Raw genomic sequence first — 56,860 nt, 5'->3', positions numbered from 1 at the left:
CAACGTCCGCGCCTTCATCAAGCGCATCCGCCAGAAGTTCCGCGCCATCGACGCGGAGTTCGACGGCATCGGCAACTACCCGGGCTTCGGCTACCGCTGGAACGGCGCCGCCGGTAGCGTCGCCGTGGAACTCCAGGCCGCCTGAAGCCGTAGGGCAGGGGGGCTTCCTGGTCAGACAAAAGCCCGCCGGCGCAGCGCGCCGGCGGGCTTTTTTTACGCACGCATCGCCTCCGTCCCGGCTCAGCGGTCCGAGCCGGTCATGATGTCGACCCAGACGGCGAGCAGCAGGATGCTGCCCTTCACGATCATTTGCCAGAAGGTCTCCACACCCATCATCGACATGCCGTTGTCGAGGCTCGCCATGACCAGCGCGCCGATCAGCGCGCCATGCACCGTGCCGACGCCGCCGCGCATGGAGGTGCCGCCGATGATGCAGGAAGCGATGGCGTCCAGCTCACCCAGGCTGCCGGCGGACGGCGATCCCGCGGCCAACCGCGCGGTCGTGGTGATGCCGGCCAGCGCCGCCATCATGCCCATGAGGGCGAAGATCAGCATCTTCACCTTGCGGACGTTGACGCCGGACAGGCGGGTGGCCTCCTGGTTGCCGCCGATGGCGTAGATGCGGCGCCCGAAGACGGTGCGGCTCGCCACCACGCTGAACACGCCGAGGATCAGCAGCATGTTCAGCACGGGGATCGGGATGCCGTAATAGGAGTTGAGCATCCACATGAAGCCGGCGATGCCCAACGCGTAGGCCAGGAGCTGCAGGGCCACCTGCCACATGGGCGGAACCGCCAGCTTGTGCAGCCGTCGGCGCGCCCGCGAGCGCAGGGTCACCACGGCGAGGATGACGAACAGCCCGACCGCCAGCGCGTCGCCCACGAGGCGCGGCACGTAGCCCTGGCCGATGAAGACCAGCTCCGGCGAGACGGGGGCCACCGTGGCGCCGTCGGTCATGCCGATCAGGATGCCGCGGAAGGCCAGCAGGCCGGCCAGCCCGACGATGAAGGAGGGCACGCGCAGATAGGCGACCCAGACGCCGTTGAACAGCCCGACCGCCGCCCCCAGCAGCAGCACGATCAGGATGTTCACCGCCACAGGCACCTGGTAGTAGACGTCGAGGATCGCCGCGACGCCCCCCATCAGCCCGAGGAAGGATCCGACCGACAGGTCGATTTCCCCCGACACCATCACGAACACCATGCCCGCGGCCAGCATCGCCGTGATCGCCGTCTGGCGCAGCAGGTTGGAGAAGTTGCGCGGGGTCAGGAAGTCGCCGTCGGTCAGCCAGCCGAACAGCATCCAGATCAGGGCGGTGGCGAGCAGCAGCGCCAGGATCTTGTAGCGGGAAAAGACGTCCCGGATCTTCAGGGGCCGGCGCGGCTTCGCCGCGCCGAGGGCCGCGTTGGCCGTGGTCATGGTGGTTTCCTCCGCCGGGGCGGCCGGCCCTTCAGGCCCGCCGGGCGGCGTCCGTCCGGATCGCCGCCGTCATGATGGTTTCCTGGGTCAGGTTCTCGTTGGCGAAGTCGCCGCGCAGCTCGCCCTCGCCGATGACGATCACCCGGTCGCTGATGCCGAGGATTTCCGGCAGCTCCGACGAGATCATGATGATCGCCATGCCTTCCGCCGCCAGCTCGTGGATCAGCGTGTAGATCTCGTACTTGGCGCCGACATCCACGCCGCGCGTCGGCTCGTCAAGGATCAGCACGCGCGGGCGCGGCAGCAGCATCTTGGACAGCACCGCCTTCTGCTGGTTGCCGCCCGACAAGCTCTTGATCGGCAGCATGGGGCTGGCCGTCTTGATGCGGATGCGCCGCACCGTCTCCTCGACCGTGCGCATCTCGTCGGCCTCGTCGATGAAGCCGCCGCGCACGAAGCGGCTCATCACCGACATGGTGATGTTGTGGCCGACACCCATCAGCGGCACGATGCCCTGGTGCTTGCGATCCTCCGGCACCATGCAGATGCCGTGGCGCACGGCGTCGAGCGGGCTGCGGACGCGGATCGGCTGGCCGTCCAGCAGGATCTCCGCCTCGCAGCGCCCCTGGTAGCTGCCGAACAACACGCTGGCGAGTTCGGTGCGGCCGGCCCCGACCAGCCCGGCGACGCCCAGGATCTCTCCCCGGCGAAGCTGGAAGCTGACGTCGTCCACGCGCTTGCGCGCGGGGTTGTGGACGTCCCAGCAGGTCACGTGGCGTGCCTCGAACACGACTTCGCCGATGGCGTGCGACTGGCGGGGGAAGAGGTTCTGCATCTCGCGCCCGACCATCATGGCGATGATGCGGTCCACCGTCATGTCGGCCATGGGGGCCGAACCCACCAGCGTGCCGTCGCGGATCACCGTCACCGTGTCGCAGACCGCCTGCACCTCGTCCAGCTTGTGGGAGATGTAGACGCAGGCGACGCCGCGCGCCTTCAGCCCGCGGATGATGTCCAGTAGCGTCTCCGTCTCCGTCTTGGACAGGGAGGAGGAGGGCTCGTCCAGGATCAGCAGCTTGGCGTTCTTGTTCAGCGCCTTGGCGATCTCCACCAGCTGCTGGTGGCCGCCGCCGAGCGCGCTGACCGGCAGGGCCACGTTGATGTCCGGCATGTTCAGCTCGCGCATCAGCGCCTCGGCGCGCTGGTACAGCGCCTCGAAGTCGATGAAGCCGCCGGGGCCGGCCGGCTCGCGGCCGAGCATGATGTTCTCGGCGACGGACAGCTGGGGGATCAGCATCAGCTCCTGGTGGATGATGACGATTCCCGCCTCCTCCGTCTCGCGGATCGAGCGCGCCTTCAGCTCCCGGCCTTCCCAGCGGATGGTGCCTTCCCAGGTCCCGTATGGGTAAACCGCCGAGAGCACCTTCATCAGCGTCGATTTGCCGGCGCCGTTCTCGCCGCACAGCCCGACCGCCTCGCCCGGCCTCACCATGAGGTTGATGCCGTCGAGCGCCTTGACGCCGGAGAAATCCTTGACGATCCCCCGCATCTCCAGAAGGTATTCGGACATCTGGGGTTTCCTCCCTCCCGGCCCCCTTATGACCGGGGATCGCGGCCCTGTTCCTTGTCCCCGTGTCCCCCGCGGCGGACCAGCCGCGGGGGACACGCCGTCCCTGTGCCTTCAGGAGGTCACTTCTTGTAGATCTGCGCCTCGGTGAAGAACTGGTCGTCGATCAGGAGCTTGACGTTCTCCTTGGTGATCGGCGTCGGGTCGAGCAGGAGGGAGTCCACCTTCTTCGTGCCGTTGTCGAGCTGGGTCGTGAAGTTCGGCTTCTCGTTCTTGGCGAGCTGCACCGCCATCTTGGCGGCTTCCGACGCGATCAGCTTCAGCGGCTTGTAGACGGTCAGGGTCTGCGTGCCGGCGACGACGCGCTGCACGGCGGCGAGGTCGGCGTCCTGGCCGGACACCGCCACCTTGCCTGCAAGGCCCTGGGCCGCCAGCGCCTGGATGGCGCCGCCCGCGGTGGCGTCGTTGGAGGCGACGATGGCGTCGATCTTGTTGCCGTTGGCGGTCAGCGCGTTCTCGACGATGGACAGGGCCTCGGTCGGGCTCCACTCCTTCACCCACTGGCTGCCGACGACCTTGATGTCGCCCTTGTCCACCAGCGGCTGGAGGACGGACATCTGGCCGTCGCGCAGAAGCTTGGCGTTGTTGTCGGTCGGCGAGCCGCCGAGGAGATAGTAGTTGCCCTTCGGCACCTGGGCGACGACGCCCTTGGCTTGCATGGCGCCGACGCGCTCGTTGTCGAAGGAGATGTAGGCGTCCACGTCGGCGTTCAGGATCAGCCGGTCGTAGGAGACCACCTTGATGCCGGCGCGCTTGGCCTCGGCGATGGTGTTGCCGAGAACCTTCGAATTGAAGGGCACGATGACGATGACGTCCATGCCGCGCGAGATCAGGTTCTCGATCTGCGAGATCTGGCGCTGCTCGTTGGCGTCGGCCGACTGCACGTTGACCGTGGCGCCCAGCGCCTGCGCCGCCGCGACGAAATAGTCGCGGTCGCGCGCCCAGCGCTCGAGCCGCAGGTCATCGATGGAGAAGCCGATCTTCGGGGCTTCCGGCGAGGCCTGCGCGGTCCCGGGCAGGGCGGCGGCGCCGACGAACGTGGCGGCCATCAGGCCCGCCAGCCAATGCTTCAACTTCATTGCATGCCTCCTTGGTGCGTTTCCATGACGGGCGGCCGTCGTGCTCGCGTCACTCGCGGTTCCCGTTGCCGGTGCCCGTCCCGGTCACGCGTCAAGCCGCCACGATTGTTTTTTCATGCCCGTCTTTCGCCACAATAAGCGAATGATGTGCGTACATCAACGGCTTTCATTTTGCGCTGCATAGAGGAGGGCGGCGCAAGCTTTTGCTGCAATGCAGTATTTGGTGCGCCTTGTAAGCAGAAGCTCCTATGTCCATGGCCGGAAGCCATGCCGGTCTCTGTCGAATGGCAGTGCGGCGAAGGTGGCCGCCGCTCCAAGGCGGCTTGCGGCGCCGATCCGTGCAGGCAGGCAAAAGTCCAAGGCTTGGAAGGCTTTTCAGAGGGAGATCGAAGCTTCTTCAACTAGTTGGAAACTCGGGGAGGTGCGTGAGCGGGTGCCTCGATTCGCTGCCGGATGCGGCTCGGCCGAAAAAAGATTTACGTACCTCAGGTTTCTGTCATACTGCCGGAAAGGGAGGAAGCCAGCCGTTGAAGCGCGTTACCGTCCATGATGTCGCGGCCGAAGCCGGGGTCAGCCTGGCGACGGTGGACCGCGTCCTGAACCGGCGTCCCGGCGTGCGGGCGGCGACCGTCGGCCGCGTCATGGACGCGGTGGACCGGCTCGGCTACCAGCGCGACATGTTCGCCGCGAACCTCGCCAAGGGGCGGGACTTCCGCTTCTGCTTCGTGCTGCCGGACAACCACGCCAACACCTTCCTGAAGACGCTCCACGCCGAAGCGCTGGCGAGTGCGGAGCGGCTGGCGCCCCAGCGCACCCTGCTTTCCGTGCTCGAATACCCGGCCTTCAACGAGGCCGGGCTGGCGCGCGTGCTGGAAGGGCTCGACCCCTCCAACTGCATGGGCGCCGCCATCGTGGCGCTCGACACGCCGATGGTGGCGGAGGCGATCAACGCGCTGATCCGCAAGGGCATCGGTGTCGTCACGCTGGTCTCCGACGTGACGCCGGCGCGCGGGCTGCATTCGGTCGGCATCAACAACATGGCGGCGGGGCGGGTCGCGGGATCGCTGATGGGCCGCTTCATCGGCCGGCGGCCGGGTAAGGTGGCGCTCATCGCCGGCTCGCTGGTTCTGCGCGACCATGTGGAGCGGCGGCTCGGATTCGAGCAGACGTTGATGCGCGACTTCCCCGGCCTTCAGATCCTGCCGGTGGAGGAGGGGTTCGACGACAGTGCCGTCACCCCCGCCATCACCGAACGGCTCCTGCGCGACCACCCCGACCTCGTCGGCCTCTACAGCATGGGGGCCGGCAACCGCGGCATCATCCGGGCGCTGGAGGCGAGCGGCCGGGGGAAGGACATCGTGGTGATCGCCCATGAACTCACCAGCCATTCCCGGCGCGCGCTGATCAGCGGCACCTTCGACGCGGTGATCAACCAATGCACCGCGGACGAGGTCCGCTACGCGCTGGACTGCCTGCGGGCGCATTGCGAGGGCAACACCGCCTTTGTCCCCCCCAACGTGCGCATCGACGTCATCTTCCGCGACAACATCCCCTACTGACCCCATCGGCGGTGAAGGCCGGAACCAACCGGGCCGCGCCACCGCCCTTTCCAGGAGGAACGCACCATGAGCAACCGCTTCTTCGAGAACGTGACCCCCATCGCCTATGGCGGGCCGGACAGCGACAACCCGCTGTCCTACCGCTGGTACGACCCCGACCGCGTTGTGCTGGGCAAGCGGATGGAGGAGCATCTGCGCTTCGCCGTCTGCTACTGGCACAGCTTCTGCTGGCCGGGCGGCGACCCCTTCGGCGCCAGCACGCTCGACCGACCCTGGATGGCCGGCGACGAGATGGATGCCGCGCGCCTGAAGGCCGACGTCGCCTTCGAGCTGTTCGAGCTGCTGGGCGTGCCCTTCTTCACCTTCCACGACCGCGACGTGGCGCCGGAGGGGGCGAGCTTCGCCGAATCGATCCGCAACCTCTACGGCATGGCCGAATATTTCGAGACCAAGATGCGGTCGTCGAAGGTCAAGCTGCTGTGGGGCACGGCCAACCTCTTCTCCCACCCCCGCTACATGGCGGGTGCGGCCACCAACCCGGATCCGGACGTCTTCGCCTACGCGGCGGGGACCGTGAAGCACTGCATCGATGTGACGCGCCAGCTCGGCGGCGTGAACTACGTGCTGTGGGGCGGCCGCGAGGGCTACGAGACGCTGCTGAACACCGACATGAAGCGCGAGCTGGACCAGCTTGGCCGCTTCCTGTCGCTGGTGGTCGAGCACAAGCACAAGACCGGCTTCGGCGGCACCATCCTGATCGAGCCGAAGCCGAAGGAGCCGACCAAGCACCAGTACGACTTCGACACCGCCACGGTCTACGCCTTCCTCCAGCGCTATGGGCTGGAGAAGGAGGTGAAGGTCAACATCGAGGCGAACCACGCCACCCTGGCCGGCCACAGCTTCGAGCACGAGATCGCCACCGCCAACGCCTGCGGCCTGCTCGGCTCCATCGACGTCAACCGCGGCGACCCGCTGCTGGGCTGGGACACCGACCAGTTCCCGAACAACGTGCCGGAACTGACGCTGGCGCTCTACCACATCCTCCAGGGCGGCGGGCTCACCACCGGCGGCTTCAACTTCGACGCCAAGATCCGCCGCCAGTCCATCGACCCGGAGGACCTGCTGCACGCCCATGTCGGCGGCATGGACGTCTGCGCCCAGGCCCTGCTGGCCGCCGCCCGCCTGATCGAGAGCGGCGCGCTGCCCCGCCATGTCGAGGAGCGCTACGCCGGCTGGAACCAGCCGGAGGCCGTCGCCATGCTGAACGGCGAACGCTCACTCGACGACATCGCCGCCCGCGTCGAGCGCGAGGGCCTGGATCCGAAGCCGCGTTCCGGCCGGCAGGAGTATCTGGAGAACCTCGTGAACCGGACGCTCTGATCCGCCACGAGAGCCGGCGGGGCCGCGAAACCGGTCCCGCCGCGCGATCCCGAAAGCCTGGGCATGAGACGGCACTTGGACGCCCTGCCTCCCTCCCTGAAGGAGGCCTATCAGAAGACGGACTATGTCGTGCTCGAGGGGCGCCGGGAAGTCGCCGCCATGATCATCGGCGCGAAGTGCCCACCGGTGGACCGGCTGCTGAGGCTGAAGGGGGCAAACCGCGGCGCCTTCGTCACCGCCTGGAATCCCTGGAGCCGGTCGCGCAGCCCGGCCGAGAACGAGCGCGCCAACCGGCGGCTGGAACGGCTGCTGAAAAGGCGGCGGCTGGCCTACCTGCACGGGGAGGGGCGCCCCCTCGAGGGCGCGTGGAAGCCCGAGGCCAGCCTGTTCGTGTTCGGCCTGACATGCCGCGATGCCGGGATCCTGAGCCGCCGCCTGCGGCAGAACGCCGTCGTCTTCATCAGGCGCGGCGGCAAGGCGCGGCTCCTCCCGACCCGCTGAAGCGCCCCCTTCGCCGGGCGGCGTCCGTCATTTCCCTTGCTGCCCCCGATGCGCCTCGCGAAGCGCTGGACAAGCCCCGCGATGCTGGCTGATGCTCGACGGGCGGGCCGGCCGGCGACGGCAACCGGGCCGTGAGAAAACAGGTCGAAAAAGAACCGGGAGGAATCGACATGAAGCTCGCCACCGTGAGGAACGGCCGGCGCGACGGACGGCTCGTCGTCGTTTCGCGCAACCTCGCCTACTGCACCGATGCCTCCTTCCTCGTCCCGACGCTCCAGGCGGCGCTGGACGACTGGGCGCGGATCGCCCCCCACCTCGCCACCCTCGCCGAAAGCCTGGAGCACGGCGCCGTGCCGACGGAGCGCTTCCGCGAGCACGAGGCGCTGAGCCCGCTCCCCCGCGCCTACCAGTGGGCCGACGGCTCGGCCTACGTGAACCATGTCGAGCTGGTGCGCCGCGCGCGTGGCGCCGAGATGCCGGACAGCTTCTGGACCGACCCGCTGATGTACCAGGGCGGCTCCGACAGCTTCCTCGCCCCGCGCGATCCCATCCGCATGGCCGAGGAGAGCTGGGGCATCGACATGGAGGGCGAGATCGCCGTCGTGGTGGACGACGTCCCCATGGGGGCGGGCCGGGAGGAGGCGGGTGCTGCCATCCGCCTGCTGATGCTGGTCAACGACGTCAGCCTGCGCGGCCTCATCCCCGGCGAACTGGGCAAGGGCTTCGGCTTCTTCCAGTCCAAGCCCTCCTCCGCCTTCTCGCCCGTGGCGGTCACGCCGGACGAGCCGGGCGACGCCTGGGACGGCGGGAAGCTCCACCTGCCGCTCTGCGTGGACCTCAATGGCGCGCCCTTCGGCCGGGCCAACGCCGGCGTGGACATGACCTTCGACTTTCCCGCCCTGATCGCCCACGCCGCCCGCACCCGCCCGCTCGCCGCCGGCACGATCATCGGCTCCGGCACGGTGTCCAACAAGCTCGACGGCGGTCCGGGCAAGCCGGTCGGGGAGGGCGGCGCCGGCTATTCCTGCATCGCCGAGCTGCGCACCATCGAGTCCATCCGGGACGGCGCGCCCAAGACCCCCTTCCTGCGCTTCGGCGACACCGTCCGCATCGAAATGAAGGACCGCACGGGCCACACGATCTTCGGCGCCATCGAGCAGACGGTGGAGAAGCACGAGCGGGCGTGAGCCCGGACCGATGCGCGCCCCCCAGGGCATGGGGGCGTGCGTTGGAGCGGTCAGGCGGCGGAGCCGTGTTGCAGCCGTCCAAGCAGGTCCTCGACGCAACGCGCGCCGAGGCCGGTCCCCATCGCCACGTCCATCGGCGCCCTCATCTCCAGAAGCGGGTGCCGGCGGAACAGGAAGGCGCGGGCGTCTTCATCGCTGCCCCACACTTTCCGCGCCACGGCCCAGAGATGCGCCACGCGCGCGAGGAGATCGCTTTCCCGCGCGGTCAGCCGTTCCCCGCGTCGGCGGTCCAGCGCCGGCTTCGGAACGATCCGGTGCCTGAACCCGCCGTCATCGGGCGCGACCAGGGAAGAGAGGCGGTCGAGCGCCGACATGGGCAGCCCCTGCTCGATGGCGCGCGCGAGGCGCATTCCGGAGAGGGGCGCCGGCCCCTCGATGCCCAGCAGGGTGGCGACATCGGACTCGTACGGCATCGTCCTCGCTCCTGTTCACGTGGTGTCCAGAATACATCCGTAACGCGTTGTCGGCGAGCATCGTGCTCCTTACGTCCATGAACCCGACGTGATGGAAGCCGCGCGGGCGTGTTTTCCTCGCCGATGAGCAACACAGACACCGACGCGGCCCGCGCCGCACCACAACCCGCCCCGCCCCCCGCCGCCGGGCAGCCCGTCACCTGGAATCCGTGGATCGTGCGGGCGGCCGTGCTGGCCCTGGCGCTGCTGCTGGTGATCGCCTTCTTCACGCGCTGGGACCTGTGGGTCGGCTCCAACATCGAGCAGACGACGAACGACGCCTACCTCCAGTCGGACACCACGCCCATCGCCGCGCAGGTCTCGGGCGTCGTCCGCGCCGTGCCGGTGGGCGATTTCCAGCGGGTAAAGGCGGGCGACCTGCTGGCGGAGATCGCCGACGCCGACTACCGCGCCCGCGTCGCCCAGGCGGAGGCCGCCCTGAACGCCGCCGCCGCGGCCATCGCGGCGCTCGATAGCCAGAAGCGCACCCAGCAGGCGCTGATCGAGCAGGCGGCGATCAACATCAAGGGGCTGGAGGCCGAGGCTTGGCGCGCCCGGCTGGAGGAGCAGCGCCAGCAGGAACTGACTCACCAGGGACTGGCCGGCACCCAGCAGGCCTTGCAGCAGGCGCAGGCGGCGGCCCAGCGCGCGGAGGCCGCGCTGGAGGCGGGCCGCGCCCAGCTCGAACAGCAGCGGACAGTGCTGGACGGGCTCGGCGCCCAGCGGGAGCAGGGCGAGGCGACCCGGCGGCAGCGCGAGGCCGAGCTGTCGCTCGCCAGCATCAGCCTCGGCTACACGCGGATCACCGCCCCCATGGACGGGGTGGTCGGCCAGCGGCAGGTCCGTCCCGGCCAGTATGTGGCGCCCGGCAACCAGCTCATCACGCTGGTGCCCCTGCCCAGGGTCTGGATCGTCGCGAACTACAAGGAAACCCAGATGACCCGCATCCGGGTTGGCCAGCCCGCGACCATCCGGGTGGACGCCTTTCCCGGCACCGTGCTCCAGGGCCGGGTGGAGGCCTATTCCCCGGCGAGCGGCAGCCAGTTCGCGCTGCTGCCGCCGGAGAACGCGACCGGCAACTTCACGAAGATCGTCCAGCGCATCCCCGTGAAGATCGCCGTGGACGTGCCGAACCCGCTGGAGAACCTGCTGCGGCCGGGCATGTCGGTGGTCGTGACCATCGACACGGCCGACGCCGGGACGCCCGGCGAAGAGGCGCCGGGTACCGCATCCGCCCCCCCCGGGAACGATCAATGAGCGCCGTCGGGCGGGGCTTCCTGCCCAGGATCCGGTTCCGCCGCGCCGCGGCGCCGGTGATCACGCACCATCCCGTCGTCGGCATCCTCGGCGTGCTGCTGGGGGCCATCATCTCCACCCTCACGGCGCGGATCACCGCCTTCGGGCTCGCCGACATCCGGGGCGCCATCGGCGCCGGCTTCGACGAGGGGTCCTGGATCACCACGACCTACACCGTGGCCCAGATGCTGGTGGCACCGGCCGCCGCCTTCCTGGGCGTGGTGTTCGGTCCCCGGCGCGTTCTGCTGGTCTCCTCCCTGACCTACGGCGTGGCCGCGGCGGCGTTGCCGCTCACCGGCACCCTGTCCGGGGTGCTGGCCTGCCAGGCGCTGGCGGGCCTGTCCTCGGGCACCTTCGTGCCGCTGACCATCGGCTTCATCGTCCGCAACCTGCCGCCGCAATATCTCGTCTACGGCATCGCCATCTACGCGATGAACATCGAGCTGTCGCTGAACATTTCGGCCTCAATCGAGGGCTGGATCATCGAGACTCTCAGCTGGCACTGGATTTTCTGGGACACGGCGCTGCTGGCCCCTCTCATGTGGATCTGCGTCTGGTTCGGCATGCCGCGCGAGCCGGTGAACCGCGCCATGCTGAAGGATGCGGACTGGTGGGGCATCCTCTACGCCAGCATCGGATTCGCCCTGCTCTACGCGGCACTCGACCAGGGCAACCGGCTGGACTGGCTGAACTCCGGCCTCGTCACCGGGCTCTTGCTGGCCGGCGGGCTGCTGGTCGCCGCCTTCGTGGTGCAGGAACTGACCTGCCCGAAGCCCTGGATCACCTTCGGCGTCATCTTCCGCGGCAACATCCCGATCCTCTGCCTGCTGCTGATCGTGCTGCGGCTGGTGATGCTGTCCACCGCCTTCCTGATCCCGCAATACCTCATCACCGTCCACAATTACCGGGCGCTCGACGTCGGCGACACGCTGCTGCTGATCGCCCTGCCGCAATTCCTGCTGGCGCCCTTGATCGGCACGCTGCTGCGCTGGGTGGACGCGCGCGTCACCATGGCCATCGGCTTCACGGCGGTGGGGATGGCCTGTTTCCTCGCCTCACACCTGACGGCGGACTGGATCGGCGGGAACTTTCTGGCCTCGCAGATGCTCCAGGCCTTCGGCCAGTCCTTCGCGATGACCTCGCTGATCTTCTTCAACATCAAGAACCTGTCCCCGGCCCACATCCTGACGCTCGGCGCCCTGATGCAGACCATGCGCCTGCTGGGCGGCGAGCTGGGGGCCGCCTTCATGCAGACCTTCGTGCGGGTGCGCGAGCAGTTCCACTCCTTCACGCTCGGCATGAACGTGGAGGCGGGCGACCCCACGACCCTCGGCCGCCTCGCCGGCACCACGGCCCGGCTCGCCGCCCGCTCCGCCGACCACGCCCAGGCCGCGGAACGCGCCACGGCGCTGCTCGGCGGCACCGTGCGCCAGCAGGCCTATGTGCTGGCCTACATCGACGGCTTCGTGGTGATCGGCTGGGTCATCATCGGCGGCCTCGTCCTGATCGCGCTGCTCCGCCCGGCGCCCAAGGCGTGAGCGGGCAGGGCCGGAACGGCCGCAGCGCCGGCATTGTGCAGCTGCACAATGCCGCGACGGCGGCTGCCCCTTCCATGGGCAGAAACGGGTCCTTTTGAACCGGAAAGCGTGACGGAGCCGGGCTTCCGTCCCTGGCACGGCTCTTGCGAACCAGTCTGGTATACAAGACTGGTGCACGGCTTTGACGAACCCGGATCCCAACAGCATCGAAGACGCCGTGATCGCCGCGATCCTGGCCCGCCGCCTGAAGCCCGGCACGCGGCTGGGGGAGGCGAAGCTGGCGGAGGTCTACGGCGTGTCACGGACGCGCGTGCGCGAGGCGATGATGCGGCTGGAGACGCGCGGCATCCTCCAGGTCAGCGCGCGGCGCGGCTGGTTCATCGTGGAGCCCTCGGCGCAGGAGGCGCGCGCCGCCTTCGAGGCGCGGCGGGTGATCGAGGCCGGCATCCTCCAGTCCCTGGCCCGGCCCTCCGACGCGGCGCTGCGCGAGCTGCGCCGCCACGTCGAGGAGGAGCGGTGCGCGGTGCTGGCGGGGGACGCCGGCGCGCGCGCCTGCCTGCTCGGCGATTTTCACATCCACCTGGCCTCGGCCATCGGCAATCCCCTGCTGACGGAGATCCTGCGCGACCTGACCGCGCGCACGACTCTGGTCTCCATGCTCTACCAGTCGGACCTGCACGCCGCGGAGTCGAGCGAGGACCATCACCGCATCCTCGCCCTCGTCGAGGCCGGCGACGTCGCCGGCGCCTCCCGGCTGATGGCCGAACACATCCACCGGGTCGAGGCCGGCCTCGACCTGAGCGCCCGGCCCGACCCCCTGGCCGAGCTTCGCGGCCTGCTGGCTCCCGCCGGAACACCCTGACCCCACCGCTTCCCGACACGCGAAAAGGACCCATTCCATGACGATCTCCATGAAACGCAGAAGCCTCCTCGGCCTCGCCGCGGCGGCCATCCTCGGCGCGGCGCTCGCCGCCCCCACGGCGGCGCGGGCCGACGCGCTCCAGGACATCATGGCGCGCGGCACGCTCCGCGTCGCCGTCCCGCAGGACTTCCCGCCCTTCGGCTCGGTCGGGACGGACATGGCGCCGGTCGGCTACGACATCGACATGGCAAGGCTGCTCGCCCAGAAGCTCGGCGTGAAGGCGGAGATCGTCCCGGTGACGAGCGCCAACCGCATCCCCTACCTCCAGACCAACAAGGTCGATCTGGTGATCTCCAGCCTGGGCAGGAATCCGGACCGCGAGAAGGTCATCGACTTCTCGGTCGCCTACGCTCCCTTCTTCAACGGCGTCTTCGCGCCGGCCGGCACCGCCGTCGCCAAGCCGGAAGACCTCGCGGGCAAGAGCGTCGGCGTCACGCGCGGCGCCATCGAGGATCTGGAGCTGACGAAGATCGCCCCCGCCGGCGCGGACATCAAGCGCTACGAGGACAACAACGGCACCATCTCCGCCTTCCTGTCGGGACAGGTCGAGGTGGTCGCGACCGGCAACGTCGTGGCGGCGGCGATCCTCGCCCGCAACCCGCCCAAGCGCCCGGAGCTGAAGTTCCTGATCAAGAACTCGCCCTGCTACGTCGGGCTGAGCAAGGAGCAGCCGGCGCTGCTGGAGAAGGTGAACGCGATCATCGCCGCCGCCAAGACCGACGGCTCGCTGAACGCCATCTCGAAGAAGTGGCTCGGCGCCGACCTCCCCGCCGACCTCTGACGCCCCAGCCGGGCGGGGCGGACGGCTGCGGCCCTCCGCCCCCCGCGCCGCAGCCGCCGTCCGATGGGAAGGGATGCATGACCTACCAGTTCGACTTTTCGTGGCTCGCCGATTATTGGCCGGTCCTTCTGAAGGGGCTCGCCATTACGGTGGAGCTGACCCTCGTCGGCGCCCTGTTCGGGGTGGCGCTGGGCGTCGCCTGCGCCTGGGCGCGGGCGCTCGGCCCCGGATGGCTCCGTCCGGTCGCCGGCCTCTACGTCGAGCTGATCCGGAACACGCCCTTCCTGATCCAGCTCTTCTTCATCTTCTTCGGCCTGCCCGCCATCGGCCTGCGCATGTCGGAGCTGCAGGCCGCCAACCTCGCCATGATCGTCAATCTCGGCGCCTACAGCGGCGAGATCATCCGCGCCGGCATCCAGGCGACGCCGCGCGGCCAGTTCGAGGCCGGCGTCAGCCTCGCCATGACGCGGTTCGAGACCTTCCGGCACGTGGTGCTGATCCCGTCGCTGCAACGGATCTGGCCGGCCCTGTCCTCGCAGATCGTCATCGTCATGCTGGGCTCCGCCGTCGTGTCGCAGATCGCCGCGGAGGACCTGACCTTCGCCGCCAACTTCATCCAGTCCCGCAACTTCCGCGCCTTCGAGGCCTATTTCGTCTCCACGGGCGTCTATCTGCTGCTGGCGCTTCTCCTGCGCCAGGCCCTGCGCGGCGTCGGCTGGGCGCTCTTCCCCAGGAGGGCCGCGCGATGATGATGGAATTCTCCACCTGGGACATCCTGCGCAACCTCCTGCTCGCGGCGCGCTGGACCATCCTTCTGTCGCTGGTCTCCTTCCTGGGCGGCGGCATCCTCGGCGTGGCGCTGCTCTTCCTGCGGATCGGGCGCGCCCGCGCGGGCCGGATCTTCGCCAGGGGCTACATCGAGCTGTTCCAGGGCACGCCGCTGCTGATGCAGCTCTTCCTCGCCTTCTTCGGCCTCGGCCTTTTCGGCGTCGACGTGCCGGCCTGGCTCGCCGCCGGGCTGGCGCTGGTCCTGTGGACGGCCTCCTTCCTGGCGGAGATCTGGCGCGGCTGCGTGGAGTCCGTCGCGAAGGGGCAGTGGGAGGCCTCGGCCAGCCTCGGCATGGGCTATGTCCAGCAGATGCGCCACGTGATCCTGCCCCAGGCCCTGCGGGTGGCGGTGCCGCCCACCGTCGGCTTCTCGGTCCAGGTGGTGAAGGGCACGGCGCTCACCTCGATCATCGGTTTCGTCGAGCTGTCCAAGGCCGGCACGGTCGTGACCAACGCCACCTTCCAGCCCTTCACGGTCTACGGCCTCGTCGCGCTGATCTATTTCGCACTCTGCTGGCCCCTGTCCAGGAGCAGCCAGATTCTGGAAAGGAAGCTCAATGCCGCTCATCGCCATCACTGAGGTGAAGAAGCGCTTCGGCGAGGTCGAGGTGCTGAAGGGCATCAACCTCGACGTCGCGCCCGGCGAGGTCATCGCCATCATCGGCCGCAGCGGCTCGGGCAAGAGCACGCTGCTCCGCTGCATCAACGGGCTGGAGACGATCGATGACGGCTCGATCCTCGTCGCGGGCGCGCATGTCCTGCCCGACGACCTGCACCTGAAGGCGCTGCGGCTGAAGGTCGGCATGATCTTCCAGCAGTTCAACCTGTTCCCGCACCTGTCCGCCGGGCGCAATGTCATGCTGTCGCAGATGGTCGTCAAGAAGACGCCCAAGGACGAGGCGGAGGCGATGGCACGGCGCATGCTCGACCGCGTCGGGCTCGGCCACAAGTTCGACGCCTTCCCCGACCAGCTTTCCGGCGGGCAGCAGCAGCGCGTCGCCATCGCGCGGGCGCTGGCGATGCAGCCGATCGCGCTCCTCTGCGACGAAATCACCTCGGCGCTCGACCCGGAACTCGTGAACGAGGTGCTCGCCGTCGTGAAGGAACTGGCCGCCGACGGCATGACCCTGCTGATGGTGACGCACGAGATGCGCTTCGCGCGCGACGTCTGCAGCCGGCTCGTCTTCATGCACCAGGGGCGCATCCACGAGGCCGGTCCGCCGGAGGACCTGTTCGCCAGCCCGCGCACCCCGGAACTCCAGCAGTTCCTGGGCGCGCAGCTTTAGGGGAGGCACCGGCTCGGCACCGATCGATCGGCGGGATCGATCGATAGCACCGACACAATGCGTTGGATCGAACGGAGGGTAGGGCACAGCTTGTGGCCATCAGCGATGGAGGCCACGCATGCCCAGCCGTTCTCCCCTTCCAACCGTTCCGGACGTCCGTCCCCTCGGTGCCCATCCCGGCGTGGATCGCCTGCGCTCCCTCCTGCCGGGGCTGCTGCTCTGCGGCGGCGTCACGCTGCTCGCCTTCGGGGTCCAGCGTCTTGAGGAGGCGGTCTTCGGCCGGACCTGGCTGGAGCCGCTGGTGCTGGCGATCCTGTTCGGGACCACGCTGCGCACGGCCTGGTCGCCCGGCCCCCGCTGGGAGCCCGGCATCGGTTTCGGGGGGAAGACCCTGCTGGAGGTCGCGGTGATGCTGCTGGGGGCGTCCTTTAGCGCCGGGGCGGTGCTGGCGGCCGGTCCGCTCCTGCTGCTGGGAATCGCCGGGGTCGTGGCGCTGGCGATCCCCACGGGCTACGGGATCGGGCGGCTTCTCGGCCTGCCGCACCGGCTGGCGATCCTCGTGGCGGGCGGGAACGCCATCTGCGGCAACTCCGCCATCGCGGCCATCGCGCCGGCCATCGACGCCCATGGCGAGGAGGTCGCGGCCTCCATCGCCTTCACCGCCGTGCTCGGGGTGCTGGTCGTGCTGGGTCTGCCGCTGGCCGTTCCGGCGCTGGGGCTCAGCGACCTGCAATACGGCCTGTTCGCCGGGCTGACCGTCTACGCGGTGCCGCAGGTGGTGGCCGCGACGGCGCCGGTCTCGGCGCTCAGCGTCCAGGTCGGCACGCTGGTGAAGCTCGTGCGCGTGCTCACCCTGGCGCCCGCCGTGCTTCTGCTGTCCCGCTTCGGCGGTCGGGACGAGCCGGCGAAGGGGCGCCTTGCCGCGCACCACGCCGTTCCTTGGTTCATACTGGGCTTCCTCGGCCTTGCGGGGCTGCGGACGGCCGGGCTTATCCCGGAGGCCGCCCTGGCACCGCTCGCCGCGGCGGCCGACGCCTTCACCGTCCTGTCGATGGCGGCGCTCGGGCTCGGCGTCGATGTCCGGGTGGTGGCGCGGGCAGGGGGACGGGTCACGGCGGCGGCCGTCCTGTCGCTGCTGGCGCTCGGCGCCCTCAGCCTCGGGCTGATCCGGCTGCTCGGCATCCTGTAGGCGCGGCGGGGGCGAAAGGGGCTACACTCGTCAAACCCGTACCGTGCGGATGGAAGGAATGGCCGTGTCATGACGCTGGAACAGCTTCGGATCTTCGTCGCGGTCGCGGAGCGCGAGCATGTCACCAGGGCCGCCCGCGACATCAACCTGACCCAGTCGGCGACCAGTTCGGCGATCGCCGCCCTGGAATCCCGCTACGCGACGAAGCTGTTCAACCGCGTCGGCCGTCGCATCGAGCTGACGGAAGCCGGGCGGCTGTTCCTGCCGGAGGCGCGCGCCGTCCTGGCCCGCGCGGCGGCGGCCGAGCGCGTGCTGGCCGACCTCGCCGGGCTGAGGAAGGGCAGCCTCGCGCTCGCCGCCAGCCAGACCATCGCGAACTACTGGCTGCCGCCGCTGATGCGCCGTTTCCAGGATCTCTATCCCGGCATCGCGCTCAGCCTTTCCATCGGCAACAGCGAAAGGGTGGCCAACTGGACTCGCGAGGGCATCGCGGAACTGGGCTTCGTCGAAGGGGAGGCCGATGACCCGGCCCTCGCCGCCCGCCCGGTCGCGGAGGATGAACTGGTGCTGGTGGTCGGTCCGGATCATCCCTGGGCCAAGCCCGCGCGGGACGGCCAGTCTCCGGCGGATCTCGGCGCGCTCACCGATCTGCGCTGGGTCCTGCGCGAAGCCGGCTCGGGAACGCGGGCCATGTTCGAGGCGGCCCTGCGGGACGCCGGCCTGGCACCCGCTGCCCTCGACGTCGCGCTGGAACTGCCGTCGAACGAGGCCGTCCGCGCCGCCGTGGAGGCCGGGGCGGGCGCCACCGTGATCTCCCGTTTGGTCGTCGCCTCGGCCCTGCGTGCCGGCACGCTGGTGCGGATCCCGCTGTCCCTGCCGAAGCGGCGCTTCCTGGTCCTGCGCCATAGGGAAAGGCACGAAACGCGGGCCGAGCGCGCGATGCTGGCGCTGCTGGAGGGCGGGCCGGATGATCCCGCCGCAGGCGCGTAGCGCCCGCCCGCCGATCCGGGTCGTACGTCATACAAACGAAACGTGACATATCCGGAGAGGCACATTAATTTTGCACCGTTCGCAGTCGATGGCGGACGCTATGTGCTCGGCCCGCCGCTTTCCTCGCGGAAAGCGGCGGGCTTTTCTCTTTCCGGTGTTCGGATTGGAGAAGGTGGAGCATTCTCCACGCAGAAGGCCGTTGCCAAAGGCACCCTGTTTCCGGCATTTATTGCATATTATAGTATGCCGCCTCCCCATCCGGGCCGAGGCGGCCGGGACGGCATGGGACGGCGGGCAGATGGCACGAGGCAAGCGCGTGGACAGCATGGAAGCGGGTGGCGAGGCACAAGGCCCCGACGCGGTGGACATCCATGTGGGCAAGCGGGTCCGGCACCGCCGCACGCTGATGGGCATCACCCAGACCCAGCTCGGCCAGTCGGTCGGACTGACCTTCCAGCAGATCCAGAAATATGAGAAGGGCGCCAACCGGGTTTCGGCCTCGAAGCTCTGGGAGTTCGGCCGCGCGCTCGACGTGCCGGTGTCCTTCTTCTTCGACGACATGCCGGACGGCCTGCGCGGGCGCGGCGGCCTCGCCCCGGACCGGGCGGATTCGGCGCCCGCCGACGACCGCGAGCCCGACCTCATGGTCAAGCGCGAGACGCTGGAACTGATGAAGGCCTATCACCGGATCGCCGACCCGCTCCTGCGCAAACGCCTCCACGACACCTTCGAGGCCATCGCGAAGGCCTGCTCCGGCACCAAGGCCGAGAAGCCCGATGAACAGGCAATCGATCCGGACGCGGAATGACTGCCGGGCCGTTTCGCGGGCGGATCACGATTCGTTGAGCCGCCGGCCCGCCCACCCCGGCCTTCCTTGCGCGCCGGACGGGCAGGGCGCAGAATCCATTGCCGCCGGCTGACGGCGGGTTACTCCGTCCCGCAGGACGGGTTGATGGAAGGGTGGGAGACGGACATGCAAGACACGCCGCGCGTCTGGGGACGGGTCAATTCCGTCAACGTGCAGAAGGTGCTGTGGTGCTGCGACGAACTGGGCGTTCCGTTCGAGCGCATCGACGCCGGCCTGCAGTTCGGAAAGCTCGACACGCCGGAATTCCGCGCCCTGAACCCCAACGGGCGCATTCCCACGCTGGTCGACGGCGATGTTGTGATGTGGGAATCCAACGCCATCATGCGCTACCTCGCCCTGCGGCAGGCGGAGACCGACACGCAGGGGCCGAGCCGTTCGCTCTACCCGCAAGCGGCCGCGGCGCGGGCGCGGGTGGAGCGCTGGCTCGACTGGGTGCTTTCGACGCTGGGGCCGGCGGAGCGGGCCATGTTCCACGGCATGATCCGCACGGCCCCCGAGAAGCGCGACATGGCGGCGATCCAGGCTTCGGCCAAGGCGAGCGGCGATCTCTGGCGCCTTCTGGACGATCATCTCGCCCAGGGCGGCCCCTTCGTCGAGGGCGACACATTCACGCTGGCGGACATCGCGCTGGGCGGCTACGCGCGGCGTTGGTACGGCGTGGAGGTGGAGGGCCGCCCGGATCTCCAGCACCTCTCCGCATGGTACGGCCGCGTGGCGGAGCGCCCCGGCTTCGCGCGGCACGTCGCGCCGCCGCTGACCTGATCCGGCTTGGCTCTAACCGGCCGCCCGCACCCCGCGCTGGACGGCGGGCGGGACGGGCGGCAGGGCGAGGACCGGGGGGCTGTCGAGCATGGCGGCGATCCGGTCGGCGGGCATCGGCCGGCCGAACAGGAAGCCTTGGGCCTCGTCGCACCCTTCGGCCCGCAGCAGCTCGAGCTGTTCGCGGGTCTCCACGCCCTCCGCCGTGATGGTCATGTTCAGGCTGCGGCCGATGTTGATGACCGCCCGGATGATCGAGAGATAGCGGCCGTCCAGGGAAAGCCCGGACACGAAGGAGCGGTCCACCTTGATCTTGCCGAACGGGTATTTGTGCAGATAGCTCAGGGACGAATAGCCCGTCCCGAAATCGTCCATCGAGATCCGCACGCCGAGCTCCCGCAGCCGGCCCAGCGCTGCCAGCGCGTGGTCCGCGTCCCCGAAGATGGCCGATTCCGTGATCTCCAACTCCAGGCGGCAGGCACCCAGCCCCGATTGCCGGAGTGCCTCGGACACGTCGTCCGTGATCGTCGCGCTCGCGACCTGGACGGGGGAGATGTTCACCGACAGCTTCAGCGCCGACGGCCAGCGCGCGGCCTCCAGGCAGGCCTCGCGCAGGACCCAGGCGCCGATCGGGACGATCAGCCCCGATTCTTCCGCCAGCGGAATGAACTCGGCCGGCGAGACCATGCCGCGCCTGGGGTGGTTCCACCGCACGAGCGCCTCGAATCCCAGGATGCGGAGCGTCCGCAGGTCGACGATGGGCTGGTAGTGCAGAAGGAACTGCCGTTCGATGACGGCCGTCCTCAGGTCGAACTCCAGCTCGCGCCGGCTTTCCGACTGCGCCTCCATGCCCTCCTCGAAGACGCGGTGGATGTTGCGCCCCTCCGCCTTGGCCCGGTAGAGCGCCGTGTCGGCCCGCTTCAGGAGCTGGGTGGAGCTGCGGCCATGGTCCGGGGCGAAGGCGATGCCGACCGAGGTGCCGACCGCGATCTTGACGCCGTCGATGTGGAACGGCGCATCCAGCGCCTGGATGACCCGGTTGGCGAGTGCTGCGGTGTCCTCCGGCCGGGTCGGCGCCAGGAGGATGGCGAACTCGTCGCCGCCGAGCCGCGCGAAGCTGTCCGTGCTGCGGATGCAGTCGGCGATCCGCCGGGCGACTTCCTTGAGAAGCGCGTCGCCCACCGCGTGCCCGAGCGTGTCGTTGACCGTCTTGAAGCGGTCGAGGTCCAGGAACAGCACGGCGATCTGCCCGTTCGCGCCGAGCCGGGCCAGCTCTCGTTCCAGATTGTCGTGGAACTGCGTCCGGTTGGGCAGGCCGGTCAGAGGGTCATGGTGCGCCAGGAAGGTGATCTGGGCCTCGGACCTCTTCTGCGCGGTGACATCCTCATGGGTCGCGACCCAGCCCCCGTTGGGCATCGCCTTGCGGACGATCCGGATCGTCCGGCCGTTGATGAAATCGAGAAAATGCTCCGCGACGTCGTTCTTCTCGGCGATGTGCAGCCGCTCCCGGACGTAGCTTTCCGGGTCGGGGCCGGCGTAATTGCCCGTGCTGACGAAGAAGGCGAGAAACTCCTGGAGCGTCGCTCCGGGCTTTGAGAGCGCTTCGGGCAGGTCGTAGAGCTTCTGGAAGTTCCTGTTGCAGGCGATCAGCCTGTTGTCCCGGTCGAACATGCACAGCCCCTGGGCCATGTTGTCGAGCGCGGATTCGAACATGATGATCTGCGCGGCGAGGTCCTGTTCCTTTTCCTGAAGGACGGCGTTCGCCTCGGAAAGGCGCGACAGGGCAAGGTGCTTGAGGTGGGAGGAATATTGCGTCCTCCACAGGGACAGCACGTTGATCAGCCCGCCGATGCCGAGCACCCACAGCAGAAGCTGGGAGGCGCGGTCGATCAGCAGGAGGGATTCGGCGTAGGCCTCGTCCGACTCCCTGTTCAGCTGAGCCTCGGCCTCTTGCAGCAGGGCCTTGGCCCGGTTCGCGTGTGTGAGCAGGCGGTCCATCTGCGCCGAAAAGTCGGAAAGACTCCCGCCGAACGGCGCGCCCTCGATGGCGTTGTCCCAGATGCGCAGGATGTTCTCGACGTGGCTCGCCAGGATGCGGCCCTGCACGGTGGTCAGGTGGGCGATCCCGCTGCTGTCCAGCATCTCCTTGCGCCCGCGCAGCTGCTGGAAGACCGATGCCGTCGCGGTGAGCGGGGGTATGGCCCCCGTGCTGCTCACGGCGAGCGACAGCATGCGCAGTTCATGAACCGACTGGTCGATGTTGCTGGAAAAGTCGCGGAATTCCCGGACCTGCTGCGCCGCATGGGACAGGTTGTGCGTCTCGGTCCTGAGATCCCGCAATTCCAGATGGCTGACGAGCGCGGGCACCGACGACAGCGCGATGAAGGCCGACACGCTGAGAAAGAGCCTTGCCGTCTGAGCCTTCATCGTTTTCATCGTGGCGCAAGGTCGTTCTTATTTCTATTGCGACCATTCAACCATATGTCGCGTTAACAAACTGTAAGCACCCTTTAACAAAACCGGAACCTCGGCCGCGTTCGCCGCCCGCCCCGAGCAGGCCGGGCGCCCGCTACTGAGGCAGGTTCTCCCGGAAGATCACCTCGCTGCGCGCGGGCTCGACGCCCTGCATCGGGTCGCGGGCGGCGCGCAGGTTGGCGAAGATGGACAGGCAGCCGGCGAGCGTGCCGCGCGGGTCCTGGGTGATGACGGCGTCCATCGTGCCGTCGATCAGAAGCGCGCGGGTCTCCGGCGTCAGCCCGTGGCCGAGGAAGACGATCTCCCGCTCCCGCCGTGCCTCCCTCAGCGCGCGGGCCACGCCCTCGGCCCCGCCTCCGATGCTGTAGATGCCGGCGAGGTCCGGGTGGTGGCTCAGCAGCGTCTTGGTCTGGCGGTAGCTCTTCGCCTCGTCGTCGTGGGCCTCGCGCAGGCCGACCACTTCGACCGAGGGGAACTCCTCGTTCAGCATGTGCAGGAAGCCCATCTCCCGCTCTTCATGCGCGCGGTAGCTCAGGCTGCCGGCGATCATGGCGACCTTGGCCGGGCGGCGGCCGAGGAAGCGGCCGATCAGATAGCCGGCGGTGCGGCCGGTGGAGCGGTTGTCGAGCCCGACATAGGCCGCACGGCGGCAGTTCAGGATGTCGGAGATCACCGTCACGCTGGGCACGCCGCGTTCGGCCAGCTCGTTGACCGCCTCCCGCACGGCCGGATGCTCCAGCGCCATGAAGGCGATGCCGTCCGCCTTGCGCCAGTTCGCGACGAGCGTGCGCGCCAGCAGTTCCGGGTTGAAGCTCTTGATGTGCTCCACCTGGCAGCGGGCCGCCGGGGCCAGGCCCTGTGCCTCCGCCGACCGGATGAGCTGGCCGAGCATGGTCAGGTAGCGGTTGTTCCCCTCCGGCAGAAGGAACAGCAGCCGCATCGGCTTCGGCGCGGCGGCGGCCTGGATTTCCCCCTCCGGCAGGTAGCCCAGCTCGGCCGCCGCCTTCAGCACGCGTTGAGCCGTGGCGGCGCGCACCCCCGGCCGCTGGTTGAGCACGCGGTCCACCGTCGCCGTCGAAGCGCCGGACAGCCGCGCGATGTCGGCGATCCGCGGGAGCCCCGCCGCCGCGGGCCGGCCCATCGTTACGGCATCGGAATGGTCCGGCATCGTCGAGTCTTTCTCCATCAACCCATCAAATTACATCAGAAAACAGGTTTGACACTGCCTTTTCCGAAATCTACCGTCAAGCTAACAATCAATGAAAAACATCAGGATCAATCAATCCTGCATCCATTTCCCGGGAGGAAACCATGATCGAGATGTCACGCCGCGCCATGCTGAAGTCCTTCGCCGCCGTTCCCGCGGCGGGGCTCGCCGGAGGCGCCGTGCTGGGCATGCCGCGCGTAGCACGGGCCGCCGAGTTTTCGTTCCGCTACGGCAACAACCTGCCGATGACCCATCCGTTGAACGTGCGGGCGCAGCAGGCGGCCGACCGTATCGCCTCCGAAACGAACGGGCGGGTGGAAATCAAGATCTTCCCGAACAACCAGCTCGGCGGCGACACCGACATGCTGTCCCAGGTGCGCAGCGGCGGCATCACCTTCTTCACGCCGTCGGCGCTGGTCATCGCGACGCTGGTGCCGGTGGCGGCCATCAACGCCGTCGGCTTCGCCTTCACCGACTACGATCAGGTCTGGGCGGCGATGGACGGCAAGGTCGGCGGCCATGTGCGCGAGGCCATCTCCAAGGTCGGCCTCCACGCCTTCGAGCGGATGTGGGACAACGGCTTCCGCCAGATGACCAGCGGCGCCAAGCCGATCCAGTCCGCCGCCGACATGGACGGGCTGAAAATCCGCGTGCCGGTCAGCCCCTTGAGCATCTCCATGTTCAAGGCCCTGTCCGCCGCCCCGGCCAGCCTCCAGTTCAGCGAGGTTTATTCCTCGCTCCAGACGCGCATCGTGGACGCGCAGGAAAACCCGCTGCCGATCATCCAGGTCGCCAAGCTCTACGAGGTGCAGAAGCACTGCGCGCTCAGCAACCACATCTGGGACGGCTTCTGGTTCATCGCCAACGGCCGCGCCTGGAAGAGCCTGCCGACCGACCTCCAGACGATCGTGTCCCGCGCCATCAATGAGGCCGGCATGCAGCAGCGCGAGGACATCAAGGCGCTGAACGCCTCGGTCCAGGCCGACCTCCAGTCCAAGGGGCTGAGCTTCAACGCGACCGATCCGGAGAGCTTCCGCGCCAAGCTGCGCGACGCCGGCTTCTACGGGGAATGGAAGGGCCGCTTCGGCGACGACGCCTGGGCGCTTCTGGAAGGGGCCGTCGGCAAGCTCGCCTGAGCCCGGCGCCTCCTCTCATCTCCCACCCATTCCTCATCATCAAGGAGCATGCGACGATGTCCCGCCATGCGACCGCCCTCGACCTGCACGGCGCCGGCACGCCCGGCACCGCCCCGGCTTCCCCGGCCGCACGGCTGGACCGTGCGCTCGCATTGGCGGTGGAGAGTGCCGCGGCCCTGCTGGTGCTGGTCGAGATCGCCGTCCTCTTCAGCGGCGTGGTGGCGCGCTACGTCTTCCACGCGCCGCTGATCTGGTCGGACGAGCTGGCCTCGATCCTGTTCCTGTGGCTGTCCATGCTGGGGGCGGTCGTCGCCCTCCAGCGCGGGGAGCACATGCGCATGACCGGGCTGGTCGGCCGGGTCGGGCCAGGCGCGCGGGCGCTGCTGGAAACGCTGGCGGTGACGGCGCCCATCGCCTTCCTGCTGATGATCCTGCACCCCGCCGTCGATTACGCGGTGGAGGAGCAGTTCATCGTCACCCCGGCGCTGGAGATCAGCAACGCCTGGCGGGCGGCGGCGATCCCCACCGGCGTCGCGCTGATGCTGGCGGCAGCCGTCTTTCGGCTGATGCGGGTGGCGCCGCCGCGGACGGTTGTGATGGCGGTGGCGCTGACCGTCGGGCTGGCGGGCCTCTTCTGGCTGCTGGGGCCGGTGCTGAAGCCGCTGGGGCAGGCCAACCTCGTCATTTTCTTCGTCGGGCTGGTGGCGGCGAACGTCTTCGCCGGCGTGCCGATCGCCTTCTCCTTCGCGCTCGCCACCTTCGGCTATCTGGCGCTCACCACCTCCACCCCGCTGCTGGTGATGGTCGGGCGGCTGGACGAGGGCATGTCCCACCTGATTCTGCTGGCCGTGCCGCTCTTCGTCTTCCTCGGCCTGCTGATCGAGATGACCGGCATGGCGCGGGCGATGATCCAGTTCCTGGCGAGCCTGCTGGGCCATGTGCGCGGCGGCCTGTCCTATGTGCTGATCGGCGCCATGTATCTGGTGTCCGGCATTTCCGGATCGAAGATCGCCGACATGGCGGCCATCGCCCCGGTGCTGTTCCCGGAGATGAAGAAGCGCGGCGCCCCTCCGGGCGACCTCGTGGCGCTGCTCGCGGCCACCGGCGCGCAGACCGAGACCATCCCGCCGAGCATCGTGCTGATCACCATCGGCTCGGTCACCGGCGTGTCCATCGCCGCCCTCTTCGCCGGCGGCCTGCTGCCGGCGGTGGTGCTGGGGGCGGCACTCTGCGCCGTCGTCTGGTGGCGCTATCGCAACGAGGATCTGAGCCATGTCGAGCGCACCCCGGCGCGGGAGATCGCGCGGCTGGCGGTCGTGGCGTTGCCGGCGATCCTGCTGCCCTTCGTGATCCGCGCCGCCGTGGTGGAGGGGGTGGCGACGGCCACCGAGGTCTCGACCATCGGCATCGCCTATTCGGCGCTGGCCGGGCTGCTGATCTACCGCCGGTTCGACTGGTCGCGGCTGCGCTCCATGCTGATCGAGACGGCGTCCCTCACCGGTGCCATCATCTTCATCGTCGGCTGCGCCACCGCCATGGCCTGGGGCCTGACGCAATCTGGCTTCTCCCAGGACCTCGCGCGCTGGATGTCCGGCATCCCCGGCGGCGGCTACGGCTTCCTCGCCATCTCCATCGTCGCCTTCATCATCCTCGGCAGCGTGCTGGAGGGAATCCCGGCCATCGTGCTGTTCGGGCCGCTGCTGTTCCCCATCGCCCGCGACGCCGGGGTGCACGAGGTGCATTACGCGATGGTCGTGATCTTCGCCATGGGCATCGGGCTCTTCGCGCCGCCCTTCGGCGTCGGCTACTACGGCGCCTGCGCCATCTCCAAGGTCCATCCCGACGAGGGGCTGAGGCACATCTGGGGCTATGTCGCGGCCCTTCTGGTCGGCCTCGTCGTCGTTGCGGCGGTGCCCTGGATCTCCACCGGCTTCCTTCCCTTCTAGGCCTTTCCTTCCGGCCGGCCGCCGCATCGAGCGGCAGCACCTTCCCCGAACATCAGGAGTCCGTCATGAGCCGTTTCTTCGGCCAGATCCGTCAGGCTGGCTATGTGGTGCAGGACATCGAGGCGTCCATGGATTACTGGAGCCGCGTCCTGGGCGTCGGCCCCTGGTTCTACAACGAGCGCGTCCCGATCCGGAACTACCGCTACCGGGGCGAATTCCACGAGGTCCACAATTCGGTGGCGCTCGCCAATTCCGGCCCGTTGCAGATGGAGCTGATCCAGACCCGCAACGACGCGCCCTCCATGTACCGCGACTTCCTGCGCGCCGGGAACACGGGCCTCCAGCACGTCGCCTACTGGACCGAGGATTTCGACGCCGACCTCGCGCGCGCCGAGGAGCGCGGCTTCAAGGTGGTGATGAGCGGTGAGGTGGGGGAGCGCGGGCGCTTCGTCTATTTCGACACCGAATACCACCCCGGCACGGTGATCGAGCTGTCGGAGGTCGCTGGCCCCAAGGGCCGGATGTTCGACCTCATCCGCAATGCCTCGCAGGATTGGGACGGGCGCGACCCCGTGCGGCCCTTCCCCGACCTGAACAGCCTGTGAGGGCGACGGGCATGCGCGCCGACCGCTTCGAGGCGACCTATCTGATCGAAACGCCGCTGGACCCCGCCCAGGTGGCGGAGGTGATGGCGGGGGAGCAGTCCTGCGGCACCTTCACCCGCGTCCAGGGAGAGACCGACGAGCTGCGCGCCCGCGCCCGCGCCCTGGTCGAACGGATCGAGGAACTGGAGTCCGCCGCCGCCCCCGGCCTGCCGAACAGCTGGCTGGAGCGGCAGGGCCGGGCGGGGCCGTGGCGGCGGGCGCGCGTGACCATCTCCTTCCCCACCGGCAACGTCGGGGCCAACCTGCCGACGCTGGCCGCGACGGTCGCCGGCAACCTGTTCGACCTGGGCGAGGTGACGGGGCTGCGGCTGGAATCAGTGCGGCTGCCGGCCGGCTACCGCGCCCGCTTCGACCGGCCGCGCCATGGCGTCGCCGGCACGCGGCGGCTGACCGGCGCCCTGGAAGGGCCGCTGGTCGGCTCCATCATCAAGCCGAACCTCGGCCTCTCGGCGGAGGAGACCGGTGATCTCGTGGCAAGCCTGTGCCAGGCCGGGCTGGACTTCATCAAGGACGACGAGATCTGCGCCGACCCGGTGCACGCCCCGCTCGCCGAACGAGTTCCCGCCGTGATGGCGCGGGTCCGCCGCCACGAGGATCGCACCGGCAAGCATGTGATGGTCGCCTTCAACATCACGGACGAGACCGACGCCATGCGCCGCCACGCCGACCTCGTGGAGCGCGAGGGCGGGAGCTGCGTCATGGTCAGCCTGAACTGGTGCGGCTTCTCCGCCGTGCAGACCCTGCGCCGGCACAGCGGGCTGGCGCTGCACGGTCACCGCAACGGCTTCGGCGCGCTATCGCGACACCCCGGTCTCGGCATCGGCTTCGACGCCTACCAGGCGCTCTGGCGGCTGGCCGGCGTCGATCACATGCATGTCCACGGGCTTCAGGGCAAGTTCGCCCAGCCGGACGAGGAGGTGATCGAGGGCGCCAGGGCCTGCCTCGCCCCGCTGGCCGATGGGCCGGAGGGCGAGGCGTTGCAGGACCGCGTCATGCCGGCCTTCTCCTCCGGCCAATGGGCGGGCACCGTGCCGGCCACCTGGGAGGCGGCGGGAACCGACGACCTGCTCTTCATGTCGGGCGGCGGGATCATGGCCCACCCCGACGGCCCCGCCGCCGGCGTCGCCAGCATCCGCCAGGCCTGGGACGCGGTGCGCGCCGGCGAAAACCTGGAGGGGGCGGCGCAGGACCGGCCGGAGCTGAGCCGGGCGCTGGTCTTCTTCGGCGCGGGCGCCAAGTGACGGCGCCCCGGCTCGGCTGGTACGGCGACGACTTCACTGGAGCCACCGACACGCTGGCGGCGGTGGCGCGGGCGGGCTTGCGCGCCCTGCTGTTCCTGGAGGTGCCGGACGCCGCCCGTCTCGCCGCCGCCGGCCCGCTCGACGCCGTCGGCATCGCCGGGGCGGCGCGGACCATGGAGCCCGCCGCCATGGCGGCGGAGCTGGAGCCGGTCGGGCGCTTCCTCGCGGGCCTCGCCACGCCCGTGATCCATTACAAGACCTGCTCGACCTTCGACAGCGCGCCGGGCATCGGCAGCATCGGTGCGGCGGTGGCGATCCTGCGGCGCTTCGCCGCCAACCCCTTCGTCCCCATCGTCGGCGGCCAGCCGAACATCGGGCGCTATCTCCTGTTCAGCACGCTCTTCGCCGCCGCCGGCACGGGCGGCGCCGTCCACCGTCTGGACCGCCACCCCACCATGAAGGCCCACCCCGTCACCCCCATGGCCGAGGCGGACCTGCGCCTGCATCTGGAGGCGCAGGGGCTGGCGGACATCGCCGCGCTCCATTACCCGGATTACGAGCTGGATCCGGAAGAGTTGGACCGCCGGCTGGACCGGCTGGTGGGGGAGGGCGCGGAGGCGGTCCTGCTGGACGTCGCCCGCCCGGCGGACCTCGCCACCGTGGGCCGGCTGATCTGGGAACGTGCCCGCCGCGCGCCGCTGCTGGCGGTCGGACCGACCGGCGTCGCGCAGGCGCTCGTGGCGCACTGGCAAGGGGCAGGGGAGATGCCTATTGCGGCACCCGCCGAAGCCCCGCCGTCGGAAGCGCCGCTCGGCCCGGCCGAGGGACCGGTCTTCGTGATGGCCGGCAGCCTGTCACCGGTGACGCGGGCGCAGGTGGAGGCCGCCCGCTCCTTCGACCGCATGCCGGCCGACGCCCTGCGCCTGCGCCGGGATCCGGCCTATGGCGCGGCCCTTCTGGAGGAGGCGGCCGGCCGCCTGCGCGAGGGGCGCAACCTGCTGGTCTGGACCGCGCCGCCGGAGGGCGCTGCCCCCGATACGGCAAGCGCCGCCGCCGTGGCCGACGCCACCGCCACCTTCGCCGCGGAGCTGCTGCGCCGCGTGCCCATGCGCCGCGTCGGCATCGCCGGTGGCGACACCTCCAGCAAGGCGGTCAAGGCGCTGGGCCTCTGGGGCCTGTCCTACCGCGCGGCGCTCGCCCCCGGCGTGACGCTGTGCCGGACCCGCGCGGACCGTCCGGAGTCCGACGGCGTCGAGCTGATGCTGAAGGGCGGCCAGATGGGGCCGCCGGACCTGTTCGAGCGGCTGGCGCGGGGCGCCGCCTGACCCGAACGGACCGCCTAAGGCGAAGGGCAGTCTCCCCGGACCGGCGCGGCTGGGATAAGGTCGCGACTCAAAGCGGCGCGGTGGAGGGGTCCGATTGTCTGGTGGATTGGCGGGCGGCACGTCCGTGCGCACGCGGCTCGTGCTGCTGGTGCTGGCCTGCATCCTCCCCCTGACCCTTTTCACGACGGGGCTCGGCTACCGTTTCCTCGAGGCGCAGAACCGCCGCCTCGCGGAGCAGGTGGACGCCCAGGTCCACGCCCTGGCGGGGGCGGTGGAGCGCTACATCTCCGAGACGCAGCTGTCGCTGGAGATTCTTGCCACCTCGCCGGCGCTCCAGGCGGGAGATCTCGCGCGCTTCCACGCGCAGATCATGGAGGCGGTGAAGAAGCGCGGCATCGGCATCGTCCTCCTGGACCCCGACGGGCAGCAGCTCGCCAGCACCAACCGCCCTTACGGAAGCCCGCTGCCCCGCCGCACGGAGCTGGAAACCCTGCGGCGCGTCGTGGAGACCGGCCGGCCGCAGGTCTCCGACCTGGTCCAGGCCGCGGTGCAGCGTCGCCCCATCCTCTCGGTCGAGGTGCCGGTCTTCGTCGGGGGCGGCGTGCGCTACGTGCTCGCCATGGGCCTCCTGCCGGAAACGCTGGGGGAGGTGATCCGCGCCCAGCGCCTGCCCGACGCCTGGACGGGCGTCGTCCTCGACCGCAAGATGCTCATCGCCGGCCGCTCCCACGACGAGGAGCGGCTGATCGGCCAGCCCGGCATTCCGGGGGTCATCAAGGCCCTGGAGACCTCCGACGAGGGGCACTGGACCGAGATGCCGAGCCGCGACGGCCAGCAGTCGGTGTATGTGACCTTCCACCGCTCCGCCGTCACCGGCTGGACCACCGCCATCGCGGTTCCCAGGGAGTCGCTGATCGGTCCCTTCCGCCAGCAGCTGTGGCTGCTCGCCGGGACCGCCGTCCTTCTGCTCGGCATCGGGCTGCTGCTCGCCATGCTCGTCGCCCGCGGCATCACGCGGCCCCTCGCGCGGCTCGCCTGGGCCGGAACCGCCGGGGGGCCGGCCGATCCGGCGCCCGCGCGCCGGGCTTCGGGCATCACCGAGATCGACCGGGTCGCCGGCCTGCTGTCCGCGCAGGAACGCGAACGCGACAAGGCGCTGGCGCTGGTGCGCGCGGGCGAGGAGCGCTTCCGTCACCTGGCCGACAACGCGCCGGTGATGGTGTGGGTCACTGAACCGGACGGACGCTGCAGCTACCTGTCGCGCTCCTGGTACGAGTTCACCGGCCAGATGCCGGAAACCGGCCTGGGCTTCGGCTGGCTCGACGCCACCCACCCGGACGACAAGCCGGGCAGCGAGAAGGCCTTCCGCGACGCCAACGCGACGCAGCGGCCCTTCCGGGTCGAATACCGGCTGCGCCGCGCCGACGGCGAGTACCGCTGGGCGATCGACGCGGCGGCGCCGCATTTCGCTGACGACGGGACCTTCCTCGGCTATATCGGCTCGGTCATCGACATCACCGAGATGAAGGAGGCCGGGGAGGCGCTGCGCCTCGGCGAGGAGCGGTTCCGCCAGCTCGCCAACCTGGCGCCCGCCTTCGTCTGGTTCGGCAATCCGGACGGCACGATCACCTGGCTGAACGACCGCTGGTACGAATACACCGGGCAGACCCCGGAGCAGGCCTTGCCGAACGGCTGGGCGGACACGCTGCACCCCGACGACGCGGCGCGCACGGCCACGACCTGGGAGCATTCCCGCACCCATCAGGTCCTCTACGAGGTCGAGGTGCGCTACCGGCGGTACGACGGCGAACACCGCTGGTACCTCGCCCGCGCGGAACCGGTTCGCGACGCGGACGGGACCGTCACCGGCTGGTTCGGCGCCAGCACCGATATCCACGACCGCAAGCTGGCCGAGGAGGAGGTCCGCACCCTCAACGCCACGCTGGAGGCGCGCGTGACCGAGGAGGTGCAGGAGCGCGAGCGCGCGCAGGCCGCACTGCTGCAGGCGCAGAAGACCGAGGCGCTGGGCCAGCTTACCGGCGGAGTGGCGCACGACTTCAACAACCTGCTCCAGGCCATGTCGGGCTGCCTTCAGATGATCGGCAGGCGGGTGCAGGACCCGCGCGTGGGGCCGCTTCTCGACGCCGGGCGGCAGGCCGTGGAGCGCGGGGCCAAGCTGGTCCAGCAGCTCATGGCCTTCGCGCGGCGCGAGGCGCTCCGGCCGGAGCCGGTCAACGTCCGCGACCGCGTGCTCGGCATGACCGACCTGCTGTCGCAGGCCCTGCGCGCCAGCGTCCGGCTGGAGGTGGATTTCGCCCCCGGCCTCTGGCCGGTCGAGGTGGACCCGACCCAGTTCGAGCTGGCGCTGATCAACCTCGCGGTGAACGCGCGCGACGCCATGCCCGGCGGCGGCACGCTGACCGTCCGCGCCTCCAACGCCACGCTGGCCGGGGACGGCCCCGGCGGGCTGTCGGGCGAGTTCCTGCGGCTGTCCGTGTCGGATACCGGCGCCGGCATGCCGGCCGAGGTGCGGGCGCGCGCCTTCGACCCCTTCTTCACCACCAAGGAGGTCGGCAAGGGCACCGGCCTCGGCCTGTCCCAGGTCTACGGCTTCGCCCGCCAGTCCGGCGGCACCGCCCTGATCGACAGCGAGGAGGGAAGGGGCACCACCGTGCACATCCTGCTGCCGCGCACGGCCGCCGCCCCCGCCGCCGGCGATCCGCGCCCGGCCCAGCCCGGCGCCGGCACCCGCGTCGGCGGGCGCGTTCTGGTGGTGGAGGACGACCCCATCGTCGCCATGACCGTCGGCACGGCCCTGGAAGACGCCGGCTTCACCGTGCTGCGCGCCGCCACCGCGGACGAGGCGCTGCCCTTGCTGGAGACCGGCGCCGTGGACCTGCTGTTCAGCGACGTGGTCATGCCCGGCAGCATGAGCGGCGTGGACCTCGCGCGCGAGGCCCAATCCCGCTTCCCCGGCCTGCCGGTGATTCTCGCCACCGGCTACAGCGAGGAGATCGCGCGGGCCACCGGCATCCAGGTGCTCGCCAAGCCCTACCGCATCGACCATCTCGTGCGGCTGCTCGACGGCGTGCTGTCGGAGGCGGCGGGGGTGGATGAGGCAGCATCGGCGTGAGGCTTGGCCGGGCGGTACGGTGGTCCTTGAAGCAGGCGCGCCGTCGCGTTACGTCGTGAGAGGAGGAGACCCGTCATGACATCCATGCGGAAGCAGACCAACAGTGGCGCCCTGGCTGGTCATGGCAATGGAGTCATTCCCACGCGCACGGCGCCAGGCGAGCCTTCCGAAGACGCGACCGAGGCTTTGGCCCATGTCGTTGTCGCCGCCGATCTTGCCGAACAGGGCCGGATCGCCGTCACCTGCACAGGTGACATGAGCCGGAAGGAGTTCCTGGCACGCCTCATGGCGGGCCGATCGAAATAATTGGGTCCCCTATCCTCACCGGTTTCGGCACAAGCACATCCATCTTCGATAACAGCCGTTTCTCAATCACGCTTCGCGCTCGAACGGGCGCCGGGATGCCGCTAGGATGCGGCCCGCGCCCGGCGTGCCAAGACCGGGCCTTGGAAGGGATGAGGGAAATGCCGGACATCAACGCGAAGGCCGCCGGGACTGGTGCCGAGGATTTCAGCGACCTGCCGCCGGCGATCGAGGAGCCGTCCGCCTGGTACGGGCCGGACATGGCGGCGAGCGGCGACTGGCTGACCGTCCTGTCGGAGGCGGAGATCGCGGAGGTCGAGGCGGCGACGGCGCGCTTCACGGCGACCCGGGGCGACATCGCCACCCTGCGCCGGGAGGACTTCCCCCTGCCGCTGCTGGGGCCGCGCCTGGCGGAGATGCTGGCGGAGCTGATGGACGGGCGCGGCTTCGCCCTGCTGCGCGGGCTGCCGGTGGAGCGCTGGTCGGCCTATGAGGCTGCGGCGGCCTTCTACGGCATCGGGCTGCATCTCGGCAGGCCCCGGCCGCAGAACGCCCAGGGGCATGTGCTGGGCCATGTGCGCGACCTCGGGCTCAGCTCCGACGACCCGTCCGTGCGCATCTACCAGACGCGCGAGCGCCAGACCTTCCACACGGATTCCGCCGACATCGTCGGGCTGCTCTGCCTGAAGACGGCGAAGTCCGGCGGGCTCAGCGCGCTGGTCAGCTCCGTCACGCTGTTCAACGAGATGCGCCGCCGCCGCCCGGACCTGCTGCGCCTGCTCCTCCAGCCCATCGCCACGGACCGGCGCGGCGAGGTGCCGGAGGGGCAGAAGCCCTATTTCGAGATCCCCGTCTTCAACTGGCACGCCGGCCTGCTCTCGGCCATCTACCAGCGCCAGTACATCGATTCCGCCCAGCGCTTTCCCGACGCGCCGCGCATCACCCCGGAGCTGAAGGAGGCGCTGGACCTCCTCGACGGCCTCACCAACGACCCGGATCTGCATTTCACCATGGTGCTGGAGCCGGGGGACATGCAGTTCGTCTTCAACCACACGCTCCTGCACGACCGCACGGGATTCGAGGACTGGCCGGAGCCGGAGCGCAAGCGCCACCTGCTGCGCCTCTGGCTCGCCCCGGAGGAAGCCCGCCCCCTGCCGCCGGTCTTCGCCCAGCGCTTCGGCACCGTGGCACCGGGCGAGCGCGGCGGCATCATCCTGCCGGCCACCCGCTTCAACGCGCCGCTGACGGCGTCCTGAGGCCGGCGGGCATTCCACATTGCGAAAAGGCACGTGGGCGACGTGATCGGCCGGAGAGCGTTCCTCAAGACCCTCCTGGGCTCCGCGGCGGCGCTCACCGCCCTTGGGTCCTACGCCTTCGGCGTCGAGCCGGCGTTCCGGCTGGCGGTCCGGCGTTACGCGCCGGCCCTTCCGCGCTGGCCCGAGGACCTGCCGCTGACCATGACCATCATCGCCGACCCGCACGCCGGCGAGCCCCACATGTCCCGCGCGCGGCTGGAGGAGGTCGTCGAGGCCGCGAACGCGCTCGGGTCGGACCTCATCCTGCTTCTCGGCGACTATGAGGCCAGCCACCCCTTCGTGACCCGCCCCGTGCCGGTGCGCGACTGCGCGGCGGTCTTCCGGAACCTCCGCGCGCCGCTCGGAGTCCACGCCATCCTCGGCAATCACGACTGGTGGGACGACCGGGACGCGCAACGGAACCGGCGCGGGCCGATCCGCGCCCGGCGCGCGTTCGAGGCGGTGGGCATACCCGTGCTGGAGAACGACGCGGTTCGGATCGAGAAGGACGGACGGCCCTTCTGGCTGCTCGGCCTCGGCGACCAGCTGGCGCTGCGCGGCCGGCCCATGGTCGGGGTCGATGACCTGGAGGGAACGCTCTCCAGGGTGACGGACGACGCGCCGGCCATCCTGCTGGCCCATGAGCCGGACATCTTCCCCGCCGTGCCGGACCGGATCGCCCTCACACTGTCCGGCCACACCCATGGCGGGCAGGTGCGGGTCTTCGGCTACTCGCCGATGGTTCCGTCGCGCTTCGGCAACCGCTACGCCTACGGCCATGTCGAGGAGGAGGGCCGCCACCTGATCGTGTCCGGCGGTCTGGGGACGAGCATCCTGCCGATCCGCTTCGGCGTGCCGCCCGAGATCACGCACGTCACGCTCGGAGCCCCGCGGCCCGGATGACGGCCCCGGCGGCCAGGGTGCCCCTCACTGCGGGACGGAGAGCCTGGCGGCGCTGTCCTTGAGCAGGCGGATCATCTCCTCCTGCTGTTCCGCCTCGGTGTCGGCCGGGACGACGAAGCAGATTGTCGCCGTGCAGCAGCCGGCGGCGTCGCGCACCGGCGCGGCGAGGCAGGTGGTGAAGCGGTCCACCAGGGCGGTGGTCCGCACGAAGCCCGCCGCCCGCGCCTCGGCGATGTCGCGCAGGAACTCCTCCTGCACGATGCGGCGCCCGTCGGGTAGGGTGAAATCCTCCTCCGGAATGAAGCCGAGGATCTCGGACGGCCCCATGTGGTCCACGAGCAGGCGGCCGGAGGCCGTCCAGGGGATCGGCACCTTGATGCCGACCTCGGAGCTGATGCGGAACATGCGCCGGCCGGGCTCGTTCAGCACGACCACGTACTTGTTCCCCTCCAGCGCGCAGAACTGCGCCGTCTCGCCCATGCGTTCGGACAGGTGCGCCACCTCGGTCCGCGCCTTCCGGATCAGGTCCACGCTGTCCAGATAGTCGCTGCCGAAGTAATGCATCGCCGGCCCGAAATAGACGATGCCGTCGTCGGACCGCATCTCCAGCCAGCGTGCCTCGACCAGCGTGTTGACCAGCTCGTACATCGTGGAGCGCGGCGTTCCCGTCTCGCGCGCGATGTCGGCGATGCGCGCGGGCGCGCGGCGCCGGTGCAGATATTCCATCAGGCCGATGACGCGGTCGATGCCCCGCGCCCGCCCCGTCGCCTTCTCAACCACGCCGTCGGTCGTCATTCCGCCCGTCCAATCCGCCAGTCCGATCCCGTGTGACCCCATCCGCTTAGCACGTCACTTTTCGGCTTGCGAGCGGTGTTTGTCCGATATACCGTTCGCTTGTCCGGAATACAAGACCGAAGTCCGAAATATCGGACAAGGTGCGCGGGCGGTGGACGGGCGGTGCATCACGGTGCCGTGCCGGGCCATGGCTGCGCGAACGAAACACAGGGAGCCGGACATCACGCGCTGCCGGCCCGGCATGAGCCTCCGGGGTGGGCAGCACTGGAAAGGGGAGCGCGATGACACCGTTCAGAAGCCTTTTCGCATCCGCCGTCGGCGCCATGTTGTTCGGCGCCGCGGCCATCTCCGGCGCGCCCGCGGCGGCGCAGACGCCGGCCTCCGTCGTGACCGTCGCCACCATCGGGGAGCCGCCCACGCTCGACCCGGTCGGCGTGACCTCCGACCTCGTCAGCATCATCACGCAGCACGTCTTCGAGACGCTGTTCACCTTCGACAAGGACTGGAACCTGACGCCGCTGGTCGCGGCCGCCCTGCCGGAGACCTCGGCGGACGGACGGACCTACACGATCCCGCTGCGCTCCGGCGTCGCCTTCCATGGCGGCGGCAACGTCACGGCCGAGGACGTGGTCGCCTCGCTGGAGCGCTGGACCCGCCTGTCGCCGCGCGGCAAGACCACCGCCCCGCTGATCGAGTCGATCCGGGCCAAGGACGCCTCGACCGTCGTCATCACGCTGAAGGAGCCCTTCGCGCCCCTGACGGCGCTGCTGGCGATGAACAACGGCGCCGCCGTGGTCGTGCCGAAGGCCAACATCGACGCATCCGGCCCGCTGAAGGCGCTGGCCGGCACCGGCCCCTACCGCCTGCTGGAGCACAAGCCCGACCAGTACATCCGGCTGGTCCGCTTCGACGGCTACGCCTCCCCGGCGGGGCCGGCCAGCGGCTACGGCGGCGCCCGCGCGGCCAAGATCGGCGAGGTGCGCTTCGTGCCCGTGCCCAACGCGACCACCCGCGTGGAAGGCATGCTGGCCGGCCAGTTCCAGTTCGCCGACAGCCTGCCGGCGGAAATGCTCGGCCGCATCAAGGACGCGCCCGGCGTCACGCCGGTGGTGGTGAAGCCCTACGGCTTCCCGCTGATGATCATGAACACCAAGACCGGCGTGCTCGCCAACACGGCGCTGCGCCGGGCGGTGCTGGCGGCGCTGACGCCGAACGACATGATGCTCGCCGCCTTCGGCGATCCGGCCTTCTTCGCGCCGGAAGGCTCGATCTACGGCCCCGGCACGCCCTACCACGACGCGGCGAGCGCCAAGCCCTACACGGAGAACGACCCGGCCGTCGCCGCCGACCGGCTGAAGGCCGCCGGCTACAAGGGCGAGCCAGTGCGCATCATGACCTCCACACAGTACGACTTCCTCTACAAGATGAGCTTGGTCGCCCAGGCCAACCTCCAGCAGGCCGGCTTCACCGTGGACCTCCAGGTCCTCGACTGGGCGACGCTGCTCCAGCGGCGCGGGGACGAGAAGGGCTGGGACGCCTTCTTCACCTACCACACCTTCGTTCCGGAGCCGTCCCTCATCACCTTCCTGAACCCCAGCTACCCCGGCTGGTGGGACAGCCCCGAGAAGCGCGCCGCACTCGCCGCCTTCAACGGGGAGATGGAACCGAACGCCCGCAAGGCGAAGTGGGTCGAGCTGCAGAAGCGCTTCTACGCCGAGGTGCCGACGGTCAAGATCGGCGACTTCTACAACCTCGCGGCTTCCAGCGGCCGGCTGAAGGGCTACACCCCGACGCCCTGGCCCTTCTTCTGGAACACCGAACTGGCCGACTGACGGCCGCGGGCCTCCGCTCCGGCTCCCTTCCGCCGCCTCTCCGCCCCGACCGGGCCGGGGCGGCGGGCGGGGACCGGCCGCGCCCTCCGGCATCGCCGACCCCACGCCACGCACCTCGCACCACGGGCCTGGACCATGTTCGTCTACATCGCACGCCGGCTTGCCGGGATGCTGCTGGTCATGCTCATCGTCGCGGCGGTGGTCTTCGTGATCGCCCGCGTCGTTCCGGGCGACCCGGCCGCCGTCATGCTGGGATCCGCCGCCACGCCGGAGGACGTCGCCGCCCTGCGCGTCCGGCTCGGCCTCGACCAGCCGCTGGCCACCCAGTTCCTGCTCTATCTGGGGCAGATCGCGACCTTCGACCTCGGCGATTCCATCTTCCTCAACCGCCCCGTCGCCCAGGCACTGGCGGAGCGGGCGGAGCTGACGGCACTCCTGACGCTGATGTCGGTCTCCATCGCCGTGCTGATCGGCGTGCCGGTCGGCATCCTGTCCGCGGCGATGCGCGGGCGCTGGATCGACCAGGGTGCGGTGGCACTCGCCATGCTGGCGGCCAGCGTGCCGAGCTTCTGGATCGGGCTGACGCTGATCAAGTATCTGGCGGTGGACCTGCCCTGGTTCCCCGTCTCCGGCTACGGCCCGCCGGACGCGGGCTTCGCCGAGCGGCTGCGCCATCTGGTCCTGCCGGCCATCGCGCTGGGCATCCCGAACTCCGCGCTCATCCTGCGCTTCACCCGCACCAGCATGCTCGACGTGCTCGGCGACGATTATGTCCGCACGGCGCGGGCCAAGGGGCTGACCCCGGCCACGGTCGTGCTGAAGCACGCCCTGCGCAACGCCATGATCCCGATCCTCACCGTCATCGGACTGACCGCCGCGGTGATGATCGCGGGCGCCATCGTGACGGAGACGGTGTTCGGCCTGCCGGGCGTCGGCAACCTGATCGTGTCGGCCGTGCAGCGCCGCGACTATCCGGTGATCCAGGGGGCGCTGCTGGTCGTCTCCGGCATCTACGTCCTCATCAACCTGTCGGTCGACCTGCTCTACGCGGTGGTCGATCCGCGGGTCCGCTACTGAGAAAGGGGTCCGCCATGGCAAGCCTCCCGGCCGGCGCCACCGCCGTTCCCGCCCCGGCCGCCCCGCCGAAGGGCGGAAGCCGGTCGCCGATGGCCCTGCTGCTGCGCCAGCTGCTGCGCCGCCCGCTGGTCGTCGTGGCGCTCGTCCTGCTCGCCGCCATCCTGGCGGTGGCGGCGCTGGCGCCCTGGATCATGCCCTACAACCCCATGAAGATGGACATCATCGGCCGGCTGAAGCCGCCGACCGCCGCCCACTGGTTCGGCACGGACGAGTTCGGGCGCGACGTGCTGTCGCGGGTCATGCAGGGGGCGCGGCTCTCGCTGCTGGTCGGCGTGCTGGTGGTCGCGGTGGCGGCACTGCTCGGCACGCTGCTGGGCCTCGCCGCCGGCTATCTCCGGGCGCTGGACGGCGCGCTGATGCGGCTGACCGACGCGCTGATGGCCTTCCCCGACATCCTGCTGGCGATCGCCTTCATGGCGGCGCTCGGCCCCTCGCTCTACAACGTGGTGCTGGCGCTCGGCATCGTCTACACGCCGCGCGTCGCCCGCGTGGTGCGCGCCGCCTCCCTGGTCGTGCGGGAGATGCCCTATGTGGAGGCGGCGACGGCGCTCGGCTGCTCGACCCCGCGCATCGTCTTCCTGCACATCCTGCCGAACCTGCTGTCGCCGATCGTCGTGCAGGCGACCTTCATCTTCGCCTCCGCCATCCTGACGGAGGCGGCGCTGTCCTTCCTCGGCGTCGGCGTGCCGCCGACCACCCCGACCTGGGGCAACATGATCGCCGGCGCCCAGCAGTATTTCCGGCAGGCGGACTGGCTGGTGCTGTTCCCCGGCCTCGCCATCGTGTTGACCGTGCTCGCCCTCCAGATCGTCGGCGACGGGCTGCGCGACGCGCTCGACCCCCGGCTCCAGAAGGTGACCTGATGCCGGACGGCAAGGCCATGCCCCACCCCCGCACCCTGATCCGCGGCGCCCGCATCATCGACGGCACCGGCGCTCCCTGGTACCGGGGCGACCTGCTGGTCGAGGACGGGCGGATCGCCGCCGTCTCCGCCCGGCTCGACGCCGCGCCCGCGGATGCCCTGCTGCTGGAAGCCGGTGACCGCTACCTCGCCCCCGGCTTCATCGACGCCCACGCGCACGACGACCTGATCTACCTGCGCCAACCCGGCCGGCCGGAGAAGGTGGCGCAGGGCGTCACCAGCGTAGTGGTCGGCAACTGCTCCTTCGGGCTCTACCCGCAGCGGCCGGAGAGCGCCCCGCATCTGCGCGAGCATTTCGGCAACCTGCTGGGAGCCGTGCGGGAGGAGGAGAGCTTCGCCGATTTCCGATCCTACCGCGCGGCGCTGGACGGGAGGGGCATCGCCATCAACCTGGTCTCGCTGGTCGGGCACGCGGCCTTGCGCCTCGCCGTCATGGGCTGGCAGAAGCGCGCCGCCACCCCGCAGGAGCGCGAGGCGATGGCCGCCCTGCTGGCCGAGCAGCTCCGCCAGGGCGCCCACGGCCTGTCGCTCGGCCTCGTCTACCCGCCGAGCGCCTGGGCCGACCGGGCCGAGCTGGTCCGGCTGGCTGAGGTCGTGGCCGAACACGGCGCGCTGCTCGCCGCCCATGTCCGCTCCTACGAGGGCGGGCTGGTCGCCTCGGTCGAGGAGTTCCTCGGTCTTCTGGAGGCCGGCGGGGCGAGCGGCCTGCTGTCGCACCTCCAGGCGGCCGGGCGGCCCTACTGGGGCAGCCTGCCGCGCGCCATCGACCGGCTGGAGACCGCGCGCCGGGGCGGGATCGACGTCAGCTTCGACATGTATCCCTATCCGGCGGGGTCGAGCACCATCCTCCAGCTCCTGCCGCCCTCGGCCCTGAACGGCGGGGTGGAGGCGCTGCTCGGCGTCCTGGCCGATCCGGACGGTCGCCATGCCCTGCGCCGGGCGGTGGGGGAGGGCGAGGCGCCCGCCGACCCCGGCTGGGAGTCCAAGATCCGGCTGATCGGCTGGGAGAACGTGCGGGTCGGCGGCACCGACGCGCCGAATCTCCGCAAGCTGGAAGGGCTGTCCTTGGCCGAGATCGCCGAGGCGCGAGGGGAAGCCTATTTCGACACGCTCGCCTGGCTCGTCGCGGCCGACCGAGGGCGCACGAACATCGTGATGTTCCAGCTCTCCCCGGCCGACCTCGACACGGCCCTCTCCCACCCGCTGCACATGCTGGGGTCGGACGGGCTGCCGCGCGAGACGGGCAAGCCGCACCCCCGCGCCTTCGGCAGCTTCCCCCGTTATCTCGCCCGCGCCATCGCGGGCGAGGGGGGATTGCGGCTGGAGGAAGCCGTGCGCCACATGACCGCCGTGCCGGCGCAGCGCTTCGGTCTGGCCGACCGCGGGCTGCTGCGCCCGGGCATGGCCGCCGACCTCACCCTCTTCACGCCTGAGGTGCGCGACCGGGCGACCTTCACGGAACCGACCCTGCCGCCCCACGGCATCACCGACGTTCTCGTCGCCGGGACCTTCGTCCTGCGCGGCGGCGAACACACGGGCGCGCGGCCCGGCAAGACCCTGACGCGCGCCTGACCCCGGCGGGCGTCCCCCGGGAAGCCCGCCATCGACCTTCATTCGAGAGGAACCATGACCGTTCGCAAGACGATCTTCGCCGAGCAGGGCGCCAAGCCGGCCGGCCAGTACAGCCACGCCATCGTTGCCAACGGTTTCGTCTACGTGTCGGGCCAGGGCCCGCACCACCCGGAGACCGGGGAGCTTCCCGCCGACTTCGCGGGCGAGGTGCGCCAGACCCTGCGCAACCTCGAGATCATCCTGAAGGCCGCCGGCACCGACCTCGCCCATGTGGTCAAGGTCAACAGCTACCTCTCCGATCTCGGGCGCTTCAAGGAATACAACGAGATCTACAAGGAGTTCTTCCCCTCCGCCCCGCCGGCCCGCACCACCATCGGCTGCGCGCTGAACGCTATCCAGGTGGAGATCGACTGCGTCGCGGTGCTTCCCTCCGCCGCCTGATCCCGTCTCCAACGCGGATGCGCCCGGCCCGGAACCATCCCTGGCCGCCGGGCGCGTCCACCCCCGATTTCCCGTCACGGAGCAGCGCCATGCGCGTCGACGATCTCGACACACCCGTTCCCATCATCGACCTCGACCGGGTCGAGCACAACATGGCCAAGATGCAGGCCTACTGCGACCGGCATGGGTTGGCGCTGCGCCCGCACATCAAGATCCACAAGATCCCCCGCTTCGCGCTCCGCCAGATCGAGCTGGGCGCGGTCGGCATCACCTGCCAGAAGATCACGGAAGCACGCGTGATGGCCGAGGCGGGCTGCGCCGACATCCTCCTCACATATCCCGTCGTGGGTGCTGCGAAGGTCGAGCCGCTGGCCGAGCTGGCGCGCATGACGCGGCTGACCGTGTCGCTGGACAACGCGGTGTCGCTCGACACGGTGGCGGCCGCCGCGCGCGCCGCCGGGGTGGAGATCGGCATCCTCGCGGAATTCGACAGCGGCGACGGGCGCTGCGGCGTGCAGACGCCGGACGAGGCGCTGGAACTGGCGCGCCGCGCCGCCGAGGCCGCGAACAGCGGCCTGACCTTCCGTGGCCTGATGACCTATCCGCGCGGCCCCCGCACGGTGCCCTTCGTCGCCGAGGCGCGCGGCCTGCTGGAGCGCGCCGGCATTCCCGTGCAGACCGTCTCGGTTGGCGGCACGCCCGGCTGCTGGGAGACCCACACGCTGCCCGGCGTGACGGAACTGCGCGTCGGCACCTACGTCTACCATGACCGCGCGACCGTCGGGGCCGGGGTGGCGACGCTCGACGAATGCGCGGTGCATGTGCTCGCCACCGTGGTCAGCCGTCCCACGCCCGACCGCGCCATCCTCGACAGCGGGTCCAAGACCCTGTCGAGCGACCGCGTCGCCCCGTCGGTCGGCGACGGGTTCGGCCTCATCCTCGACTATCCGGACGCGGTGATCACGCGCCTGAACGAGGAGCACGCGGTGGTGGACCTGTCGCGCTGCGCCGCCCGCCCGGAGATCGGGGAGCGCGTCCGCGTCCTGCCCAACCATGTCTGCGTGGTCAGCAACCTGCACGACCGCATGGCGGTGGCGGCGGGCGGCGAGCTGGTCGGCCACTGGCCGGTCGCCGCGCGCGGCTGCACGCGCTGAGCGGGGCCGCCATGGACGCCGACGTCACGCTCGACATCCGCAACCTCCAGACCCACTTCGCGACCGACCGCGGCCTGTCCAGGGCGGTGGACGGCGTCTCCTTCCGGGTCCGCCGCAACGAGACCTTGGCCGTGGTCGGGGAATCCGGCAGCGGCAAGTCGGTCACCAGCCTGTCGGTGATGCGGCTGATACAGAGCCCGCCCGGCCGCATCGCGGGCGGCGAGATCCTGTTCCGGGGCCGCGACGGCGCCGTCCGCGACCTCGCGCGCGAGCCGGAGCGCGCCATGCGCTCCATCCGCGGCAACGAGATCGGCATGATCTTCCAGGAGCCGATGACCTCGCTCAACCCCGTCTTCAGCGTGGGCGAGCAGATCGGCGAGGCGCTGCGGCGCCACCGCGGGCTCGACCGCCGCGCCGCGCGGGAGGAGGCCATCGGGATGTTGAGGACCGTCGGCATCCCGGCGCCGGAACGGCGGGCGGACGAGTATCCGCACCAGATGTCCGGCGGCATGCGGCAGCGCGTGATGATCGCCATGGCGCTGGCCTGCCGGCCGACCCTGCTGATCGCGGACGAGCCGACCACGGCGCTCGACGTCACCATCCAAGCGCAGATCCTCGACCTCATGCGCCGGCTCCAGGCGGAGACGGGGACATCCATCCTCTTCATCACCCACAATCTCGGCGTCGTCGCCGAGGTCGCGCAACGCGTCGCCGTGATGTACGCCGGCCGGGTGGTGGAGGAGGGCGACGTCCGCTCCCTCTTCCGGACGCCGAGGCACCCCTACACGCGCGGCCTGCTCGCCTGCATGCCGCATCTCGGGCAGGGCCGGGGTGGCCAGGGGCAGGGCGGGGAAGGGCGGCTCACCGCCATTCCGGGCAACGTGCCGAGCCCCGTGGCGCGGCCGCCGGGCTGCACCTTCGCGCCGCGCTGCGCTTACGCCGAACCGGCCTGCACCGCCGCCGAGCCCGTGCTGGAGACGGCCGGACCCGACCACACCGTCCGCTGCCGCCGCTGGAGGGACATCTGATGGCGCACACTGACACTCTGACCGACGCGCCGGCGCGTCCCGAGAGCGCCGCGTCCGAACCGCTGCTGCGGGTGCGCGGGCTGTCCAAGCATTTCCCCATCCTCGGCGGGCTGCTCCAGCGGCCCGTGGGCTGGGTCAAGGCGGTGGACGATCTATCCTTCGACCTGCGGCGCGGCGAGGTGCTGGGGCTGGTCGGCGAGTCCGGCTCGGGCAAGAGCACGGCGGGCCGCAGCATCCTGCGGCTGATCGAGCCGACCGGCGGCTCCGTCCGCTTCGACGGGGAGGAGATCACCGGCCTGCCCAAGGCGCGGCTGCGCGCCCAGCGCCGGCGCATGCAGATCATCTTCCAGGACCCCTACGCCAGCCTCGACCCGCGCCAGCGGGTGCGCGACGTCATCGGCGAGGCCTTCGTGGTCCACGGCATCGGCACGGCGCGCGACCGCCGCGACCGCACGGCGGCGCTGCTGGAGAAGGTCGGGCTGACGGCGGACGCCATGGACCGCTTCCCGCACGAATTCTCCGGCGGGCAGCGCCAGCGCATCGGCATCGCCCGCGCGCTGGCGGTCGAGCCGGACTTCATCGTCGCGGACGAGCCGGTCTCGGCCCTGGACGTGTCGGTCCAGGCCCAGGTGGTGAACCTGCTGCGCGACCTCCAGCGGGAGCTGGGGCTGGCGGTGCTGTTCATCGCCCACGACCTCGCCGTGGTGCGCTACATCAGCGACCGCGTGGCGGTCATGTATCTCGGCCGGCTGATGGAGCTGGCGCCGAGCGAGGCGCTCTACGAACGGCCGCGCCACCCCTACACGCTGGCGCTGCTGTCGGCCGCGCCGACCCCCGACCCCGACGCGCCGCGCCGCCGCATCCTGCTGGAAGGCGACCTGCCGAGCCCGGCGAACCCGCCGTCCGGCTGCGTCTTCCGCACCCGTTGCCCCTTCGCCCTGCCGGCCTGCGCCGAGCCGGCCGCGCGGGCGATGCGCGAGGTGGCGCCCGGCCATTTTGTGTCCTGCATCCGCGACGACATCGCGGCGAGCTGACCGGAACACCGGCCGGAACAGGGGGGAAGGCGGCAAGCCGCCGCCTTTCCCCTGTTCCGTGCTGGAGTCCCGCCGCGATCCGCCCGCGCGCGACGGGAGAACCGGCGCCGATGTCAGTGGAAGACGCGCGACAGCGCGCCGTCGATCGCCGCGACGATGCGGTCGATGTCGGCGGCGGTGGCGATCAGCGCGGGGCTGAGGCACAGGGTGTTGTTCAGCCCGGGCAGCGAGCGGTTGGTCGCGCCGATGATGACGCCGTTCGCCATGCAGTCGGCGACGACCGCCTGCACCAGCCTTTCGTCGGCGGGCTCCTTGCCGGCGCGGTCCTGCACCAGCTCCACGCCGCAGAACAGCCCCTTGCCGCGCACGTCGCCGACGGCGCGATGGCGCTCCGCCAGCCCCCACAGGCCGGACATCAGCCGCTCGCCCATCGCGCGGGTGTTGGCGAGGAGATCCTCCTCCTCGATGATGCGCATGTTTTCCAGCGCGGCCGCCGGGCCGGCGACGCAGCCGCCGAAGGTCGAGATGTCGCGGAAGAAGGACAGCGGGTCGGCCGGATCGTCCTTGAACAGCTCGAAGATCCGTTCCGTCGTGGCGGTGCAGGAGATCGCGGCGTAGCCCGACGCCACGCCCTTCGCCATGGTGACGAAGTCGGGCTGCACGCCGTAATGCTGGTAGCCGAACCACGCGCCGGTGCGCCCGACGCCGCACACCACCTCGTCGATGTGCAGCAGCACCTCGTGGCGGCGGCAGATGTCCTGCACCCGCTCCCAGTATCCCTTGGGCGGGGTGATGACGCCGCCGCCGGCGGTGATCGGCTCCAGGCAGAGGGCGCCGACGGTGTCCGGCCCCTCGCGCAGGATGACGGCCTCGATCGCGTCGGCGGCCAGCTCGCCGTAATTCTCCACCGCGCCGTACTGGCCGCGGTATTCCAGGCAATGCGGCACCTCCACGAAGCCGTCGGGGAAGGGGCCGAACTGCGCGCGCCGCTGCGCCTGCCCGGCCGCGGCCAGGGTGCCGAGCGTCGTGCCGTGATAGTCGCGCTCGCGGTAGAGGATCTTGTGCTTGCGCCCACCATGGTGCCGGTGCGCGATCTGGCGCACCATCTTGAACACCTTCTCGTTCGCCTCGGATCCGGAGTTGGCGTAGTAGACGCGGCTCATGCCCGGCATCTTGCCGATCAGCTTCTCGGCGAAGCGCGCGCCGGCGATCGACCCGGCGGAATTGGCGAAATAGTTCAGCTTCACGAGCTGGTCGCGCACCGCGTCGGCGATGCTGGTCCGGCCATAGCCGACATTGACCGTCCAGACGCCTCCCGACACGCCGTCGAGATACTCGCGCCCGGTGGCGTCCCACAGCCGCATGCCCTTGCCTTCGACGAAGATGCGGGGATCGCTGGTCTCGAACCCCTTGTGCTGGGTCAGATGATGCCAGACATGGGCGCGGTCGGCCTCGATGACCCGGCGAATGTCGTTGGCGCGAGAAACGTCGGTCCGAAGGATCTCATCCATCGGTCTTCTCCCAATAGGAATGGCGGTACGGGAATGGCGGTACGGGAATGGCGGGGGATCGCGGCGCGGCGGGACGCGTCTCAGCCCGGCCCGTCGCGGTGGATCCGGAACGGCGACCAGGACTGGCTGACCGGCATGATTTCCAGGCTGTTGACGTTGACGTGCGGCGGCAGCGACACGACCCAGCGCACCGTTTCGGCGATGTCCTCCGGCTGCAGCGGGTTGGCGCCGGCGTAGAGCGCGTCGTAGGCCGCCTTGTCGCCGCCGGTGCGCACCATCGTGAACTCGCTTTCCGACAGGCCGGGCTCGATGGAGGTGACGCGCACGCCCTGCGCCGACAGGTCGCAGCGCAGGCCGAGCGAGAACTGCTTCACGAAGGCCTTGGTGCCGGCATAGACGTTGCCGCCCGGATAGGGCCAGTTGGACGCGATGGAGGCGAGATTGACGATCAGCCCGCGCTGTGCGATCAGCCGGTCCAGCAGCAGCCGCGTGATCGTCACCAGCCCCGTGACGTTGGTGTCGATCATCGTCCGCCACTGGTCGGGATCGCAGTCCTGCGCCGGCCCGGTGCCGAGCGCCAGGCCTGCGTTGTTGACCAGGACCGAGACGTCCCGGAACCCCTCCGGCAAGGACTGAAGCGCCGCGCGCGTCGCGGTCTCGTCGCGGATGTCGAAGCAGAGCGGGTGGACGGCCGCCGGGCCGCCCAGCGCGTCGACCAGCGCGTCGAGCCGGTCGCGGCGCCGGCCGGTGGCGACGACGCGCCAGCCCTCCTCGACCAGCCGCCGCGCGATGGCATCGCCGAAGCCCGAGGTGGCGCCGGTGACGATGGCCGTTTTCGGCATGGTTTCGCCTTTTCTCATGATGGGTTGAAACTGTGGCCGAGCGTGAAGGCGGCCTGTGCGAGGCTCGCCGCCGCGACGGCGACCAGCCCCCCGGACGCCACCCGCCGCCAGGAGTCGGCGCTCAGGCGCGCGGCCAGCAGGCGGCCGGCGGCGAAGCCGGCCAGGGTGGGGGCCGTGTAGGCGGCCAGCAGGCCGAGGACGGCGGGATCGATGGCACCCACCAGGCCACGGCCGGCCAGGCTCAGCGCATCGACCGCGCCGAAGAACACGGCCAGCGTGCCCTTGATGGTCCGGCGGTCCCGGCCGCCGGCCAGCAGCCACGCGGCGATCAGGGGACCCCCGACCGCGAAGGCGGCCAGCAGGACGCCGACGACGAAGGCGATGCCCGCCCCGATGCTCCGGTGCCGCAGCCAGGGCGGCGGCTCCCGTACCAGGGCGACGCAAGCCGCCCCGAAGACGGTGACGGCGACGAGCGCCCGGGAGGTTTCGGCGTCGAGGCTCGCGGCCAAGAGGCTGCCGCACAGGGCGCCCGCGAAGCCCATCCCCAGCAGAAGCCGCGCCACCGCCCAGTCCACCGCCCCCTGCTCGCGGTCCAGCAGAAGGAAGCCGGTGAGCAGCAGGTCGCTGACGAGGATGAACGGGACGCCGGCCGCCGGCGAAGGCAGGAACAGCAGCCCCAGCGCCGCGATCAGGGCGTAGCCGAAACCCGTCACCCCGCGGAAGGCGGCGGCGAGGAAGGTCACGCCCCCGAAGAGGACCATGGACATCGGACGCGGACCCTTCCGGACGGCGGTCTCAGACCTTGCCCTTCCAGGGCACCAGGCGGCGTTCCAGCCAGCGCATGCCGAATTCGAACAGGGCGGCGAAGAAGCCGATCACGAAGATCCCCATCAGCACGATGTCGGTGCGCAGGAAGTTGGAGGCGTTGAGCACCATCTGGCCAATGCCGGTGGAGGCGGCGACCATCTCGGCGGCGACCAGCGTCGTCCAGCCCACCCCCATGCCGATCCTGAGGCCGACGAGAATGTCGGGCAGGGCCGCGGGCAGCACCACATGCGCCACCACCTGCCAGCGGCTGGCCCCCAGCGCGCGGGCCGCGTTGACCTGATCGGCGGTCGCCGCCGACACGCCGGCCCGGGCGGCCAGCGCCACGGGCGCGAAGCAGGCGAAGAAGATCAGCAGGACCTTCGACGTCTCGCCGATGCCGAACCAGATGATGACCAGCGGCAGATAGGCCAGCGGCGGCAGCGGCCGGTAGAACTCGATGAAGGGATCCAGCGCCGCCCGCAGGCCGGGGCTGAGGCCGGTGGCGAGCCCGACCGGGATGCCGACCAGCGCGGCCAGCGCGAAGGCGCCGACGACGCGCAGAAGGCTCATGGTGACGTGCTCGATCAGCGGGGCGCCGTCGATCCGCCCGTCCACCGCGTCGAGGAACGCCTGGAACACCGTTCCGATCCTGGGCAGGAACAGCGGCTTCACGACTCCCTGGCCGGTCAGCGCCGCCCACAGCGCGATGGCCGCGAGTATGGTCACCACGCTGATCAGCGCCGGCTGCGGCCGGAAGCCCTGCATCGCCCTGCGCGTCCGGCGGAGCGGCACCAGCCCGGCCGGCACGCCGCCGAGGCCGTCGGTGGGTTTCGGCTGTTCCGTGGCGGTCGGTTTCATGCGGCTTCTCCGGTGGCGGCGTCGTTGCGGTCATGGATGAAGCTGAGGACCCGTTCGCGCATGGCGATGAAGTCGGGGGAGGATTTGACGGACCGTGCGTCCTGCCCGGCCAGGAAGCGCCGGCTGAAGTCCAGCGGGATCGTCTGCGCGATCCGGCCGGGCCGCGGGGTCATGATGATCAGCTTGGTGGCGAGAAAGATCGCCTCCTCCACCTCGTGGGTGATGAAGAAGGCCATCTTCCGCGTCTCGGCCCACACCCGCAGGATCAGTTCCTGGATCTGTTCGCGGGTGAAGGCGTCGAGCGCGCCCAGCGGTTCGTCCATCAGCAGCATGCGCGGGTCGGCGGCCAGCGCGCGGGCGATGCCGACGCGCTGCTGCATGCCGCCCGACAGCTCGTAGATCTTTTTGTCGGCGAAGGCGGCGAGCCCGACCAGTTCCAGCATGTTGCGGGCGCGCTGCGTCCGTTCGGCCTTGCCCATCCCCTGCATCCGCAGCCCGAAGGCGACGTTGTCCGCCACGTTCAGCCAGGGCATCAGGGCGTGGCGCTGGAACACCACGCCCCGGTCGGCCCCCGGCCCCGTGACGGGCTTGCCCTCCAGCAGGATCTCCCCGTCCGTCGCCGGCAGGAAGCCGGCGATGCAGGACAGCAGGGTCGTCTTGCCGCAGCCCGAGGCGCCGAGCGCGACGACGAATTCCCCCGGTTCGATGGTCAGGTTGATCCAGGACAGCGCGACGGTGCCGCTTTCGCCGCCGCCATACTGGACGCTGACATTGCGGACTTCGAGCATGCGGGACTTCCTGACGTGAGGGGGGATGGACCGGGGACGGAAGGCCCCCGCCGTTACTTGGCGGCCGCCTTGACGACGTCCGCGGTCACGAACAGGCCGTAATCGGGCGCCAGTTCGGTGACGCGGCCCTGGCTCTTCAGGAACTCGGCGGTCGATTTCAGCGCCTCGGCGGCACCGCCGCCCAGCCAATCCTTCGACGCCTGCTCCTCCAGGGTCGGGAAGCGGTAGGCGGCCAGACCGGCCGGCACGTCGGCCGGGGCGGCGCCGGTCCATTTGGCGATCGCCGCCACCTGCGGCGAGGTCGCGGCCCAGGAACCGCCGGTCTTGGCGTAATCGGCGTCGGCGGCGGCCAGCAGCTTCACGAACGTGGTCATGAAGTCGGGGTTGGCCGTCATGAAGGCCTTGGTCGCGACGATGCCGTCGAAGGTCGCCTTGCCCTTCTTCGCGAAGTCCCCGGCGCTGGCGATGACGGTCCCGTTCTTCTTCGCGGCGGTCAGCACCGGCGCCCAGATGAAGGTGGCGTCGATGTCGCCGCGCTCCCAGGCCGCGGCGATCTCCGGCGGGCGCATGTTCATCAGCTTGACGTCCTTGCCCGACAGCCCGGCCTCCTGCAGCGCGTACATCAGCTGATAATGGGCGGTCGAGACGAAGGGTACCGCGACCGTCTTGCCCTTCAGGTCGGCGATGGAGGTGATGCCGCTGCCGTTGCGGGCGACCAACTGTTCGGCGTTGGCGATGTCGTCGAGGATCCAGAACAGGGTGATCGGAAGCCCCTGGGACGCCGCCGCGGCGATGGGGGAGGAGCCGGCCTCGCCCACATCGACGTTGCCCGACGACATGGCGCGGATCACATCGCCGCCTCCGCCGAACTTGACCCATTTCACCGTGTAGCCGGTCTTCTTTTCCAGCTCCCCGCTCTCCATCAGCACGCGGATGGGGGTCATCATGTCCTGGTAGGCGAAGGTGACGGTCTTCTCCGCGGCCACGGCCGGGGCGGACGCCCCGACCAGCGCGCCGAAAGCGACGAAGGCGGTGGCGAGCAGGGTCTTGCTGAACATCATGGCGGGATCTCCGTCGAGGCCGATCGTTCCGATGCGGCCATTAGGAACCGGCGGCCCTCCCGCCGAAAGGTCCAGATCCCTCCGGTTTGAGGATGTGACTGGTCCGGCGCCCGGTCCGCTGCCGCTTCGGGCGCCAGCCGCCGCCTGTTTGGGCAGGCGCCCGCCTTCCGCTCACCGCCGCCGCCCCGCCGGTCTGGGTCCGGCCCTCCGCCGGCCGGCATCCTTCTTGCTTCGCGCATGCCCGGTCGGGACGGCCGAGAAAGCAGGGCCGAGGAAGAAGGACGGTTGGGCACCATGCAGATCGACACCGCTTGGCGGCTTCTTTTCGGCGGGATGGAGCGTGACCATCAGGGGCTCGGGTCCCGCATCCAGGGCATCATCGCGCAGGCCATCGAGACCGGGACGCTGGCGCCCGACATGCGGGTGCCGTCCAGCCGCGGCCTCGCCGAGGCGCTGGGCATCTCGCGCAACACGGTCAACGCGGCCTATCAGGGGCTGATCGACGACGGTCTCCTCGTCGCGCGCGAGCGCAGCGGCTGCTTCGTCGCCTCGTCCAGGGACCGGCCGGCGACCGGACGGGGGCCCGGGCAAGCGGCCGAGGCGGCGGCGGAGAGCTGGGCGGCGCGCTTCGCCATCCGGCCGTCCCGGATGCCCCAGATCACCAAGCCGCGCGACTGGATGGACTATCCCTATCCCTTCCTGTTCGGGCAGTTCGACCCCAGCCTGTTCCCGACCAACCCGTGGCGGGAGAGCGTGAAGGCCGCCTCCAGCGTGCAGGAGATCACCCGCTGGGCGCGCGACATGATCGACGACGACGATCCCGACCTGCTGGACCAGCTGCGCCACAAGGTGCTGCCCCGGCGCGGCATCTTCGCCGGTCCGGGGGAGATCATCATCACCCTCGGTTCGCAGCACGCCCTGTCGATGCTGGTCCAGCTTCTGGTCGGCCGCGACACGCCGGTCGGCATCGAGAACCCCGGCTATCCCGACGTGCGCTACATGGTCGGCATGGCGACCGCGGACATGCGGGCGCTGACGTGCGACCGCTACGGCGTCGTGCCCGACGGGATGTTCGCCAGCCGGCGGGTCGCCTTCGTGACGGTGGGCCATCAATGCCCGACAACGGCCGTCATGCCGGTCGGGCGGCGGCGCGAGCTGCTGGAGGCCGCGTCCCGCCACGGCGTCGTTCTGGTCGAGGACGACTATGAATCCGACCTGTCGGTGGAGGGCGACGCCGATCTGCCCTGCCTGAAGAGCCTCGACCGGGCGGATTGCGTGATCTACACGGGCAGCTTCTCCAAGATCCTGGCGCCGGGCCTGCGCATCGGCTACGTCGTGGCGCCCAAGCCGGTGATCGACGAGTTGCGCGTCCTGCGGCGCCTGCTTCTGCGCCACCCGCCGACCAACAACCAGCGCAGCATCGCGACCTTTATCCAGCTCGGCCATTACCGCCAGCATCTGCGCCGCACGGCCAAGGTCCTGCAGGAGCGGGCCGAGCGGATCGCGGAGCTGCTCCCCGAGCTGCTGCCGAGCTGCCGGTTCCGGCGCGATTTCGGGGCGAAGAGCTTCTGGATCGAAGGCCCGGCCGGCCTGAACAGCCGCGATCTAGTCCGTGCCGCCCGCGAGCATGGCGTGCTAATCGAGGCCGGCGACATCTTCTTCCTCGACCCCGCCGAGGGCCGGCGTCACTTCCGTCTCGGATTCACCTCGATCGCCACGCACCGGATCGAGCCGGGGTTGCGCCGCCTGGCGGCCCTGGTGGCGGCGTGACGGCGGCTCTCCTTCGCCGCGCGGGCCATGCGGCGCCCGGCCTTTTCGCCCCCGCGTCGATCAGGACTCCATCGCGCCGCGCGTTCTGTGGCATAAGGGGCCGACTTCGCCACCGGAACCCAGCCTCAGATGATTCGTTTCGAAAATATCAGCAAGCACAACGGCCACCGCATCCTTTTCCTGGAAACCTCGGCGGCGCTGAACAGGGGCGAGAAGGTCGGTCTTGTCGGTCCCAACGGCGCCGGCAAGACGACGCTGTTCCGGATGATCACGGGCGAGGAGTTGCCGGACACCGGACAGGTGTCGGTCGAGAAGCAGGTCACGATCGGCTATTTCAATCAGGACGTCGGCGAGATGTCCGGCCGCAGCGCCGTCGCGGAAGTGATGGACGGGGCCGGGCCGGTCAGTGAAGTAGCGGCGGAGATGGCGACCCTCGAGGCGGCCATGTGCGATCCCGACCGCGCCGACGAGATGGACGCGATCGTCGAGCGCTACGGCGAGGTGCAGGCGCGCTTCGAGGAGTTGGGCGGCTACGAGCTTGAGGGGCGGGCGCGGGAAGTGCTCGCCGGGCTCAGCTTCAGTCAGGAAATGATGGACGCGGACGTCGGCGCCCTGTCGGGCGGCTGGAAGATGCGCGTTGCGCTCGGCCGCATACTGCTCATGCGGCCCGACGCCATGCTCCTCGACGAGCCGAGCAACCACCTGGATCTCGAAAGCCTGATCTGGCTGGAAGGCTTCCTGAAGGGCTACGAGGGCGCTCTGCTGATGACCTCGCACGACCGCGAGTTCATGAACCGAATCGTCACGAAGATCATCGAGATCGACGGCGGCTCGCTGAACAGCTACTCCGGCGATTACGGCTTCTACGAGCAGCAACGGGCGCTGAACGAGAAGCAGCAGCAGGCCCAATTCGAACGGCAGCAGGCCATGCTGGCCAAGGAGCTGAAGTTCATCGAGCGCTTCAAGGCCCGCGCCTCGCACGCCAGCCAGGTCCAGAGCCGGGTGAAGAAGCTCGACAAGATCGAGCGCGTCGAGCCGCCCAAGCGCCGGCAGGTCGTGACCTTCGACTTCCCGCCGGCGCCGCGTTCGGGCGACGACGTCGCGGTCCTGAAGAACGTGCACAAGGGCTACGGCAGCCGGACCATCTACCAGGGGCTCGACCTCACCATCCGCCGCAAGGAGCGCTGGTGCGTCATGGGCGTGAACGGCGCCGGCAAGTCGACGCTGTTGAAGCTGGTGGCCGGCACGACTGAACCGGACGCCGGGACCGTCAATGTCGGCGGCAGCGTGAAGATGGGGTACTTCTCCCAGCACGCGATGGAGCTGCTCGACGGCGACAAGACGGTGTTCGAGTCCCTGGAAGGGTCCTTCCCGCAGGCGAGCCAGGGATCGCTCCGGGCGCTCGCCGGCTGTTTCGGCTTCTCCGGCGACGACGTGGAGAAGAAATGCCGCGTCCTGTCCGGCGGGGAGAAGGCCCGGCTCGTTATGGCGACCATGCTCTTCAACCCGCCGAACTTCCTGGTGCTGGACGAGCCGACCAACCATCTGGACCTCGACACCAAGGAGATGCTGATCAACGCGCTGGCGTCCTACGAGGGCACCATGCTGTTCGTGTCGCACGACCGGCATTTCCTGGCCGCCCTGTCCAACCGGGTGCTGGAGCTGACGCAGGACGGCATCCACCAGTATGGCGGCGGCTACACGGAGTATGTGGCGCGCACCGGGCAGGAAGCACCCGGACTGCACAGCTGATCCGGGGCTGAACCGGGAAGGCGGCCGGGATCCCGGCCGGCCCGCCTACTCCGGGATGCGGTTCCGCAGCACGCCGTCCTCAAGAAGTAGCCGCACCGTTTCGGCGGCGTTGCGGCGCATCTCCACCCCGGCGGCGTCGGAGTGGAAGGCGTTGTGCGGCGTGATGACGAGGCGGCCGGCGAGCCACTCCTCGCGGGTGCGCCAGGCGTCCAGCAGCGGGTGCGGGCGGGGCGGCTCGGTCGGCAGCACGTCGAGCCCGGCGGCGGCGATGTGGCCGGAGCGCAGTGCCGCCTCCAGCGCGTCGTAGCCGGCCAGCAGCTCGCCGCGCGCGGTGTTGACGAGGATGGCGCCCGGCTTGAAGCGGGCCAGCCGCTCGGCGTCGAGCAGGCCGCGCGTCTCGGCGTTGGCCGGGCAGTGGAAGGTCACGATGTCGGACTCCGCCAGCAGCTCGTCCAGCCGCCGCACGCGCCGGTAGCCGACCGCCTTCTCGTGGCCCGGCGGCTGGTGGGGGTCGTAGCCCAGGATGCGGTAGCCGAAGGACTTCAGCCGGTTCACCACGGCGGTGCCGATCCGCCCCACGCCCACGACGCCCACCGTCGCCTCCGACCCGCGCAGCAGTGGGGTCAGCGTGTTGTTCTGCCAGCTCGTCGTGTAGGTGCGGGCGCGCGAATCATGCTCCCACAGCCGGCGCTGGAGCGACAGGATCAGTGCCAGCGCGTGGTCGGCGACTTCCTCCGTCCCGTAATCGGGGTTGTTGGCGAAGGGAATGCCGGCCTCCGTCAGGGCGGCGACGTCGATCTTGTCGTAGCCGACGCCGAACCGAACGACACCCCGGCAGCGCGCCAGGTGCGGGATGCTGCGGCGGGTCAGCGGCGTCGCCCAGACCAGCAGCGCGTCCAGCCGCGCCAGCCGTTCCGGGTCCAGCTCCTCCTCCTTGCGGGTGTCGAAAAAGTCGATGTCGGCGACGTCCCGCAGCACCTCCGCCTCCAGCGCGGGCGGCCCCATCATGTGGTCGGTCACGCCGACAATCCAGCGCCGCTTCGCCTCGCCACCCGCCATGAGGGCTCCCCTTTTCCGGACTTCGTTCCATCTCCGTTATAACCCGGCGGGCGGCCGGCTGTATCTGCCCAAGAACAGGGCAGCCTTGCGCGGGCGAGACTTGACCGTCGGTGCGCCGGATGATCGGTTGTGCGGCCATCCTTCCGCATCCGTCAGGCCGTCCATGAGCGTCACCAGCGCGACCCGCGATCCCGCCGCCAGCACCGCCGCCAGCACCGCCGAAGGCATGATCCTGCGCCACCCGCTGCTCGCCGCCGCCAGCCTCGTGATGGTGGCGCTGAACCTGCGGCCGGCCCTGTCGAGCCTGGCGCCGGTGCTGGGCGACGTGGTGCGCGACACCGGCATGTCGGCCGGGCAGGCCGGTCTGCTGACCACCTCGCCCGTGCTCTGCCTCGGCCTGTTCGGGGTGATCGCGCCGCGTCTGGCGCAGCGCTTCGGCGTGGAGCGGACGATCTTCTTCGTGCTGCTGATGCTGGGGGCGGGCGTCGCCCTGCGCGGGGTCGGTACCTTCCCGGCACTGTTCGCCGGGGCGACCATCGCGGGGGCGGGGATCGGCATCATCGGCGTGCTGCTGCCTGCCCTGGTGAAGCGCGACTTCCCGCAGCGCGCCAGCCTGATGATGGGCGTCTACACCATGGCGCTCTGCGCCGGTGCGGCGGCCGCGGCCGGGCTGACCGTGCCGTTGGAGCACGGCTTCGGGCAATGGACGACTGCCCTGGCCTTCTGGTGCCTGCCGGCCGCGCTCGCGGCGCTGGCCTGGCTGCCGCAGCTGCGCGGGCGCACGCGCGCCGGCGGGCCGGACGGACTTGTGGTGCGGGGGCTGTGGACCGACCGGCTGGCTTGGCAGATCACGCTGTTCATGGGGCTGCAATCGGCGCTCGCCTACATCGTGCTGGGCTGGATGGCGCCGATGCTGCGCGACCGCGGGCTCGACCCCGCCATGGCCGGGCTGGTCGTGTCGGTCTCCGTCATGGTGCAGGTCGCGGCGGCGCTGGCCGCCCCGCTGCTGGCGACCCGCACGCCGAGCCAGAGCCTTGCCGGCGCCGTCACGCTGGGGTGCAGCCTCGTCGGCATGATCGGCTGCCTCTATGCGCCGATGTGGAGCATCTGGCTGTGGGCGGTGATCCTCGGCATCGGGCAGGGCGGC

Annotated in this window: 50 protein-coding genes (2 of these 50 cut by a window edge); 36 read left to right on the top strand and 14 right to left on the bottom strand. The window is 70.2% G+C overall.

The features are described 5' to 3' along the window. Positions 1 to 145 carry the 3' end of a response regulator transcription factor gene (locus tag JUB11_RS14655; RefSeq protein ID WP_207459295.1) on the top strand. 686 nt of this gene lie to the left of the window's left edge, so the window shows 145 of its 831 coding nt (coding positions 687-831); its start codon lies off the left edge, out of view; it ends in the stop codon at positions 143 to 145. Positions 146 to 240: 95 nt separating this feature from the next. Here JUB11_RS14655 and JUB11_RS14650 read toward each other — a convergent pair whose 3' ends face one another. The 3 genes from JUB11_RS14650 to xylF form a co-directional block, all read right to left on the bottom strand. Then, a complete protein-coding gene (locus JUB11_RS14650; RefSeq protein WP_207459294.1) occupies positions 241 to 1,419 on the bottom strand; it encodes a sugar ABC transporter permease in 1,179 nt (392 codons plus the stop codon). A gap of 31 nt (positions 1,420 to 1,450) precedes the next feature. After that, complete coding sequence (locus tag JUB11_RS14645) at positions 1,451 to 2,989, bottom strand: xylose ABC transporter ATP-binding protein (protein ID WP_207459293.1); 1,539 nt, start codon at positions 2,987 to 2,989, stop codon at positions 1,451 to 1,453. A gap of 119 nt (positions 2,990 to 3,108) precedes the next feature. Continuing rightward, entirely contained in the window at positions 3,109 to 4,125 is a 1,017-nt protein-coding gene (gene xylF, locus JUB11_RS14640) for a D-xylose ABC transporter substrate-binding protein (protein WP_207459292.1), read from the bottom strand. A 527-nt stretch (positions 4,126 to 4,652) separates the two neighbouring features. On the opposite strand from xylF, the gene JUB11_RS14635 reads away from it, so the two are divergent. The 4 genes from JUB11_RS14635 to JUB11_RS14620 all read left to right on the top strand — a co-directional run bounded on the left by JUB11_RS14635 (position 4,653) and on the right by JUB11_RS14620 (position 8,752). Next, on the top strand, positions 4,653 to 5,684 hold the full coding sequence (locus tag JUB11_RS14635) for a LacI family DNA-binding transcriptional regulator (protein WP_207459291.1): 1,032 nt from the start codon (positions 4,653 to 4,655) through the stop codon (positions 5,682 to 5,684). Between the two features lie 66 nt (positions 5,685 to 5,750). Beyond that, positions 5,751 to 7,064, top strand: coding sequence for a xylose isomerase (gene xylA / locus JUB11_RS14630; protein WP_207459290.1), 1,314 nt, complete (start codon positions 5,751 to 5,753; stop codon positions 7,062 to 7,064). Between the two features lie 63 nt (positions 7,065 to 7,127). Beyond that, a complete protein-coding gene (locus tag JUB11_RS14625) occupies positions 7,128 to 7,565 on the top strand; it encodes a DUF3293 domain-containing protein (RefSeq protein WP_207459289.1) in 438 nt (145 codons plus the stop codon). Positions 7,566 to 7,735: 170 nt separating this feature from the next. Beyond that, positions 7,736 to 8,752 carry a fumarylacetoacetate hydrolase family protein gene (locus JUB11_RS14620; protein WP_207459288.1) on the top strand — a complete coding sequence of 339 codons (1,017 nt, stop codon included), beginning with the start codon at positions 7,736 to 7,738 and terminating at the stop codon, positions 8,750 to 8,752. A 50-nt stretch (positions 8,753 to 8,802) separates the two neighbouring features. On the opposite strand, the gene JUB11_RS14615 is transcribed toward JUB11_RS14620, so the two are convergent. Further along, on the bottom strand, positions 8,803 to 9,225 hold the full coding sequence (locus tag JUB11_RS14615) for an antitoxin Xre/MbcA/ParS toxin-binding domain-containing protein (protein WP_207459287.1): 423 nt from the start codon (positions 9,223 to 9,225) through the stop codon (positions 8,803 to 8,805). A 123-nt stretch (positions 9,226 to 9,348) separates the two neighbouring features. On the opposite strand from JUB11_RS14615, the gene JUB11_RS14610 reads away from it, so the two are divergent. The 11 genes from JUB11_RS14610 (at position 9,349) to JUB11_RS14560 (ending at position 19,724) form a co-directional block, all read left to right on the top strand. Then, the gene (locus tag JUB11_RS14610; protein ID WP_211112530.1) at positions 9,349 to 10,521 is read left to right on the top strand and encodes an HlyD family secretion protein; all 1,173 of its coding nucleotides are present in this window, start codon (positions 9,349 to 9,351) and stop codon (positions 10,519 to 10,521) included. Then, complete coding sequence (locus tag JUB11_RS14605; protein ID WP_207459286.1) at positions 10,518 to 12,098, top strand: MFS transporter; 1,581 nt, start codon at positions 10,518 to 10,520, stop codon at positions 12,096 to 12,098. The genes JUB11_RS14610 and JUB11_RS14605 overlap by 4 nt, the downstream gene beginning before the upstream one ends. Before the next feature lie 181 nt (positions 12,099 to 12,279). Beyond that, positions 12,280 to 12,960 carry a GntR family transcriptional regulator gene (locus tag JUB11_RS14600; RefSeq protein WP_207459285.1) on the top strand — a complete coding sequence of 227 codons (681 nt, stop codon included), beginning with the start codon at positions 12,280 to 12,282 and terminating at the stop codon, positions 12,958 to 12,960. A gap of 49 nt (positions 12,961 to 13,009) precedes the next feature. Continuing rightward, positions 13,010 to 13,801, top strand: coding sequence for a transporter substrate-binding domain-containing protein (locus JUB11_RS14595; RefSeq protein ID WP_207459284.1), 792 nt, complete (start codon positions 13,010 to 13,012; stop codon positions 13,799 to 13,801). A 77-nt stretch (positions 13,802 to 13,878) separates the two neighbouring features. Next, positions 13,879 to 14,550, top strand: a complete 672-nt coding sequence (locus tag JUB11_RS14590) for an amino acid ABC transporter permease (RefSeq protein WP_207459283.1) — start codon at positions 13,879 to 13,881, stop codon at positions 14,548 to 14,550. After that, positions 14,550 to 15,209 carry an amino acid ABC transporter permease gene (locus JUB11_RS14585; protein WP_207459313.1) on the top strand — a complete coding sequence of 220 codons (660 nt, stop codon included), beginning with the start codon at positions 14,550 to 14,552 and terminating at the stop codon, positions 15,207 to 15,209. Before JUB11_RS14590 ends, JUB11_RS14585 begins: the two co-directional genes overlap by 1 nt. Then, a complete protein-coding gene (locus JUB11_RS14580) occupies positions 15,187 to 15,915 on the top strand; it encodes an amino acid ABC transporter ATP-binding protein (protein ID WP_207459282.1) in 729 nt (242 codons plus the stop codon). Before JUB11_RS14585 ends, JUB11_RS14580 begins: the two co-directional genes overlap by 23 nt. A 118-nt stretch (positions 15,916 to 16,033) precedes the next feature. Continuing rightward, positions 16,034 to 17,104 (top strand): putative sulfate exporter family transporter, encoded by a 1,071-nt coding sequence (locus tag JUB11_RS14575; RefSeq protein ID WP_207459281.1) that lies wholly within the window; start codon positions 16,034 to 16,036, stop codon positions 17,102 to 17,104. Between the two features lie 69 nt (positions 17,105 to 17,173). After that, on the top strand, positions 17,174 to 18,094 hold the full coding sequence (locus tag JUB11_RS14570; RefSeq protein WP_207459280.1) for a LysR family transcriptional regulator: 921 nt from the start codon (positions 17,174 to 17,176) through the stop codon (positions 18,092 to 18,094). Between the two features lie 298 nt (positions 18,095 to 18,392). Next, entirely contained in the window at positions 18,393 to 18,902 is a 510-nt protein-coding gene (locus JUB11_RS14565; protein ID WP_247887059.1) for a helix-turn-helix transcriptional regulator, read from the top strand. A 165-nt stretch (positions 18,903 to 19,067) separates the two neighbouring features. Beyond that, the gene (locus JUB11_RS14560; RefSeq protein ID WP_207459279.1) at positions 19,068 to 19,724 is read left to right on the top strand and encodes a glutathione S-transferase; all 657 of its coding nucleotides are present in this window, start codon (positions 19,068 to 19,070) and stop codon (positions 19,722 to 19,724) included. 12 nt (positions 19,725 to 19,736) lie between these two features. Here the strand turns inward: JUB11_RS14560 and JUB11_RS14555 are convergent, their stop codons facing one another. Both JUB11_RS14555 and JUB11_RS14550 read right to left on the bottom strand, forming a co-directional pair. Next, on the bottom strand, positions 19,737 to 22,148 hold the full coding sequence (locus JUB11_RS14555) for an EAL domain-containing protein (protein WP_207459278.1): 2,412 nt from the start codon (positions 22,146 to 22,148) through the stop codon (positions 19,737 to 19,739). Between the two features lie 142 nt (positions 22,149 to 22,290). Then, positions 22,291 to 23,364 carry a LacI family DNA-binding transcriptional regulator gene (locus JUB11_RS14550; protein ID WP_207459277.1) on the bottom strand — a complete coding sequence of 358 codons (1,074 nt, stop codon included), beginning with the start codon at positions 23,362 to 23,364 and terminating at the stop codon, positions 22,291 to 22,293. A 143-nt stretch (positions 23,365 to 23,507) separates the two neighbouring features. Between JUB11_RS14550 and JUB11_RS14545 the strand changes: the two genes are divergently transcribed. The 9 genes from JUB11_RS14545 to JUB11_RS14505 all read left to right on the top strand — a co-directional run bounded on the left by JUB11_RS14545 (position 23,508) and on the right by JUB11_RS14505 (position 35,350). Beyond that, entirely contained in the window at positions 23,508 to 24,539 is a 1,032-nt protein-coding gene (locus JUB11_RS14545; protein ID WP_207459276.1) for a TRAP transporter substrate-binding protein, read from the top strand. A 56-nt stretch (positions 24,540 to 24,595) separates the two neighbouring features. After that, complete coding sequence (locus tag JUB11_RS14540; RefSeq protein ID WP_207459275.1) at positions 24,596 to 26,485, top strand: TRAP transporter large permease subunit; 1,890 nt, start codon at positions 24,596 to 24,598, stop codon at positions 26,483 to 26,485. A 65-nt stretch (positions 26,486 to 26,550) separates the two neighbouring features. Then, a complete protein-coding gene (locus JUB11_RS14535; protein ID WP_207459274.1) occupies positions 26,551 to 27,090 on the top strand; it encodes a VOC family protein in 540 nt (179 codons plus the stop codon). A gap of 11 nt (positions 27,091 to 27,101) precedes the next feature. Then, a complete protein-coding gene (locus JUB11_RS14530) occupies positions 27,102 to 28,391 on the top strand; it encodes a ribulose-bisphosphate carboxylase large subunit family protein (protein ID WP_207459273.1) in 1,290 nt (429 codons plus the stop codon). After that, entirely contained in the window at positions 28,388 to 29,716 is a 1,329-nt protein-coding gene (locus JUB11_RS14525) for a four-carbon acid sugar kinase family protein (RefSeq protein ID WP_207459272.1), read from the top strand. The genes JUB11_RS14530 and JUB11_RS14525 overlap by 4 nt, the downstream gene beginning before the upstream one ends. A 94-nt stretch (positions 29,717 to 29,810) precedes the next feature. Beyond that, positions 29,811 to 32,849, top strand: a complete 3,039-nt coding sequence (locus tag JUB11_RS14520; protein ID WP_207459271.1) for a PAS domain S-box protein — start codon at positions 29,811 to 29,813, stop codon at positions 32,847 to 32,849. 75 nt (positions 32,850 to 32,924) lie between these two features. Continuing rightward, entirely contained in the window at positions 32,925 to 33,155 is a 231-nt protein-coding gene (locus tag JUB11_RS14515; RefSeq protein WP_207459270.1) for a hypothetical protein, read from the top strand. A gap of 158 nt (positions 33,156 to 33,313) precedes the next feature. Continuing rightward, the gene (locus JUB11_RS14510) at positions 33,314 to 34,408 is read left to right on the top strand and encodes a TauD/TfdA family dioxygenase (RefSeq protein WP_207459269.1); all 1,095 of its coding nucleotides are present in this window, start codon (positions 33,314 to 33,316) and stop codon (positions 34,406 to 34,408) included. Between the two features lie 33 nt (positions 34,409 to 34,441). After that, on the top strand, positions 34,442 to 35,350 hold the full coding sequence (locus JUB11_RS14505) for a metallophosphoesterase (protein WP_207459268.1): 909 nt from the start codon (positions 34,442 to 34,444) through the stop codon (positions 35,348 to 35,350). 24 nt (positions 35,351 to 35,374) lie between these two features. Here JUB11_RS14505 and JUB11_RS14500 read toward each other — a convergent pair whose 3' ends face one another. Beyond that, positions 35,375 to 36,145, bottom strand: coding sequence for an IclR family transcriptional regulator (locus JUB11_RS14500; RefSeq protein WP_207459267.1), 771 nt, complete (start codon positions 36,143 to 36,145; stop codon positions 35,375 to 35,377). Positions 36,146 to 36,426: 281 nt separating this feature from the next. Here JUB11_RS14500 and JUB11_RS14495 point away from each other — a divergent pair, with 281 nt between their 5' ends. The 8 genes from JUB11_RS14495 to JUB11_RS14460 all read left to right on the top strand — a co-directional run bounded on the left by JUB11_RS14495 (position 36,427) and on the right by JUB11_RS14460 (position 45,265). Continuing rightward, positions 36,427 to 37,977, top strand: coding sequence for an ABC transporter substrate-binding protein (locus JUB11_RS14495; RefSeq protein WP_207459266.1), 1,551 nt, complete (start codon positions 36,427 to 36,429; stop codon positions 37,975 to 37,977). 135 nt (positions 37,978 to 38,112) lie between these two features. Next, complete coding sequence (locus tag JUB11_RS14490) at positions 38,113 to 39,054, top strand: ABC transporter permease (protein WP_207459265.1); 942 nt, start codon at positions 38,113 to 38,115, stop codon at positions 39,052 to 39,054. Positions 39,055 to 39,068: 14 nt separating this feature from the next. After that, complete coding sequence (locus tag JUB11_RS14485) at positions 39,069 to 39,977, top strand: ABC transporter permease (protein ID WP_207459264.1); 909 nt, start codon at positions 39,069 to 39,071, stop codon at positions 39,975 to 39,977. Beyond that, positions 39,977 to 41,608, top strand: a complete 1,632-nt coding sequence (locus tag JUB11_RS14480) for a D-aminoacylase (RefSeq protein WP_247887058.1) — start codon at positions 39,977 to 39,979, stop codon at positions 41,606 to 41,608. The genes JUB11_RS14485 and JUB11_RS14480 overlap by 1 nt, the downstream gene beginning before the upstream one ends. A gap of 54 nt (positions 41,609 to 41,662) precedes the next feature. Next, the gene (locus JUB11_RS14475) at positions 41,663 to 42,049 is read left to right on the top strand and encodes a Rid family detoxifying hydrolase (protein ID WP_207459263.1); all 387 of its coding nucleotides are present in this window, start codon (positions 41,663 to 41,665) and stop codon (positions 42,047 to 42,049) included. A gap of 89 nt (positions 42,050 to 42,138) precedes the next feature. Further along, entirely contained in the window at positions 42,139 to 43,203 is a 1,065-nt protein-coding gene (locus JUB11_RS14470; protein WP_207459262.1) for an alanine racemase, read from the top strand. A gap of 11 nt (positions 43,204 to 43,214) precedes the next feature. Beyond that, positions 43,215 to 44,231, top strand: coding sequence for an ABC transporter ATP-binding protein (locus tag JUB11_RS14465; protein ID WP_207459261.1), 1,017 nt, complete (start codon positions 43,215 to 43,217; stop codon positions 44,229 to 44,231). Continuing rightward, positions 44,231 to 45,265: an oligopeptide/dipeptide ABC transporter ATP-binding protein gene (locus tag JUB11_RS14460; protein WP_207459260.1), complete on the top strand. Its 1,035-nt coding sequence runs from the start codon at positions 44,231 to 44,233 to the stop codon at positions 45,263 to 45,265. The genes JUB11_RS14465 and JUB11_RS14460 overlap by 1 nt, the downstream gene beginning before the upstream one ends. A 113-nt stretch (positions 45,266 to 45,378) precedes the next feature. Here the strand turns inward: JUB11_RS14460 and JUB11_RS14455 are convergent, their stop codons facing one another. From JUB11_RS14455 to tauA, 6 genes are all read right to left on the bottom strand, one after another. Further along, complete coding sequence (locus JUB11_RS14455) at positions 45,379 to 46,776, bottom strand: aminotransferase class III-fold pyridoxal phosphate-dependent enzyme (protein ID WP_207459259.1); 1,398 nt, start codon at positions 46,774 to 46,776, stop codon at positions 45,379 to 45,381. Positions 46,777 to 46,856: 80 nt separating this feature from the next. After that, the gene (locus JUB11_RS14450; protein WP_207459258.1) at positions 46,857 to 47,618 is read right to left on the bottom strand and encodes an SDR family NAD(P)-dependent oxidoreductase; all 762 of its coding nucleotides are present in this window, start codon (positions 47,616 to 47,618) and stop codon (positions 46,857 to 46,859) included. A gap of 14 nt (positions 47,619 to 47,632) precedes the next feature. Next, positions 47,633 to 48,385, bottom strand: coding sequence for a sulfite exporter TauE/SafE family protein (locus tag JUB11_RS14445; RefSeq protein WP_207459257.1), 753 nt, complete (start codon positions 48,383 to 48,385; stop codon positions 47,633 to 47,635). Between the two features lie 28 nt (positions 48,386 to 48,413). Further along, the gene (locus JUB11_RS14440; protein WP_207459256.1) at positions 48,414 to 49,283 is read right to left on the bottom strand and encodes an ABC transporter permease subunit; all 870 of its coding nucleotides are present in this window, start codon (positions 49,281 to 49,283) and stop codon (positions 48,414 to 48,416) included. Continuing rightward, complete coding sequence (gene tauB, locus JUB11_RS14435) at positions 49,280 to 50,071, bottom strand: taurine ABC transporter ATP-binding subunit (RefSeq protein ID WP_207459255.1); 792 nt, start codon at positions 50,069 to 50,071, stop codon at positions 49,280 to 49,282. The genes JUB11_RS14440 and tauB overlap by 4 nt, the downstream gene beginning before the upstream one ends. A gap of 53 nt (positions 50,072 to 50,124) precedes the next feature. Then, positions 50,125 to 51,132, bottom strand: a complete 1,008-nt coding sequence (tauA, locus tag JUB11_RS14430; protein ID WP_207459254.1) for a taurine ABC transporter substrate-binding protein — start codon at positions 51,130 to 51,132, stop codon at positions 50,125 to 50,127. 294 nt (positions 51,133 to 51,426) lie between these two features. On the opposite strand from tauA, the gene JUB11_RS14425 reads away from it, so the two are divergent. Both JUB11_RS14425 and JUB11_RS14420 read left to right on the top strand, forming a co-directional pair. Further along, positions 51,427 to 52,902, top strand: coding sequence for a PLP-dependent aminotransferase family protein (locus JUB11_RS14425; protein ID WP_207459253.1), 1,476 nt, complete (start codon positions 51,427 to 51,429; stop codon positions 52,900 to 52,902). A gap of 129 nt (positions 52,903 to 53,031) precedes the next feature. Next, positions 53,032 to 54,654, top strand: coding sequence for an ABC-F family ATP-binding cassette domain-containing protein (locus JUB11_RS14420; protein WP_207459252.1), 1,623 nt, complete (start codon positions 53,032 to 53,034; stop codon positions 54,652 to 54,654). Between the two features lie 45 nt (positions 54,655 to 54,699). Here the strand turns inward: JUB11_RS14420 and JUB11_RS14415 are convergent, their stop codons facing one another. Next, the gene (locus tag JUB11_RS14415) at positions 54,700 to 55,713 is read right to left on the bottom strand and encodes a C-terminal binding protein (protein WP_247887057.1); all 1,014 of its coding nucleotides are present in this window, start codon (positions 55,711 to 55,713) and stop codon (positions 54,700 to 54,702) included. Between the two features lie 163 nt (positions 55,714 to 55,876). Between JUB11_RS14415 and JUB11_RS14410 the strand changes: the two genes are divergently transcribed. Continuing rightward, positions 55,877 to 56,860, top strand: the 5' portion of a protein-coding gene (locus JUB11_RS14410; protein ID WP_207459251.1) for an MFS transporter. Its footprint extends 261 nt past the window's final position; the window shows 984 of its 1,245 coding nt (coding positions 1-984); the start codon lies at positions 55,877 to 55,879; the stop codon falls past the right edge of the window.

Source organism: Azospirillum sp. SYSU D00513 (genome assembly GCF_017356015.1).
In the GTDB taxonomy this organism is placed as follows: Bacteria; Pseudomonadota; Alphaproteobacteria; order Azospirillales; family Azospirillaceae; genus Azospirillum.
Note: the sequence above shows the minus strand (reverse complement) of the source record. Positions and strands in the feature narration are given on the sequence as shown.

Bases quoted from the DNA above. Each gene is read 5' to 3' on its own strand.
- JUB11_RS14550 (WP_207459277.1), bottom strand. From the start codon at position 23,364: ATGCCGGACCATTCCGATGCCGTAACGATGGGCCGGCCCGCGGCGGCG.
- JUB11_RS14595 (WP_207459284.1), top strand. From the start codon at position 13,010: ATGAAACGCAGAAGCCTCCTCGGCCTCGCCGCGGCGGCCATCCTCGGC.
- JUB11_RS14440 (WP_207459256.1), bottom strand. From the start codon at position 49,283: ATGAAACCGACCGCCACGGAACAGCCGAAACCCACCGACGGCCTCGGC.
- JUB11_RS14480 (WP_247887058.1), top strand. From the start codon at position 39,977: ATGCCGGACGGCAAGGCCATGCCCCACCCCCGCACCCTGATCCGCGGC.
- JUB11_RS14490 (WP_207459265.1), top strand. From the start codon at position 38,113: ATGTTCGTCTACATCGCACGCCGGCTTGCCGGGATGCTGCTGGTCATG.
- JUB11_RS14565 (WP_247887059.1), top strand. From the start codon at position 18,393: ATGGCACGAGGCAAGCGCGTGGACAGCATGGAAGCGGGTGGCGAGGCA.
- JUB11_RS14415 (WP_247887057.1), bottom strand. From the start codon at position 55,713: ATGGCGGGTGGCGAGGCGAAGCGGCGCTGGATTGTCGGCGTGACCGAC.
- JUB11_RS14615 (WP_207459287.1), bottom strand. From the start codon at position 9,225: ATGCCGTACGAGTCCGATGTCGCCACCCTGCTGGGCATCGAGGGGCCG.
- JUB11_RS14455 (WP_207459259.1), bottom strand. From the start codon at position 46,776: ATGGATGAGATCCTTCGGACCGACGTTTCTCGCGCCAACGACATTCGC.
- JUB11_RS14495 (WP_207459266.1), top strand. From the start codon at position 36,427: ATGACACCGTTCAGAAGCCTTTTCGCATCCGCCGTCGGCGCCATGTTG.
- JUB11_RS14590 (WP_207459283.1), top strand. From the start codon at position 13,879: ATGACCTACCAGTTCGACTTTTCGTGGCTCGCCGATTATTGGCCGGTC.
- JUB11_RS14540 (WP_207459275.1), top strand. From the start codon at position 24,596: ATGTCCCGCCATGCGACCGCCCTCGACCTGCACGGCGCCGGCACGCCC.
- JUB11_RS14460 (WP_207459260.1), top strand. From the start codon at position 44,231: ATGGCGCACACTGACACTCTGACCGACGCGCCGGCGCGTCCCGAGAGC.
- tauA (WP_207459254.1), bottom strand. From the start codon at position 51,132: ATGATGTTCAGCAAGACCCTGCTCGCCACCGCCTTCGTCGCTTTCGGC.
- JUB11_RS14465 (WP_207459261.1), top strand. From the start codon at position 43,215: ATGGACGCCGACGTCACGCTCGACATCCGCAACCTCCAGACCCACTTC.
- JUB11_RS14530 (WP_207459273.1), top strand. From the start codon at position 27,102: ATGCGCGCCGACCGCTTCGAGGCGACCTATCTGATCGAAACGCCGCTG.
- JUB11_RS14575 (WP_207459281.1), top strand. From the start codon at position 16,034: ATGCCCAGCCGTTCTCCCCTTCCAACCGTTCCGGACGTCCGTCCCCTC.
- JUB11_RS14475 (WP_207459263.1), top strand. From the start codon at position 41,663: ATGACCGTTCGCAAGACGATCTTCGCCGAGCAGGGCGCCAAGCCGGCC.
- JUB11_RS14500 (WP_207459267.1), bottom strand. From the start codon at position 36,145: ATGACGACCGACGGCGTGGTTGAGAAGGCGACGGGGCGGGCGCGGGGC.
- JUB11_RS14645 (WP_207459293.1), bottom strand. From the start codon at position 2,989: ATGTCCGAATACCTTCTGGAGATGCGGGGGATCGTCAAGGATTTCTCC.
- JUB11_RS14580 (WP_207459282.1), top strand. From the start codon at position 15,187: ATGCCGCTCATCGCCATCACTGAGGTGAAGAAGCGCTTCGGCGAGGTC.
- xylF (WP_207459292.1), bottom strand. From the start codon at position 4,125: ATGAAGTTGAAGCATTGGCTGGCGGGCCTGATGGCCGCCACGTTCGTC.
- JUB11_RS14470 (WP_207459262.1), top strand. From the start codon at position 42,139: ATGCGCGTCGACGATCTCGACACACCCGTTCCCATCATCGACCTCGAC.
- JUB11_RS14650 (WP_207459294.1), bottom strand. From the start codon at position 1,419: ATGACCACGGCCAACGCGGCCCTCGGCGCGGCGAAGCCGCGCCGGCCC.
- JUB11_RS14485 (WP_207459264.1), top strand. From the start codon at position 39,069: ATGGCAAGCCTCCCGGCCGGCGCCACCGCCGTTCCCGCCCCGGCCGCC.
- JUB11_RS14585 (WP_207459313.1), top strand. From the start codon at position 14,550: ATGATGGAATTCTCCACCTGGGACATCCTGCGCAACCTCCTGCTCGCG.
- JUB11_RS14515 (WP_207459270.1), top strand. From the start codon at position 32,925: ATGACATCCATGCGGAAGCAGACCAACAGTGGCGCCCTGGCTGGTCAT.
- JUB11_RS14570 (WP_207459280.1), top strand. From the start codon at position 17,174: ATGACGCTGGAACAGCTTCGGATCTTCGTCGCGGTCGCGGAGCGCGAG.
- tauB (WP_207459255.1), bottom strand. From the start codon at position 50,071: ATGCTCGAAGTCCGCAATGTCAGCGTCCAGTATGGCGGCGGCGAAAGC.
- JUB11_RS14610 (WP_211112530.1), top strand. From the start codon at position 9,349: ATGAGCAACACAGACACCGACGCGGCCCGCGCCGCACCACAACCCGCC.
- JUB11_RS14555 (WP_207459278.1), bottom strand. From the start codon at position 22,148: ATGAAGGCTCAGACGGCAAGGCTCTTTCTCAGCGTGTCGGCCTTCATC.
- JUB11_RS14420 (WP_207459252.1), top strand. From the start codon at position 53,032: ATGATTCGTTTCGAAAATATCAGCAAGCACAACGGCCACCGCATCCTT.
- JUB11_RS14450 (WP_207459258.1), bottom strand. From the start codon at position 47,618: ATGCCGAAAACGGCCATCGTCACCGGCGCCACCTCGGGCTTCGGCGAT.
- JUB11_RS14510 (WP_207459269.1), top strand. From the start codon at position 33,314: ATGCCGGACATCAACGCGAAGGCCGCCGGGACTGGTGCCGAGGATTTC.
- JUB11_RS14545 (WP_207459276.1), top strand. From the start codon at position 23,508: ATGATCGAGATGTCACGCCGCGCCATGCTGAAGTCCTTCGCCGCCGTT.
- JUB11_RS14605 (WP_207459286.1), top strand. From the start codon at position 10,518: ATGAGCGCCGTCGGGCGGGGCTTCCTGCCCAGGATCCGGTTCCGCCGC.
- JUB11_RS14425 (WP_207459253.1), top strand. From the start codon at position 51,427: ATGCAGATCGACACCGCTTGGCGGCTTCTTTTCGGCGGGATGGAGCGT.
- JUB11_RS14620 (WP_207459288.1), top strand. From the start codon at position 7,736: ATGAAGCTCGCCACCGTGAGGAACGGCCGGCGCGACGGACGGCTCGTC.
- JUB11_RS14535 (WP_207459274.1), top strand. From the start codon at position 26,551: ATGAGCCGTTTCTTCGGCCAGATCCGTCAGGCTGGCTATGTGGTGCAG.
- xylA (WP_207459290.1), top strand. From the start codon at position 5,751: ATGAGCAACCGCTTCTTCGAGAACGTGACCCCCATCGCCTATGGCGGG.
- JUB11_RS14560 (WP_207459279.1), top strand. From the start codon at position 19,068: ATGCAAGACACGCCGCGCGTCTGGGGACGGGTCAATTCCGTCAACGTG.
- JUB11_RS14445 (WP_207459257.1), bottom strand. From the start codon at position 48,385: ATGTCCATGGTCCTCTTCGGGGGCGTGACCTTCCTCGCCGCCGCCTTC.
- JUB11_RS14625 (WP_207459289.1), top strand. From the start codon at position 7,128: ATGAGACGGCACTTGGACGCCCTGCCTCCCTCCCTGAAGGAGGCCTAT.